This window comes from Paenibacillus sp. 23TSA30-6 (assembly GCF_014858585.1).
Classification (GTDB): Bacteria; Bacillota; Bacilli; order Paenibacillales; family Paenibacillaceae; genus Paenibacillus.
Map to the genome: position 1 here is coordinate 1 of NZ_SLTL01000016.1, position 57671 is coordinate 57671.

Here is a 57671-nt window from a genome sequence, read left to right on the forward strand (position 1 = left end):
CTTGAAGTTGATGAGCTAAAAAGAGGAGCACTCGTAGACATGAGGAAGCAAAAAAAAGACGACATCTCATTCAAAAACAAAGGAATGAATGTCGTCTTTTTAATGGATTCTCTTTCAGCTATCTGTAAGAACCATGTTTTTCAGTGGCCTCCTCCGCTAGGTCTGTTTTCCTGTTTAGTTCCAAGCCGACAGATTATAGCAGCGCTCTAAGTTCACGTCGGTATTTGTTTAACTGCACGAATGATGGAATAACACGTTTGGCAGAACGGATGCCGCCTATTCTGATGTTGCGGACCACATGATAGGGAGAGATCAAAAGTGTGTGAAGCAAATGTAAATCATGGGCGCTTAACGGACGATATCGTTGATAGTAGTCGACCGCGCGCAGCATCTTGGTCCCGTTCCAAAGACAATTTCGATGAAGAAGATGGGACAAGTCTTTCATTCTTACGTGCAGGGAGCAATTTTCAAAATCGATTAAATGAATTTTGAGCTGTCTGTCTTTAATCAGATTGGGATAATTGTAATCGCCATGTATAAATGCGGCAGCTTTTTGCTCCGAGTCGATTGCTTCTCGAACTTTGGTCTGCTGTAAATGATTCGACACTTCTTCACAGAGAGCCACGAGATGTTCTGTGCCTTTGTAGGGACTGAGGCGTTTTTTGTATCCAGCTATCTCATCATCCAAGCCCTCGTAACGTATTCTGGATGCCGGAGCCTCGGTGACAGGAAAGCCTACGGCACTGGAGTGAAATTTGGCTAAGGTGGAAATTCCCTTTTTGAAATCTATTTTCTTTGTAAATTTTGGTCTTCCTCCATCCACCCAATTGGTTAATGTATACGAAATGCCTTCATGGGTCATATAAGCGGTTTGCTGCACTGTCGGATAAACCTTTTGGCTGCGGGTAAACCCGCGCTCATCCAGGAAGGACAACACACGTGTAATAAAACGAATTTCATCTTCTGGGAATTTGTAGGGCTTTAAACAATAGGTCATGCCGGCGGTCTCAATCTTGTGTATGTCCTTCTTTTGACGAGTACGTTGAATTTTGATTCCGTACATCTGCTCAACGTTCGATAAAATCGACATTTTGATCCTCACTTTCTTTTATGCATGTGCCCATTCCTGCAAAATATGAATGATTTGTAAACGAAGGGGCCACGATTGATCCCAATTGTCCAGGATCTCGCGGTTTCTTGAGCGATTCAGGTGTAGGGAGGCATGCCACGCTTCGCGCGGCAGTTTATACAAGGCTGTAACCATTTTTCGTTCAGTTCGGCTTAGTGGTTTGCGTTTTTGGTATCCCTTCAGCAAGGATTGCACAAATTCAGGATTGAATTGGGTCGTATTCATAAGGGCCTTTGCCAGATCTACATAGACTGAGCCGACCTTAACTCGATCCCAATCAATGATTTTGAGTTGACCATCATCTGAAATAATGACATTGGGGATCGTAATGTCGCTGTGTATTAAAGAGGGGGAACGCTTTTCCTTCTGAAGCAGCTTAACAATGGATGTGTCCTGCAAATCCTTCCATGCCCGCTTAGCTAAACGTTTGCAGTCTTTGCCGTGAGCGTTGTACCAGTTGCCGTATTCTTTGTCATGACGGCTGATTTGTGATATTTTTCTTTGAAAAAGACGGTCCTGGTTTTTCCATATCCGCAATTGCTGAAACGTAGGGGATTTCCCACTTCCAATCCGATGCAAGCCAGTGGACGAGGCGTGAAGCGTGGCAAGTGCCCACCCAAGCTTTTCAAAATCTTCAGCATTCTCCAATCCCCGTCCTTTGATCCACTGACTTACATAAAATGGCGTTTCTTGATGTGTAGTCCACAGCTTCCCGGAATGTGTTGGAAGCCACGCGGGCATGTAGCTATACTTTCTCTTTTTCAAAAGCCTGATCATGCTTGCAGCCTGCTCCATCTGTTGGATTGTATTTGAGCGGACCATCTTAGTACGGCTAAAGGGCTTTAATGCATAAGTTCCCTTTTTCGTTTTCACCTGGATCACTGCATTTTTTCGGTACAGTGATGAGACTAAGCTTGATTTTATTGGGATCAGACCGAAACGACTGGTAATTTTGCGAATCCGTGTTTTGGTATAGGATTTCGTCATAAGAACCTCACTTGACTTGTGATTATAGAAAAAGGTAATCCTCTGTTAGTTATCAGTCTATTCATGAGGAAGATGAAGGTGAGTTCAAATATTGCAAGAGCCATAAAAAAAGGAGCAGCGAAAGTTCGCTACTCCTTTTGAATTAACTCTGTATTTTGCAAGCTGGAATAGGGTCTGGATATTTAATCATTACTATCATCGTAACGGTCATCATCATGATCATCGTCCGTATCCATGATTTTTCCAGATGTCGCATGGATTTCGATGTCAACGGTTCCTTCGTTGGTGAGAATCTTCACGTCATAGATAAATTGTCCGTCTTCCTTGTCCAATTGGGTAGACAGAAGGGTACCGGGTACTGTCTTAAGAGCAATCTGTCCGGCCTGTTTTTCGGTTATGGTGATATTACTTGGCTTGTTTAGGGGCTTCTTGGCATTCAAGTTATCATCCAACTTTGAATGGGACCGAAGGGTTTTTCCAGTATAAGCATCCACATCCACGTCCCAATCTTTATTACCCTGTTGAAGTTCCACCTCATAGTAGGCTTTTCCGGTTTTATGTTCCAGTTCTACATCTTCAACCTTAGCACCATTGCCCACAGCCTTTTTGGCGATATTGGCAGCGGCTGTCGCTCCAATGAGATTCGCAGGCTTGGCTGCCCAGACGGCATTCGCCGAAACACCTGCTACTGTAGCACCGAGCAAAACTGTTGCCGCCATGATTCCTAATGTATAGTTTTTTTTCATGTATAGTTCCTCCTTGTGATGTAAGCTTGAGTACAGCTTATCTATTGAAAATGAGAGGAACGTAATAAAATCATTAGAAAACGATGAGAGAAAATGAGCGATGATGAGAAGAGAGTCATCATTAATCTTCGTTGTCCTGTTTTTCTTTTTCCCAAGTTACAGAATCAATAGAGCCTGATACCGCGTTGACCTGCACCACGGCCTCACGCCCATCCTTCACATCAACCTCAACGAGATAATAAAGGCTCTTTTCGTTACGATGAAGCTCAATATCATCTGTGGTTCCTCCGTTCACCGCCTTTGCAGCAAGCTGGGCCGCTTCCTTTTCTGTGATGACGAGAGATACAGGATCAGGTTTAGGGGAGCTTGGGGTGTTTTTCTGGGGCTCCTGTGTCGTATCCGTATAAGCTTGTGTTCGTCGAATGGAGTCAATATGGCCGTTATAGGCGTTGACTTGTATTTCGTATTTTCCTTTGGGACGCTGCAGCATGATCAGATAAGCATCATTCAAGCGTTTGGATTCCAGCACCTCGCCGGGATATTGATGCAATACAGACTGGATGGCCGCATTTTCCTCCAACGGTGAAGCTGATAGCGACAGTGCCCAAGGCGATTGCAGAAGGTAAAGTGTGATCAGTATAGCCGCCCCTGCCGCCCCAATCATCCACGCATAGATGGCTTTCATCGTTATTCTCTCCTTTTGGTTAATCTGCGGGAACGGCGGGGAGGATGATCGTTGCTGTCGTTCCGCTTCCCTGAATACTTTCTAGCCCAATGTGAGCATGAAGGGCCTCTGCAATTCCTGTAGCCAGCGATAAGCCTAGTCCGGCTCCACCTTCTTCGCGGCTTCTGGCTTCATCCACACGATAGAAGCGGTCAAATACTTTAGATAGCTTGTCCTGCGGAATTCCAATCCCTTGGTCTGTGATTCTGATACAAGGTTGAGCCATCTCACCCGTGGTTCCAATAGTTAGGTGTATCGACTCGTCACTGTATTTACGTGCATTATCCAAAAAGATAAACAGTAGCTGTTTCAGCTTATTTTCATCGCTGTAGCCCATACAGTCCGCCTGCACGTCCAGTTGCACTTCCCGGGCAAAAGCATTTTCAAATGTGACCTTCAACTCTGTCACGATTTTGCTCAGGCGAACCGGCTCCAACACGATATTCCATTGCTCCTCGTTTCTCGCCAAAAGAAGAAGCTGCTCTGCCATTTCCTTCATTCGTATCGCTTCGGAATGGATGGCTTCAACGGACTCGGCGAAAATCTTGGGATGCTGCAGTCCCCGGCGTTTGAGCAGGCTAGCATAGCTTTCAATAATGGTGAGGGGTGTTTTCAGTTCATGGGATGCATTGGAGACAAACTGTTCTTGCCGGACAAAGTTGCGCTCCAGCAATTCAATCATGTCGTTAAACGTTTCTCCCATTTCTACCAGTTCGTCGCGTGATGAGGAGTTGAGCGGAAGGAGCTTAAATTTCCCGCTACGTTGAATCTCTTTCATCGTGCTGATCATAGATGTGATTGGACGTGTAATGAGTTTGCCGAGCAATCTTCCCGAGATCACGACAGGAATGAGCGCAATCCCTGTGACAGCTATAAGTACGATTCTGAGTACCTGTAGCGTCTGCATCGTCGGTTGCAGACTTTCGGTTATCTGAAGATTGACGACCTCTCCATCGCTCCAGATCATGGGAACCGATACAAGAATGTAACGGTTGTTTTCATGGGTAATCACGCGTACTTGTCGTGTCTCATCATAAACAGCCTTCATCAAACTGAGAGATTGCTCCGAAGAAGAGGTGATCGGGGAAAGAAAATCGCCCTCCGGTTTCATTAGACGAAGCATACCGTCTGGTGGCACATAGGCTCGAAGAAGATCCCCTGCGACTACCGCTGCGGGGGCGCGCTGAATGCCGCGAATCATGTTGTCCGCTGCGGCTTCTACCTGATCTTTGCGGCTGTCTATCGAAAGGTGGCTGAACAGGAAATAGACCGAAAAGTTAATGGCCACAAGTAAAATCGCGAGTAATAACGAGGTGTACATATGGATCTTGTTTTGCAGCTTCATAACGATTCCTTCAGCACATAGCCAATTCCGCGTACTGTATGAATCAGCTCAGGGAGCTGGCGCGTGGGGTCAATTTTATTGCGCACGTATCGGATATACACGTCCACTACGTTGGTATCGCCGTAATAATCAATACCCCATACATTCTCCAGTAATTGTTCTCGGCTAAGCACCTGCCGTTGATGTCTCAGCAAATGAACGAGCAAGTCAAACTCTCGTGGCGTAAGCTCAATGCTGTGCTCACCGCGAAGAACTTCACGGGTACCTTCATGGAGGCGTAAATCCCCGGCATGAAGCCATGCATCTTCCACTTCGGGAACGGCTTCTTTCGTTGCACCTACCCTAAGCGCGGCGCGGACACGTGCAAGCAGCTCTTCGATCACAAAGGGCTTGGTAATATAATCGTTAGCTCCTAGATCGAGCCCCTCGACCTTATCTGCAATAGAACTTTTGGCCGTCAGTAAAATGACAGGAATGCTCGCATCATCCTTACGAATCCGCCGCAGTAGTTCGATGCCACTGAGGCCGGGAATCATAATATCCAGCAGGACCAGATCCCAATGACCTTTGCAATATGTCTCCAGTCCGTCAATTCCGTTTTTTTCTTTGCATACTTGATATCCTTCAAACTCAAGCTCGATCTCCAGAAGCCGGGCAATTTTCTCTTCGTCTTCCACGATCAGAATGGATTGGTTCATTGTGATGCCCTCCTGTAGGCGAATAGCCGATACGGAAGTATTTTAGCATAAGCGGTTGAGTAAGACACGCTTAAGCAGCACAGGCTTTGTAGGGATATACTAGATCAGACATATCTATACATAGAGTATTTTTATACCAAGGATTGAGCGAATTTTCTTATGTTATATTTCTTTACATTGAAAAGGGATAAAATGTCATGGTAGCGCTATATATATCGTCTTTTATCCTGTATGCACAATAAACATGCCTTTGTTTTGGTCAGGACGAACATTGTTTATGGAAGGAAAGTTGCAGTAACATAAGTTAAACCTACTCAATAGAGGAAGAAATACATCATGTCTAAGCCACAGGAGGGTCATATGGAAAACGAAAAAGAAAAACGCCACCCGAAAACGTTTGAGCCTTTTGCATTTATTCTCATTGTGGCTACAAGTGTTCTGGGAGCTATTATCGGAATGCAGATCGTAACCAGCCTGGGGGTGACCCCAAATACGGCCATCATCGGAGCGTTAATCGCGATGCTGATTGCACGTATCCCGTTTAACTGGTTTTTACGTTATAAATCGGTACATCGTCAAAATCTGGTCCAGACGGCGATTTCCTCGGCTACCTTCGGGGCGGCCAATAGCCTGCTGATTCCGATTGGAATTCCATATCTCATGGGAACCCCTGATTTGGTCGTACCCATGCTGCTGGGGGCGGCGTTGGCTATGTTCGCAGATGCAACGATACTGTACAAAATTTTTGATTCCAGACTGTTCCCCGCCTCGGGTACCTGGGCTCCGGGTGTTGCGACAGCGGAATCCATCAGAGCCGGGGACAAGGGCGGCAAGCGTGCCGGATTGCTGGGTGTCGGCGCACTGATCGGGGTAGTCGGCTCTTATCTCAGCATTCCGATGTCTGCCTTTGGTGTTGCTTTTATCGGTAACATTTGGGCCTTGGGCATGTTTGGTGTCGGCTTATTGATTCGCCAGTATTCCATGCCGCTATTTCAGATTGATGTAAATGCGCTATACATTGCGCATGGAGTGATGATCGGGGCGGGCATTGTGGCGCTGATTCAGGCTGCTGTACTCGTATTCGGCCGTTCCGGCAAGAAAAAGGACAGTACCGCTGCGTTTTCGGATAAAGCTTCAAATGAAGCATCCGGCACGAGTAGCATTGTCGTGGATGGGGCTCCCGTACATGCCTCTTCGCAGGATGAAGAATACACCCGTCCGATTGCAGAGGCTCGTCGTACGCTTGGACTCGGATTCATCGCGTATCTGGCGATTTCCCTGCTGATCGCCATCATCGGTGGACTGGTTACGCACATGTCCGTAGGCATGCTGATCGGCTTTATCGTGTTTGCAGCCTTTGCCGCGTTCGTGCATGAAATTATCGTCGGCATTGCCGCCATGCATTCCGGGTGGTTCCCCGCCTTTGCGGTCGCCTTCATTACCTTGCTTGGCGGTATGATGATCGGCTTTCCGCCAGTGGCTTTGGCATTGCTGGCCGGGTTTAGCGCGGCTACAGGTCCTGCCTTTGCGGATATGGGCTTTGATTTGAAAACAGGCTATATCCTGCGTGGCAACGGTAAGGATAAGGAGCTGGAACGGGAAGGTCGAAAGCAACAGTATATAACGGCTCTGATCGCCTTCGCTGTTGCACTGGTGACTGTAGCTCTGGCTTATCCGAGTTATTTTGCGCAAAATCTGGTGCCACCGATTGATAAAGTATATGTATCCACCATTCAGGCCGGAGCTACACCGGGTGTGGCAAGCCAGCTCTTGCTGTGGGCGATACCGGGAGCGATTCTCCAACTCATAGGTGGCTCCAAGCGCCAACTGGGTGTTATGTTCGCGACAGGGCTACTGATTGCGACAGCGAACGCGTGTTGGGCTGTTCTGGCCGGCATCGCAATTCGCTTCCTCGTAACCCGTTTTGCAAAAAAAGAGGTCGTTTCTTCCATGACGATTCTGGCCGCAGGTTTTATCGCAGGGGATGCGCTGTACAACTTCTTTAATTCCGTATTTAAACTAAAAAAGTGAGATGATGCAGATGGACGCTTTGAAGCTGGATGAGAGAATTGCTGAATATGCCGTTTATGGCGGTGCTGTTCTGGGCGGAGGAGGCGGAGGCTGGATTGAAGAAGGTCTGCGGATCGGAAAGCTGGCTCTTGAAGTGGGACAGCCGAAGCTGGTATCCGTCGAAAGCTTCGCAGATGACGATCTCTTCGTCACCGTGGCTGTCGTTGGTGCCCCGGCTGCTCCGAATAAATATGTGAAGCCTGTTCATTATGTGAAGGCGCTGGAAATGGTGTCCTCCATGACAGGAAAGGGTGTCCGGGCCTTGCATACGAATGAAAATGGCGGCGAAACAACGATTAACGGCTGGTTTCAGTCGGCTTTGAGTGGTATTCCGGTTGTGGATTTTGCATGCAATGGCCGGGCACATCCGACGGGTGCAATGGGCTCTATGAATTTGACCGAGCTGCCAGATTACGTTAGCCGTCAGGCTGCGGTGGGCGGACGCGGAGAGCATTATATTGAGGTAGGGATTTCAGGCTCTCTGGACCATGCTGCATCGCTGGTTCGTAAAGCCTCGGTAGAAGCTGGAGGACTTGTAGCGGTTGCGCGGAATCCGGTTACGGCTACTTACGCGAGAGCCAACGGTGCGCCGGGAGCCATTTCCCGAGCAATTGCTGTCGGAGAAGCGATGCTGGCTCATCAGGGCGAAGCAGCGATTGCAGCCGTGGTCGCTGAACTGGGCGGCAAGGTGATCGTCTCAGGAGAAGTAACAGAATGCAAGCTTGAAACTTCGGGGGGCTTTGATGCCGGATTGGTTCGTATTACCTATAGCGGCCGTGCCTACGAAATGACCTTCTGGAATGAGTACATGTCCCTGGAGCTTGACGGAGAGCGACTGGCGACTTTTCCAGATTTGGTCATGACACTGGATCTGGATACAGGCAGACCTGTAATCACTGCCGCCGTAGCGAAAGGACTGCGACTGGCTGTCATTGCGGTTCCGAAGGAAAAGTTGCTGCTGAGTACAACTATGTTTAACACCAAGCTGCTGCAACCGATTGAGCAAATTATTCATAAGCCTATACTGTCCTATCTATAAATGATTTCGGGAGGAATGCAAAGATGGCACTTCAACAGACATTAACCGTATTCGAAGCGCTGGACAGCGCCTTTGTAAACGGAGAGCGGGTTAAGCAGTTTTTCGCCGGATACGAGGATATTGTGGTAACCGTAAAACAGGTAATCGGAGCCAAGGGAAGCACGGATTTTATACAAGTGCTTATTCCGGGTACAGAAGGTAAAAGCTCGGGAGGTACAGCACCGACATTCGGCATTGTCGGACGCCTGGGCGGGATCGGCGCACGTCCTTCCCGAATTGGTCTTGTATCTGATGCGGATGGAGCTATTGCGGCGGTGGCTGCCGGGCTTAAGCTGGCGGATATGCAGATCAAAGGTGACAAGCTGAAGGGTGATGTGATCGTAACTACACATATTTGCCCGGATGCACCTACCCGTCCGCATGAGCCAGTTGATTTTATGGACTCCCCTGTGGATTTTTTGGAAATGAATCGTCATGAGATTGTTCCCGAGATGGAAGCTATTTTGTCTATTGATACAACCAAGGGCAATCGTGTCATTAACCATAAGGGAATCGCCATTTCACCCACGGTGAAGGAAGGCTATATTTTGCGAGTCAGTGAGGATCTGCTGCGCCTGATGGAACAGACTACGGGACAACTGCCTGTTACTTTTCCGGTAACCACGCAGGATATCACGCCGTACGGTAATGACTTATACCATATTAATTCGATTTTGCAGCCTGCTGTAGCGACGAATGCGCCTGTAGTCGGTGTGGCTATTACAGCGCAGGCTGCTGTACCAGGATGTGGCACCGGAGCGAGTCATGAGATTGATATCGCGGCTGCTGTACGTTTTTCCATTGAAACGGCCAAGGAATTTACGAATGGCACTTGTGCATTTTATGACCCGCAGGAATTTGTCAAAATTAACGAATTGTACGGCTCCATGAAGATACTTCAGACAGCAGGCAGTGCGAAAAACCACGGCTGATGCTAACAGGGCAGGCCACAGGCTTGCCCTTTGTCGTCAGGAGCGTAAAATAAAATGGATACGAAAGCAGGGGATTAAAGATGGATAAGCTTGGGATGATTACGATTGGGCAAGCGCCCCGGACAGATGTGGCTCCTATCGTGGAACGGGCTTTGGAAGGACGTGCAGAACTGATACAGGCAGGTGCGCTGGACGGTCTTTCTTTTGCTTATATACAAGAGCATCTCTCTCCGTCGCCGGGAGAATATGTATTGACCTCCCGTCTGACGACTGGAGAGTCGGTAGTTATATCACGCGAAAAAATCCAGCCGCTGCTTCAGGAGAAAATTACGCGCATGGAGGAACAGGGCATTCGTACGATTTTATTGCTGTGTACCGGCGTATTTCCAGGATTGCATACCCGAACCGCCTTTTTGATCGAGCCGGACCATGTGCTTCCTCCTGTGATTAAGGCGATGTCTGGCGGACGGCGGGTCGGCCTGATTGGTCCGCTGGAAGAGCAGAAGGACAATCTCAAGCTCAAATTCAATCCTCACGGAATGAATCCCGGGTTTGCGGCGGCCTCGCCTTACAGCAGCAGTGAAGAGGAATTTCGCCATGCTGCCGGGCAGTTCAAGGATCAGGCTGATCTTATCGTGCTGGATTGTATGGGGTATACGGATGTTCACAGAGAACTGGCGGCGCGTTACGCGGGGGTTCCAGTCGTATTGTCCAATGCCCTGATCGGCAAGCTGGTATCGGAAATGGTGTAAGCATATAAGCTGACTGAAAATTTACATGATGGTCACTACACAGGCGGATGGTGATGCTTCCCATCGCTGTTGCCCCCGGATTTCCGGAATGAATGCACTACGGTAGAAATCCGGGAGCAGCTTAGGCTTACGATGCGAGCTTTCCTACGGAAAGCTTTCAGGCGATCGCTATCGCTTGTCCAGCACCATTCCGCCTGCTCCGTTCCTATGTAAATATTTGGAGGTTAGCTTATACTGTATAAAAATAGGAGGTAAAAAAATGAGCCAACAACGTGTTGAAATTAGTAAAAATGTATTGCAAAAATGTCTGGGACTTACCGCTGGAGAGACGCTTCTGGTGGTAACGGACGATGATAAAAAGGAATTGGGCGAGTCCATTTATGAAGCTGGCAAGGCGCTGGGGGCTGAAGCTGCTATTTTGACGATGAAGGTACGCTCCAAATCGGGGGAGGAGCCTCCGGCACCTGTCGCCGAAGCTATGCTCCGCTCCAACGTTGTCGTATGTGTCACCCGGTATTCGCTGACGCATACCCATGCCCGCAAGCAAGCCGCAGCGTCTGGAGCGCGTCTGGCGACGATGCCTGGCATGACGGACGACATGTTCATGAACGGGGCGATTGCTGCTGATTATCCGAAGGTCAAGGCGTTGACCGAAGAGGTGACCGCATTATTGACGGCTGCCAAGCAGGTGCGGATTGAAAAGGATGGTTACAGCCTGAGCTTTAGCATTGAGGGTCGCAACGGCGTGCCCAGCACGGGCATGTATCTGAACCCTGGCGAATCCGGCAACCTTCCTTCCGGCGAAGCGTATATTGCTCCACTCGAGGGGACGGCGCAAGGCCAGATTGTTGTGGATGGCTCTGTTGCGGGAATCGGTGCCTTGAAGGAGCCGCTACTGCTGATGGTCGAAAACGGCAGGTTGACAGCCGCAGAAGGGGAAGCCGGACAGCCCCTGCTGGAAATACTGGGCGACGGTGACGGCAGAATGCTGGCCGAATTCGGTATCGGGACGAATGATAAAGCGCGTATTACAGGTGTTGTACTGGAAGATGAGAAGGTATACGGCACGATTCACGTAGCTTTTGGCAGCAATAATACTTTTGGTGGGACCATCGCTGCGGGTGTACATATTGACGGTGTCGTTCAGCGACCGGATGTATATCTGGATGACCGCCTGATTATGAAAGCAGGGCAACTGCTGGAGCGTTAGGTGAATGAGAAACAGCAGGAGCTGTAAAAACGGGGAGGAATTCATCATGCTCGGAATTATCAGAGTGCTTACCATGCAAGACGAAGTAGCTATTGGCCTTCACGGCCGAGTTATCGAGCAGCGTTACGGACTGCCTGTCACCAGTGTGTGTATCCCTGACCAGCCGCAGGGAATCTATGATGATGCAACGGATCGGGAATCGGTGCCTAAAATTGTGGTCGCAGCGCAACAGCTCGTCGAGCAGGGCTGCACGTCCATTGGCATTAGCTGCGCGGCTGATCCGGCACTGGAGGAAACCCGTCAGGCGGTGAATGTACCTGTATACGGCGCAGGCTCCTGCGCGGCGCATCTGGCATTGACAGCGGCCAGCCGTGTCGGTGTGTTAACCATTTTGGAGAAGGCACCCCCGTTGATCCGCCGTATCTTGGGTGAGTCTTACATCGGCACAGAGCGCCCCGAGGGTGTACGTACGACGCTGGACCTGAACACTCCGCAAGGTAAGGAGGCGGCAATGGCAGCGGCGCTGCGGCTTCAGGAGAAGGGCGCAGAGGCCATCGTGCTGGCCTGTACGGGTTTTGTGACGATGAACTTCGCACCGGAGCTGGAGCGCAGGCTGGGCATCCGTGCCATTGATCCAATTGTGGCGCTCGGCGCAGCCGCATCAGTGCGTTGGGAGCGGGAGAATGAGGAAGTTCAGGCAGGATAAGCCTGGCTCATAAAATAATAGGGTATGAAATAAACCGCCTTTTCTTGAAAAGGCGGTTTATTTGCGTTCCATCCGGTAAAAGGTTTTGTTTTGTAAACTTTTTTGGTACACTATCCTGAAAATTAAGTTAGGCGAGAACTTTGCAAAATCCTAAATATATATGTGCCGTTACCGCAAAATAAATAGCAAGGTGGTCTGTCCATATGAAAATACCGGGTGTAACCGTTCAGGAGCTTATGACAATGCCCGTATTGAAGGAGGCGAAGGTACTAAGCGGAGAGCAAGGGCTAAATCGGATTGTCCGTTTTATTGATATTATGGAGGTCCCTGACTTGAAGGGCTGGATCAGGGAAGGCGTACTATTGATGACAACCGCTTATTCCATCCGTCATGAGCCTGAGGTATTGTGTCAAATTATTCAATTATTGCATCAGGGCGGGGCCGCAGCACTTGCGATCAAACCGACCCGCTTTCTCAAGGAAATTCCCCGCAGTGCGCTGGAGGAAAGCAATGCCTGTGGCCTGCCCGTGATTGAGATTCCGGCCGATATTCCATATACAGATATTACACAGCGAGTCATGGATATAGTGTTGAATCGGCAGGCAGAGCTGCTGCGACGCTCGGAAGAGATATATCGGACCTTAACAACGATGGTGCTGGAGAACAGCGGTATACAGGCTGTAAGCGATAATATTGCAGAGCTGCTTAAAGCCCCGGTTGCTTTGATTGATAATGGAGGCCGAGCCATCGTTACTTCACCACAGGAGTGGAATTGGGCGGAGGCGCAGGATTCCCGCTATTTTCCGATTAATGTCGATAAACGCACGGTTGCCAAGCTGGTCATTGCCCGCAACGAGCTGGATGATATGGAGCAGGTGGGGATTGAGCAGGCACGCCTGGTCATGGCGTTGGAATTAATGCGTGAAAAGGCGGTAGAAGATACGGAAAGCCGACTGCGGGGTAACTTTATTGATGAGCTGATGACCCCTCCGGTGCCGTTGCGGCATGAGGTTGAGCGCCGAGGGCGTCAATTGGGATTTAACCCGGCATATGATTGGGAGGTCGCTGTACTGGAAAGCGCTACCGCTCCGCCAGAAGAAATTCTGTCCGGATTGCTGATTCAGGAATCCACCCGGCGACGTGTGGTTTCTCATATTGAGTTCCGTTCCAATCGGGCAATATTATTTCTGCCTACTCTTCATCCGAATGACCATCATGACGGGGCTGGCGCTGATCAGGGACTAACCTGGGCTGGAACGCTGAAGAACTGGAACAGTGAAAAAGCATTGGGAACGGGCGATTATTATATAGGCATAGGAAGTGCCAAAAAGCTGTGGGAGCTGATGCAAAGCTATAATGAGGCACGACGTGCCATCACCGTATCCCAGCGGCTGTATCCCGATAGACGTGTATGTAAATTCGGAGATATCGAAATGCACTATATGCTTGGGGAAGCAATGAACAAAGAGGAATTTGCCGATTTGTTTGAACGTAAGCTGGGCAAACTCCAGCAGTATGATCGGTCTCATGGCAGTGATTTGCTTAAAACGTTATTTTATTATCTGGAAAATCGGGGTAGTCTGATGGATACGGCGAATTATCTTTTTATACACCGTAATTCGGTCAAATACAGATTGGAACGGATTCGTGACATTGCGGATTTTGATCTCAACGATCCACGCGAGCAGTTCATATGCCATACCTGTCTGATCCATTATTATTTGCGGGAACATAAGTAGGCAGATACGGTTGGTTTATGGGGCAGGGAGGAAAAGACATGGATAAGAAAATATTAGTAGCGGACGATGAACCCAGCATTCGAAATGCGCTAGCCTATGGGTTGAAAAGAGAAGGTTATTTGGTAGAAACCGCTGTTGACGGGGAAGACGCATTGGAAAAAGTCCGTTTATTCCACCCGGATGTGCTGGTGCTCGACGTGATGATGCCCAAGCTGGGCGGATATGAGGTGTGCCGCCGTCTGGAAAGTCGGAAGGGCATCGGCATTTTGCTGCTGACTGCCAAAAACGATATCGTGGACAAGGTGCTCGGGCTCGAGCTGGGCGCGGACGATTTTATGAGCAAGCCCTTTGATCTGCGAGAGCTGCTCGCCCGCATCAAGGCGCTGGTACGGAGGCTTGAACGGGAGGGAGCGCCTGCACCAGAAGGATCAGAAACGGCACTTGGACCGTTGCGCGTGCGTCCGTCCAGCAGAACGGCTGAACTGGAGGGAACAACGCTGGATCTGACACCCAAGGAGTTTGATGTGCTGTCGCTTCTGGTGTCACATGCCGGGCGGGTGTACACACGGGACGAGCTGCTGGAGCAGGTATGGGGCTTCGATTATGCAGGGGGAACGCGGACCGTGGATATTCATATCCAGCGCCTGCGCAAGAAGCTCGAACCGCATCAGTCGCTATTGCAGACGGTGTATGGAATTGGCTATAAGGCGGAAAAGGTGCTATGAACGAACGCCAGTTGCTTGGCGCTGGACCCTATCCCCCTTTATCCGAACTGAAATAGGCGCCCTGAAATTGGAAAGGTTTTTTGGCTTCCATCACATATCGTACATCCCCGTGAATATACTTAATAACCAACAAGGCCAAACTGTGCCGTGTATCCACTTGGGGGGGTGCCTAACAATGCCGGAACCACGTCAGCCATATTCATTCGTCGTATCCCGCGAAGATTGGTCGCTGCATCGCAAAGGGTACCAAGACCAGCAGCGTCATCAGCAGAAGGTCAAAGATGTGATTAAGCAAAATCTGCCTGATCTGATTACGGAAGAAAATATTATTATGTCAGACGGTCAGCAGATTATTAAAGTACCGATTCGCAGTCTGGACGAATATCGCTTCATTTATAATTATCAAAAGCAAAAGCATGTAGGCCAAGGGGACGGTGACAGTCAGGTTGGCGATGTCATCGGACGCGATCCTGCTTCCCAGAAGCCCGGTAAAGGCGAGAAAGCCGGAGACCAGCCCGGACACGATATTATGGAGACGGAAGTCAGCATGGAAGAACTGGAAGATATGCTGTTCGAGGACATGGAATTGCCGCATTTGCAGCAGAAAGACAAGGAACAGATTGAGGTTGAGTCCATCGTATTCAATGACATACGCAAAAAAGGCATGCAGGCAAATATTGACAAGAAGCGAACCATTCTCGAAAATCTGCGCCGCAACGCACGTCAGGGCAATCCGGGCATTCATCATATCAGTCCGGACGATCTCCGTTACAAAACATGGGAGGAAAAAACCATCCCCCAATCCAACGCAGTGATTATAGCGATGATGGACACATCAGGCTCGATGGGATCTTTTGAAAAATATTGCGCCCGCAGCTTCTTTTTCTGGATGACCCGCTTTTTGCGCCGCCAATATGAAAAGGTAGAGATTGTCTTTCTGGCGCACCATACCGAAGCCAAAGAGGTCACCGAGGAAGAATTTTTCACCCGTGGAGAAAGTGGCGGAACCATCTGTTCTTCGGCTTATCTCAAGGCATTGGAGATTATCGACAAGCGCTATCCTCCTTCCCATTATAATATTTATCCCTTCCATTTCTCGGATGGCGACAATCTGACCTCGGACAACGAACGGTGCGTGAAGCTGATCGAGGAGCTTATGAAGCGCAGCAATATGTTCGGCTATGGAGAAGTGAATCAATATAACCGCAGCAGCACACTGATGTCAGCCTACAAGAACATTAAAAAGGATCAGTTTATGTACTATGTCATCAAGGAAAAGGGCGAGGTATACCAAGCCTTGCGTACCTTTTTTCGCAAACGGGAAGGGGGAACGGTGGGATGAGTAGTGACCATCAGGAGCTAGAATATGCGATTGCTGAGATTATGGAGATAGCCAACGGATTCGGGCTGGACTACTATCCGATGCGGTATGAGATTTGTCCGGCGGATATTGTATACACGTTCGGGGCCTATGGGATGCCCACGCGCTTCAGCCACTGGAGCTTTGGAAAGACGTTTCACAAGATGAAGATGCAGTACGATTTTGGCCTAAGCAAAATCTATGAGCTGGTCATCAACTCCAATCCCTGCTACGCCTTCCTGCTGGATGGAAATTCTTTGGTTCAAAATAAACTGATTGTCGCCCACGTGCTGGCGCACTGTGATTTTTTCAAGCACAACGCCCGCTTCTCAGCTTCCAACCGCAATATGGTGGAGAGTATGTCCGCTACGGCAGACCGGATTAACGGTTATGAAATGGAATACGGTTCGAAGGCCGTCGAATCCTTCATTGATTCGGTACTGGCTATACAGGAGCATATTGATCCGCAGTTGATCAAACCGCAGCATCTGGATAAACAGCGATATATGGAGCTTAAAACCCGTGAGCAAAAGGAAGCGGGAAAACGGAAGCGCCCAGACGGGCCTTACGATGATCTGTGGTCACTGGACACGGTACAGGAGCAGCCCGATCCGTCTGAGAGCGAAGGCATTCGGGTACGACAGTTCCCGCCTGAACCGGAGAAGGATGTCGTCTGGTTTATTCAGGAATTTTCAGAAGTGCTGGAGGACTGGCAGCGGGATATCATGACGATGCTGCGGGACGAAATGCTTTATTTCTGGCCACAGATGGAGACCAAAATTATGAATGAAGGCTGGGCCTCCTATTGGCATCAGCGGATTGTCAGGGAACTGGATTTGACCGGGGATGAAACCGTTGAATTTGCACTGCTGAATGCTTCTGTCGTACAGCCTTCCAAGCAGAGCCTGAATCCGTATTATTTGGGGCTTAAAATATTTGAGGATATTGAAAAGCGATGGGATAACCCAACCCGTGAAGAGCAGGAGCGACAAGGACGCAAACCGGGCGAAGGACGCGCTAAAATGTTCGAGGTACGGGAGCTTGACTCAGACACCTCTTTTATACGCAATTACATGACCAAGAAACTGACCGAGGATTTGGATCTGTACGTATTTGAGAAAAGGGGGCCGGATTGGAAAATCACAGATAAATCGTGGGAGAACATACGAGACCAGCTCGTATTCTCGCGTGTGAATGGTGGCTCCCCTTATATCGTCGTTGAGGATGGAGATTATCTGCACACTGGCGAGTTAAAGCTCAAGCATCAGTTTGAAGGGATTGAGCTGGATTTAAAATATATGGAGCGTACGCTACCGTATGTGTATCAGTTGTGGGGGCGGACCGTTCATTTGGAAACGATGATTGAAGGTAAGCTGGCCTTATTCTCATACGACGGCAAGAAGCATCATCGCAAGTTTGTATAAGGGAGCAGGGTAACGAACACAGAATGAATATCTAAAAAGGTGCAGCCGTAAAACGGGACTGCACCTTTTTTTCTATCCCATCCACAGCAGTCGAACGACAGCCATACTCACAATACCGACAACAACGGTAGCCAGCAGGTTTTTGCTCCATAAGGCAGTCACCAGTGTAGGAAGGATAGCAATAAGCACTTGCCAATTAAAAGTGACGGAGCCTTCCGTTCGAACGAGTAGATGTTCCATCACGAGCGCCGTGAAAATGCAAATAGGGATGTAGGACAGCCATTGGAGCACAGGCTTGGGCAGCGCCAGCTTTTGCAGCACGACGAAGGGAATGATTCTCGGGATGGCTGTGACGACCATACCGCCGATAATGATGTACATGACATATGGATCAATGTTCATTTGTCAGTTAACACTCCAATCGTTGCGGTAATCATAGTAGCTACAATAACGGCGATATGAGATGGCACCCACCAGGATAAAAGGTACATCAGGATTGCCATACACAGCACGAGCAGCAGACGGTGCTTGAGCTTGGAGGTCTGGACGCTTTGTAGCTGGGAAATAAGCAGAGCCAGAAACATAGCCGGCAAGGCAAAATCCAGACCAAATGCCTCTGGCCGGGAAATCCAGTTCCCGAGAATCCCTCCTGCCACACAGGAGGCAATCCAGACGAGGTAAGCAGTTATATTGAGCCCGTTCATCCAGCGATCACTGATCTGTCCACCTTTGGCCAGTTTATCAGAGGCTACCCCGAAGGATTCGTCTGTCAAAAGAACACCAATCCCTATATTTTTCCACAATGAATACTTTGAGAAATAGGGAGCCAACGATGCGCTTAACAACAGGTGGCGGGCATTTACAATAAAAGTCGTTAAAATAATGACAGAGGGGGGACTGGCCGTAGCCAGCATCGAGCACATAATAAATTGGGAAGCTCCTGCGTAGACAAGCGCCGACATCAGGGCAATTTCCATCGTGCTCACACCTGACGAGGCCCCCACAATGCCTGCCGCGAAGCCAATACACACATAACCGAGCAACGTAGGGATACAATCCTTGACTCCTTGTAAAAAGTGGAGTGGATCGCGCTCCGTTTCGCTCAACCCCGAAGCTATAGACATTTCAACCTTCCCTTCATTCTAAATTTCATTATAGTATATAACGGAACCTTGAAAGTGATCAATGTATTATACATTTGTATGTTATAGTGAACATCATCTATAGCGAACGGGCCTACTTTTGTATCCGTTGTAATTAGTAATGTATAGCCTCCAGAAGATATTTAACAAATTATTTGAATCCGTTGAATATAAAACAAAAATCACTTTATTAGCGATTGAAGCAATCATCATAATCCATATAATAATAACCAACGAACGTTATATATTCAACGAAAGTTCGATTAAGTTTTGTTGTAACCTAAATGCTCATTGAGTTATCAGCACATTCTAGCAATATAATATCGAGGTGATCGACTAATGAACATAACGCTTTTTGGTGGTAGTGGTGCAATTGGGAAAATTTTGACTGAGGTAGCAATTCAAAACGGGGATAACGTTACCCTTTATGTTAGAAATGCGGGGAAAATTGGACAGAAACATGAGAAGCTAAATGTTGTCGAGGGTCAATTATCTAATCAAGACTTGGTAGAACAAGCACTATCGAATGCTGATGTCGTCATTAGCACATTGGGACCCGCACTCGATACGTCCAGAAAATTAAAAGGTACCCCTGTTGCGGATGGTCATGAGGTTATTGTAAATGCGATGAGAAAGTTAAATAAGAAACGACTCATTACACTTGCTACTCCAACCTTGAAATCTGATAAGGATCGGAATTCGATTGCCACAGTTGTACCGGGAATTATGGCCAAGGTGATGTTTCCGAATGGTTATCACGAAATGAAAAAGCTTGAGAAAATCATCAAGCGATCTTCTTTAGACTGGACAGTAGTTCGGATTATTAATCCAAATGTAAGGCATAAGGAAAACGTTCATTATGCTTACTCGCTAGGCGATCAGCCAGCCAAGATGGGGGTATCCCGAGAAAATATCGCTAAATTTATGTATCATGCAGCTTCCGAGCCATCCTTAATTCATCAAATGCCGATTGTATACAACAGTTGAGAAATGATTCGATCTGTTTATCAAGTGAAGGGAGAGGAACGAAATGAAAGTAGAGATTTGGTCGGACATTGGCTGCCCATTTTGTTATATCGGAAAACAGCGTTTCGAGGACGGGCTGGGGCGGTTTGCTTCCAAAGATAAAGTGAATGTGGAGTACCGGAGCTTCCAGCTAGATCCTTTTGCCGAGAAAAACCCAGCTAACGATGTACACGACTTGTATGTTTCAAAGCATGGTGGCAGCAGAGAAGAAGCCAAGGCCATGCATAAACAATTTGCCCAACAAGCGAAGGGTGATGGAGTGGATTTTCAATTTGACCGAATAATCCCTACTAATTCGCTCGATGCGCATCGATTGATCAAGTTTGCGGGTACCTATGGCAAGAGTGCGGAAGTGTTGGAGCTTCTGTACAAAGCATATTTCACAGATTCCAAGCATATCGGCGATGCGGACACACTGGCTGACATAGCGGCGAAAGCCGATATGGATCGCGAGGAAACGCTCAACGTGCTGGAAAGCACGCAATATGTGGATGAAGTTCGTGCAGATGGGCATGAAGCAAGCAGCCTTGGAGCTACAGGTGTACCTTTCTTTGTCATCAACCGCAAATATGCGATTTCAGGCGCACAATCAAGTGAAGTGTTTCTGGAGGCGCTGCAAAAAGCATGGGACGAGGAACATCCGCTGATGACGTTAGATACGACTCTAAACCAAGAATCAGGCAATGTTTGCGAGGATGGTTATTGTACGCCAAAAAATAGTTGACGGAGGCGCCATTAAAGTAATCGTAAAACAGCGGCAGTCCAGGACTTTATTTTCTCGTCTATAGCTGCCGCTGTTTCTTTTATTGGAACTCTTTGGGTTTTAATGCTTGGCGAATCAGTTGATTGAATTGACTCATATGGTGATCAAAACTGAATTGTTCGTCAGTGGCTGTACGTGCAATAAGGCCGTCAATCAGCGCATACAACCAGAGAGAAAGGGTCTCCACATCATAATCTGGATCTACTTGTTTTTCATGAATAGCACTTGTGAGCAGATTTTTGAATGATTCACGCATGATGATATCACTTTGATTGAAGACATGTCGCACACCCTTATTGCGTGAAGCTTCAGCCAAAATTTCGATCCATAATCTCTGGTCCATAGGATATACAGGGTCACTGACACAGCTAGTGATAATCGTCAAAATCTGTCCGAGTGAATCTTTTTCGGTATCTTTAAATTCCATCTTGGTTAAGGCATGGCGCTGTTCTTCTTCCACCAGTGCAATAATAAATGCATCTTTACTCGGAAAGTGGCGATACAGATTCCCAGCACTCATGCCTGCTTCTTTTGCAATTTCGACAATGCCTGTTTTGTGAAATCCATTGCGTGAAAAACATCGAACAGCAGCCTCGATGAGCAAGCGTCTGCTATCGTCTTTTTGTTTCATTCGTTTCGATTTAGGCAGTTCAGAGTTATTCATTGTACTTCAAATGTACAGGGATATCTTCTTGACTCTTATCCCTGTAACCTCCTTGCTTCGAGAAATAATGTACATCTATCATACCATGTACATTACCATAGTCTGTATTTGGATTAAAGCGTATTAAAGGCTGGGCGCTCTTTATTGTTAATATCTCCAAGCAGAGGTAAACGAGACAGCATATTCGCCAGGAAATAAGAGTCCCAAGGGAAATGTTCAGTGATCCCTAGACCGACTACATCATAAGACCGGGCCACATCTTGCAAAACTCGGATAATGGTTTCCATACTTGATCCTTGTGGAAAGCTCTTGGTGTATTTCTCGTATGTTCCCGGATAAGCAACCAGAAGGGAACGGAATTCTTTCATATCCAGTACATCCAGATCAAAATGGACAATAATCTTGGATGGTTTTTTCTCAGCTAGCCATTCGAGTACTTTAGAACTATCCTGTTTAATTTCATCTGGACCTACAATATCCAATTTCATATTTCGCATTGGGTCAGAGTTAAGGGGTTCGAACATATCATTCAATCCTACATATAGCACTTGTTCGGGACTAAAAAGGTGAGGAACCTCAGCAACAAATTCCTGATCACCTACACCAAGCAAATTGGCAAGAACATGAGCATGATGATTTTCAAAGTCTTCAGGGATTGAGACATCAGGGTGAGCATCAACCCATAGCAGAGCAACATCTCCATCATATTTCTCATTCAAATAAGAAAAAGGAGCAAGTTCTACACTGCAATCCCCTCCAAGGACAACGATACGTTCAGGGTTATGTTTATGAATTAGACTTTTGGCTGATCTAGCTTGTTGCAATACGGTACTTTTGGCAATTATACCTTGTTCTTTTTCTACATTAGGGTTCAGATCGACGGGTACTTCTTCAAAAGGACCATTAGACTTGGGAGCAAGCCAGTTTAACAAGTGAGCTCCCAGAACGTAAGGAGGGTTGTTCCCTCCTTGCCATTGAGGGAATAACAAACGCAGTGTACGACTTGTCTCCATTTCATTCATAAGAAATTTCTCCTTTTATTTAAGTTAGTGATCGTTCATTCACTGAAAATGATACAAGATTACTTTTTATATTGCAAACCCTAAATAACAGGGAATGCCTATTTGAAATTATGCTGATTATACAATGACAATCATGAAATTCTAAAGGAAGCTTTTTTATCTTTTATTATTTTTATTGCAAATGAGAAAAATTCTTTTTGATAAAGAAGGAGCAAGCCGATGGCAGTTAAGACAAAGAGTAAAAGAAAGATAGAAACGCTCATATACTAAAGGCAATTCACGACATATAGAAAAATTGTCGTTATAGGCTCTATTAGTGACAAAACTAATTACAGCGGACATCTTTAGTTTTTTATCAATTAAAGCATTTATATTCTCTAGCAACTCTTCCAATTCACGTTCATTTGCTTCGTTTTTATTGTTTGCTAACGAGAATGTTAAAAATGAAAATATTAAAAGGTATATTGTACCTTCTGCCCTTGGAGCCAATGCGGGACTCAAAAGCAGAGCACAAAGACACTTCAACAAATCTGATTGTTGGAGTGTCTTTTGTTAGAAAATAAGCAATTTTGTAAAAATCGAGTTTTTAGTTTGCGTTCACTCATGTTGTTGCAAGCAAGCGGTGAGCAGACATTGAGGGAACTACTGCTGAACAATAACCACTCCGGGATATTTGTTTCCGGTATGAATCTGACACTGTCTGATGACGAAAAATATTATTTTTGCGAAATGTTGAACGAAGTGTATAATTTTGTTTCACAGGAAGGGTGAAACAGTATAAAGCGCTTTCACATGAGTATGAAAGCAGCGAGAATGATAAATAATGATCTGTTCAGATTGGCAAAAAACCTCCGGTGGCTCGGGGATTTTTGTTGTTTATAAGAATTTTCCGCATGTATACAGATGTTTGGCACGGAACTTGCAATACTAATAAATGAGAGAGACGAAGGGGGGGAGACAGATAATCGGTGTAATGTTATTTTCTTTTTGCCTATCGCTCTCATTTTTGCGTTATTTGCTGTAGGCATTATTGGATACGCGCTCGGTGTTTTGGATGCCGGTCAGGGAGTCATCCTTGGCCAGAATTTTGTGGGATATACAGCTTGAATCCATGGTATTGAGTTGCAAAGGAAAATGTAAGCGGTTTATTTTCGGTATCGTAGTACATGCAAAATTTCAAAAAAGGATGTGAAAGAATATGAAGAGGAAGTTAAGTGTGCTGCTTATTTTTTTTATGGTAATGGGTCTACCTTTAACTCCCGCCTTTGCTGCGGATCCTGGTTATTATGATGAAACATACCGTAATCAGATTCATTTTTCCCCCGAGGCTAACTGGATGAATGACCCGAATGGAATGGTTTATTATAAGGGTGAATATCATTTGTTCTACCAGTACCATCCGTACGGAACGGCATGGGGACCGATGCATTGGGGTCATGCGGTGAGCAAAGACCTTATCAATTGGAAACATTTACCGATTGCGTTATATCCGGATGAAAACGGTCAGATTTTCTCGGGAAGTGCAGTGATCGATTGGAACAATACAGCAGGGTTCGGAAAAGAAGCGATGGTTGCGATCTTCACTCATTCCGGGGATAACGGCCAGGTTCAAAGCATTGCGTACAGCTTAGATAGAGGCAGAACCTGGACCAAGTATGAAGGAAATCCGGTAATGCCGGATCCCCCGATATCGGATTGGCGAGACCCTAAAGTATTCTGGCATGAAGACTCCAGGCAATGGGTGATGTCTTTGGCCGCAGCGAATAAAGTAATGTTTTATACTTCCCCCAATTTAAAACAGTGGACCTATGCAAGCGAATTTGGTGAAGATAACGGAATACAGGCCAACAGTGTGGATACCACTTCGTACGCTATGTCTTCACAGGAAGGCGGTTCATTCTCCTATGAGGGAGATATTACCCTTAATAAAAAGAATGGCAGGGAAGGCTCAGGAGGTCTGGTTTTTCGTGCTGACAAGAATGCGAAAAACGGTTATGTCGTCAGTCTGGATGCCAAAAATGATGTCGTTACTTTAAATAAGAATGTCGATGGATCGAATACAGAAATTGCAAGCAAGTCTTTAACCCTAGGAACCTCATCAACTTACAACGTGCAGGTAGACGTATATGGTCATGACATTCAGGTGTTTGTAGATGATCAGTCTGTAATTAAAGAAACTGATACTGAATTTGATTATGGTTATTACGGTCTGACCGCCTGGAATTCAACAGCTTCCTTCCGAAATGTGAATTTCAAGAACACCTCTAACTTTGCAACCAATCTATCTAATTGGACAGCTGTAACCGGCCGGTGGGAAGATACTATGGAGGGGAAAAGCGGTACATCTGCAGATGATGCTTTTATCATAAGTGGTAAGACTGGGGACAACTTTATATATAATGCGACTATAGATTTGTCAGAGGGAGGAGATGAAACAGGATCACTTGTTTTCCGGACGGATGCTGATGCGAAAAATGGATATATGGCGAGTATCGATGCTTTAAACGATAAAGTGAAAATCGTGAAAATGGAAGCCGGGAATAGAACTGTTCTGGCTGAAACCACAGTAACGCTGGATACTTATCAAAGCCATGATTTAAAAGTGAGCACATTTGGAACAAATATAAAGATGTATCTGGACGGAAATCTCATTCATGATATCGATGATGCAACCTTCCTGTCCGGCCATTTTGGATTACATCTTTTGCACTCTTCTGCGATATTTCAGGATGTTCAATTGGGTAGAAATATCATGACCGATGAGAAAGAAATCACCAATCATGATTTTGAAACAGGCGATTTAACCGGATGGACTGTGACCCAGGGTGATACTTTTTCGGATGATCATGTATCCAGTGAAGCGACTTATTGGGGTGGATCCTTCGGACATGAGGGGAATTATCACTTGTGGGGATATTCCAAGCTTCACGAGGGAGATGAAGCAACGGGTGAACTGCATTCCTCCTATTTTAAATTAAGTGGATCCGGTGAAATCAATCTATTGTTAGGAGCAGGCGATGATGGCGATAATACCTATGTATCATTGGTCAGAGCAGCCGACGATAAAGAATTGATCCGCCAGGCCAATACAAAATTTAATGAAGAAAAATATTCAAAACACGTATGGGACGCGTCCAAATATATTGGTGAAGTGTTATATATCAAGGTAGTAGACCATGCAAAAGATGGTTACGGTCATATAAATGTTGATGATGTTAATGTTTATAATGAAGGGACCATATCGGATAAAGTTGACCAGGTTGCAAAAGAGCCAGAGAAAACAGATATGAAACAAAGCGGACTCCTCACAGATTGGTCCGCTGTTTCTGGACAGTGGATTCCTTCCACAAACGGCAGTAACGGAGGAATATGGGAATGTCCTACGTTAGTCGAATTGCCGGTTGATGGCGACCCTTCAAAAAGAAAGTGGGTCCTACAGGTAAGTATAAATGATGGTGCTCCAGCAGGCGGATCGGGCATGCAGTATTTTGTAGGCAGCTTTGACGGTAAAACGTTTAAAAATGAAAATAACTCCGATAAAGTGTTATGGACTGACTATGGAGCTGATTTTTATGCTGCTGTGGATTGGAGTGGAGTAGAAGGGGAGAATGGTGAGAAATATTGGCTCGGCTGGATGAGTAATTGGAAGTATGCCAACGATACACCCACCTCAACGTGGAGAAGTTCAACAACACTGCCGCGGAAGATGGAGCTGACTCAAACCGCAAAGGGTCTACGTTTAAAACAAACCCCTATTTCGCTAAAAAGCATTCGTGACAGAGGGGATCGTATATTGTATACCAATAAAATGATATCGGGTAACAGCCATCTTCTTTCTAATTTATCAGAAGATACATTTGAACTGATCGCTTTGTTTGATGTATCAAATACGGAAGCAACAGAATTTGGCTTTGAAATCCGTAAAGGAAGTGAGCAATATACTACTGTCGGTTATGATGTCTACAACGAGCAATTATTCGTTGACCGTACTCATTCAGGAAATTTTGATTACGGAATTAATGTAGTTGGCAAGCATGAGGGACCATTACATGCTAAGAATGGCACGGTTAAATTGCAGGTAATTGTTGACAGATCAGCTGTAGAGGTGTTCGGTAATGATGGTACGACAGTGATTACCGATCAGATATTCGCGGATTCTGCAAGCAAAGGACTAAAGATCTATAGTAAGGGCGGAAATGTAAAGCTGAAATCTTTGGACCTATATCCTCTAAAGAGTGTATGGAAAGAAAAAAGCTCTTCTTTTAAATCCAATTTATCAGGTTGGACCACCGTTAACGGGAAGTGGGCGGACACCATTCATGGAAAACAGGGACAGAGTAAGGGAGATGCTTTTATAGTATCAAAAGTGACCGGCAGGAATTTTGTATATGAAGCCAATATAAACGTGCCAGATACAGATTCCCACCCCGGTAATTCTGAGAAAGATTTGATAGATAACTCCATTGGAGCGGGTTCATTGGTTTTTCGTTCTGACTTAACAGCAAAGAATTCGTATGCAGCAAATGTTGATATAAAAAATAATATTGTAAAATTCATTAAATTTGTTGATGGGACCGGATATGAAATTGCGACATATAACAATGATGGAAAACTGGATTTACAGCCAAATACAGATTATCATCTCAAAGTAGAAGCGCAAGGCAATATCACTAAGGTTTATTTGAATAATAAATTAGTTATCGACACAAAAGATCAAACTTATAAAGAAGGATACTTTGGTCTCAATGTATGGGATACAACGGCTTTTTTTAATGAAGTTAAAGTGAAACTAAAACATAAAGATGAATGATTAAGAAAAATGATATTTGTATCTCTATGGATTTAGTTTGTGTCGCCGCACAGCGACACAAACTTTTTTTAAAATCACGCACTGCTGTTAAAGGCTGACTGTAGCGCTCGTTGCGGCGGTATGGAAGCGGGGATCAGTGGGAATTATAGCGACCTTAGAGATCGTCGGACACCTTTTGCTGTTCTTACGCTTCAATCCTTGATTCACCCTGCGCTACGAAACGATTAACTTCTTCCAACGACGGCAAGGCTGCAATCGCTCCAACTTTAGTGCACACGATGGCGCCGACTTGATTGGCAAGTGTCACAAATTCCTGCTGCTGCTTCGCGTTGGAGGTAAATGTCTTAGGCTGACTCAGCTGGCTGATTTGATACAGCATTGCTCCGACGAAGGCATCTCCGGCACCAGTAGAGTCGATCGATTTGACAGTAATACTGCCGATTAGCGAACGGGAGGTACCGTTTGAGATGAGAGTTCCTTCTTTTCCTAAGGTAACTGCCACCGTCTTGGCTCCTAACCCATGCAAAAGATCCAATGAAGCATTGCGGTCAGCCAGCCCTGTAATGATGTTTAATTCCTCTTCGCTTACTTTTACCAAATCCGCATTGTGTATTCCTCTTCTGGATAGTGTGATAAATTCCTCCAGCCTGTCTTTCCAAAGGTCCCCCCGATAATTGGGATCAAAGGAGGTGAATTGCCCATTGGCCTTCGCTTCGTCCAATAAAGACAAATACGCTTCCCGAAAAGGATCGGCGAGCAAGGCCGTTGCCGAGCCAAAATGCAGAATGGCAGCCTGACGGGTCCATTCTCTATCAATGTCCTGCAGAGACAGTTGACGGTCAGCTCCGCGGTTGAACACGAAATCCCGTTCGCCGTTAGCGGCAAGGGAAACAAAGGCCAGTGTAGTCGGCGTTGCCGGATCAAAAAGGAGCATGGACGTATCCACATGCTGCTCATCCAGCGTTTGCTTCAGGTACATACCGAAGGGATCGGCTCCGACTTTCCCCAAGAATGACGCTTTTCCTCCGAGTTTGGCTACGGCTGCGCTTACATTTGCCGGAGCACCGCCGGCCTGCTTGGAGAAATGCTGACCCTTGGCAAGATTGACATCAATATCCGTGCAGAAAAAATCAATAAGCAGCTCGCCCACACAAAGAACCGTTCCGTCATTTTTCACATTGATTCACCTCTTGGTAGATTAAGTTTAGAACAGGCGTCGAATCCCGGTATACGATATCCGTTGCAACATGGGTCACTCGGTACGGCATGGTATTGTCTTTGATTCTGGACAATAACATTTCGGCTGCAATAATACCCATCTGACTACTGTAAATATGCACGGTTGTAAGATGGGGCTCGACAACCCGGGATTCCGAAGCATCATCGAACCCGCAGACAGCAACATCCTCCGGGATTTTAATTCCCTTGTTTTTCAAAGATCTTATCACGCTGATGGCAATGAAATCATTGGCACAAATAAAGACGGAGGGGCACTCCCTCAGGGCATCCAATTGCTGCTCCATCCAGTTCTCCTCTATAAAGAAATTGCGGTCCGGCGCTACAATGCTATGGGCAGGGTCCAAGGTGATTCCGGCTTCTGCCAGGGCCTTATTGAATCCCGTCCAGCGTTCATTGAAGCTTTTGCAGTGATTGTAATCGCCTACAAAACCGAAGCTTTCGTATCCATGATCTATTAATTTCCGGGTAACACAGTATGTGCTGTGCTCATTTTCCATCAATACCAGATCTGCCTTCAATTCCGGATACACCATATCTGCAGCGCAATCAATAAAAATGGTTGGGATACCAAGATCCGTGATCAGCTTGCTGTATTCCTTGCTGAACATTTCGATGCATAAGATGCCAGCCACATTCGAAGGTTCGAAATTGCCGGGTAGGGTCATCGTATTGATATCATTCTCGCGGACAAAATAAATGGATAAAGTATAGCCCTGGTTGCTGATTTCCTTCTCCAGTCCGCTGATCAGCAGTGATCCAAAGTGTGAGCTATTGGGAAGATTACAGGTCAAAAGTGCGATATTGCCTTGTTTTTCAGAGGCTGTTTCCATATAAGAAAATTGTTTGTATTTAAGCTCCACTGCTTTTTTGATCACCTTGTCCCTCGTAACGGCAGGAATATTCTCTACTCCATTAAGCGCCTTGGATGCAGTGTTTCTGGAAATTCCCAAGGCATCAGCGATGTCTTGAATAGTAACTTTTGACTTTCTCGTCATATTGTTCCACCTTATTCTCCTGAATTAAGATTCTTCATATTTCTAAATATATAGTATTTTCATGCTTTTAACAATTAAATTATTCAAATGAACAAAAAAAGTTTACATTTATTCATTTATTGGGTGCATTTTTAAGGGATTTGGTGCTAAAAATATTACATTCCTCTTGAATCATGCATTTTGAATGAATTTAGTTGCCGAAATGTATTGACTTATTCAATGATCACCTGTTAAATTGTAAGAGAAAAAATGTTCAAATGTAAAATTTAACCCATTCATCTTGGAGAAGTGTAAATTTCTAGTCATGTTGGAGGTGGGTGAATTACCAGTAAGGCATTTGCAAAACATCTTGCGTAATTATGTCAGAGAGATGACGTAACATGGCTTATAACGTCTTTAATAACAAGCCGTGAACAGTAGGGGGGAAAAGATTGGCAAACTCGATCGCTCAAAAAAGGGGAGTTAAGGCTTCAGAAACAAAAAAAAGAAACCATTGGCTAAGTTACATGGTTCGAAATTATATATTGTATTTGTTTCTGCTTCCGTCCATAATTCTTACCGTCATTTTTAAGTATGTTCCCATGTACGGCTCGATCATTGCGTTTAAAAATTTCAGTCCAAGAAAAGGCATCATGGGCAGCGAATGGGTTGGATTTGAACATTTTCAGCGGTTCCTTTCATCACCAAATTTTTATGACATTTTAATGAATACGCTTAAATTAAGCGCTTACGGTCTTATTCTCGGTTTCCCAGTACCCATCATTCTGGCCTTAATGCTAAATCTGATCAGAGGAGCGAAGCTCAAGAAGAATATTCAGCTTATTGTTTACGCACCTAACTTCATCTCGGTTGTTGTTGTTGCCGGTATGCTGTTTGTTTTTCTATCGCCGACTGGAGTAGTGAACGCTATGGTAACAACCTTCACCGGCAAGCCGATTTCTTTTATGACTGATCCCGCCTATTTCCGAACGGTATATATTTTGTCCGGTATATGGCAAACAGCGGGCTGGTCCTCTATCATTTATGTGGCCACCTTAGCCAATGTGGACCCGCAGCTGCATGACGCTGCAACAATTGATGGCGCTTCATTGATGAAGAGAATCTTCCACATTGATCTGCCAGCTCTCAAACCTGTCATGGCCGTCCTATTCATTCTCGCTGCAGGAGGCATCATGTCGATCGGTTATGAAAAGGCTTACCTGATGCAGACCGCTCTAAACACGCCAACCTCGGAAATCATCGCGACTTATGTATACAAGGTGGGGTTGCAATCCGGCGATTATGCTTATTCTACGGCAATCGGGTTATTCAATTCCGTGATTAACGTGGTCCTGCTGATTTTCGTAAATACCGTCGTCAAGAAGCTGAACGAAGGGGAAGGGCTGTATTAAAGAAGGAGGTATTCATGGATATTCATTACACCGGGAAGGACCGGATTCTGCTCATCATCAATTATATTTTGCTTGGTTTGTTTGTTCTCGCTATTCTGTTACCGCTGGTTTATGTGGTGCTTTCGTCCTTTTTGACTCCAAATACCCTGATTACGAAAGGGTTTGCCATTACATCATCCGACTGGACACTCACGGGATATGCCAAAATCCTAAGCAACGGTGCCATGATCCGCGGTTTTTTTAATGCCATTTTTTATTCAGCAGCCTTTGCGTTCGCAACTGTATTGTTTTCCGTCTTCGCGGCTTACCCGCTTGCGATTGAAGGGCTGGTAGGGAAACGGTCCATTATGATCTTTTTCCTGATAACAATGTTTTTCGGTGGCGGTCTGATTCCAACCTATCTGGTGATTAAGGATTTAGGCATGTTAAATACGGTGTGGGCCATTATTCTGCCCGGCTCGATCAGCGTATTCAATATTATTCTGGCAAAGACTTATTTCCAAGGGCTTCCCAAAGAGCTGTTCCAGGCGGCAAGCATAGACGGAGCTTCTGAGCTCAGTATTTTCTTTAAAATCGTCCTGCCGTTGTCGAAGCCTATTATTTTTGTTCTAGCTTTATACGCTTTTGTCGGACAGTGGAATTCTTATTTCGACGCCATGATTTATCTGGATGATCCGAAGCTATTTCCGCTTCAACTGGTGCTGCGCTCCATTTTGATACAGAATCAGGTTCAGCCCGGTATGATTGCCGATGCGCTGGCGCAAGCGGAGCTTAAGAAATTGTCCGAAATGATTAAATACTCTGCCATTGTCATATCAAGTTTGCCTTTGATTGTCATGTATCCATTCTTCCAGAAGTATTTTGAAAAAGGTGTCATGGTAGGTTCGATCAAATAACAAACCGGGGGAATAGAGATGAACAAAACATTACTAACCTTGTCTGTGCTGGTGCTTTCTACTTCGCTGCTTGCCGGATGTGGCGGTTCAGGCAATAATTCCGCGGCATCCGAAGATTACAAGCTGGAAAATGTCACTCTGCCGCTTAAAGAGAAAGTTACCTTGCATTTTATGACTCAAAGCTCGCCGCTGGCACCTTCCGATCCAAATGAAAAGCTGATTTATAAAAGACTGGAAGAAAAAACAGGTGTGCATATCGATTTTACCAACTTCACCTCCGATTCCTTCATTGAAAAAAGAAACCTGGCTGTTGCCAGTGGAGATCTTCCAGATGCCATGCTGGATGCCGGCTATTCCGATTACGATTTGTTGAACCTCGGAAAGGATGGAACTATTATCCCTTTAGAGGATTTGATTCAAAAATATATGCCGAATCTGCAGAAGGTATTGAAGGAAGCACCTGAGTACAAATCCATGATAACCGCACAGGACGGGCATATTTATGCTTTTCCCTGGATTGAGGAGCTAGGGGCCGGGAAGGAGAGCATTCATTCTGTAAACGACATGCCATGGATCAATGTGGAGTGGCTGAAAAAACTGGGTCTTAAAATGCCAAAAACTACTGAGGATTTAAAAAATGTTCTGCTCGCATTTAAAAATGGCGACCCTAACGGAAATGGCCAAGCGGATGAAATCCCGCTGTCCTTTATACTCAATAACGGCAATGAGGACCTGAATTTTCTGTTCGGATCATTTGGTCTTGGGGACAACGGCGATCATACTGTAGCGACCAATGAGGGGAAAGTGGTCTTCACTGCCGATCAGGACGGTTATAAAGAGGGGATCAAATATCTTAATGAGCTGTATAAGCTGAACCTGATCGACGAAGAGTCATTCGAGCAGGATTACAATACGTATCTGGCCAAAGGCCAGAATGAAAAATACGGTCTCTACTTTCAATGGGATAAGGCGAATATTTCAGGAGACAACGATAAATATGAATTGATGAATCCGCTCGCGGGGCCAAGCGGTAAAGTCAATGTGACCCGCACGAACAATCTCGGCTTTGACCGGGGGAGAATGGTGATTACCAGTGACAACAAAAATCTTGAGCTTACGGCAAAATGGATTGACCAGCTGTATGATCCCATCCAGTCCGTACAGGACAACTGGGGCACCTACGGCGACAAAACTCAGCAGAACATTTTTGAATACGATGAAGCGAGTCATATGCTGAAGCATCTTCCGCTTAAGGGAACGGCTCCTGTCGAGCTGCGGCAAAAAACGAATATCGGTGGTCCATTGGCAATTCTTGACGAGTATTACGGAAAAGTAACGACCAAGCCCGATGATGCAGTAGGGCGGCTCAAGCTCATGAAAGAAAGACTCGTTCCTTATATGAAGGCTGACCACAATTTCCCGAAAGTCTTCTTCTCGCTGGAAGATCAGAAGCAGATCTCTACCTTGGAAACAGACTTATTTGCCTACGTTAACCGCAAACGGGCGGAATGGATCAAAACGGGCAAAGTGGAAGAAGAATGGGCGGAGTATAAAGCTGAGCTGTCCAGACTTGGACTGGACAAATGGCTGGAAATCAAACAGAAAGGCTATGACAGATATCTTAAAGATCAAGGCTGAAACATATAAAAGGTGGTTGGGGCTGTTAAACACCTTATCAACAATCAATAGGAGAGTGGATACCATTAAGGACATGCACCTAACGGACGACAGTAGCAGCAGAAAAGGATCACGAAACAGTAATTATAGGGAGACGTACAGGCCTCAATTTCATTATTCACCGGAGAAAAATTGGATGAACGATCCCAACGGCATGGTTTACTTTGAAGGAGAGTACCACCTGTTCTACCAGCATACACCCCATGATACACGGCCTGACTTTGGCAACATGCATTGGGGGCATGCGGTAAGCAAGGATCTAGTGCATTGGACTGAGCTTCCACCGGCAATTCCACCTGGGGAGGACGGAGCGATCTTCTCGGGGAGTGCGGTGGTGGATAAGAACAATACCAGCGGATTTTTCGACGAGGAAGGATCAGGATTGGTTGCCATTTATACCAATGAGGGCAACAAGGCTCAGCCTGGAAAGCCGCAGGTGCAAAGCATTGCTTACAGCAAGGATAAGGGTCGAACCTGGACAAAATATGAAGGTAACCCGGTTTTATTTCCAACGGACACGCTAGACTTTCGTGATCCGAAGGTGATTTGGCATGATGAATCATCAATGTGGATCATGGTTCTTGCCGTAAGAGACCGTGTAGAATTTTACACATCTCCAAACCTTAAAGAATGGTCTTTTGCAAGTGATTTCGGTTCCGACATCCCGCATATCCACCGAGGGATATTTGAATGTCCTGATGTAATTCGAATCCAAGTGGATGAGGATCCTAATACCACGAAGTGGATTCTGATGCTAAGCATCGGGGACAGAAATGGCGTGAATCCAGACGATCCGGAACCACCAGCAGGCGGTTCTGGCATGATGTATTTCATAGGCAACTTTGACGGTAAGTCGTTTACGCCGGATGAAACATTGGAATCTATCGATACTATCAAATGGGTAGACTATGGATCAGACTTTTACGCGGCCGTGACCTGGAATGGCATTTCGAACGAAGACGGACGAAAGATTTGGATCGGCTGGATGAATAATTGGCGTTATGCTACCACGCTTCCTTCAAAGGAATGGCGTGGCAAGACATCAATTCCCCGGGAGCTACAGCTAAGGACTTATCCGGAGGGACTTCGCCTAATCCAAACACCCATAAATGAATTAAGTCAGCTAAGAAAACCGATTTTGTCTCTGCAAGACTTGACGATTAAGCCAGGTATGAACGTGTTGTCTGATATTTCCGCAGCCAAGGCAGAAATTATTGCAGAATTTGAAATCGGTACTGCCGTGGAATTCGGGTTTAAAGTACGGAAGTCCGCCAATCAGGAGACGATCATCGGATATAATATCTCGAATGAGGAGTTGTTCGTCGATCGGACGAAGTCGAGCGCCACTGATTTTCATTCTGACTTCACAGCAAAACACAAGGCCCCTATAAAGCCAGAGCATGGAAGGGTACAACTGAGTATCTACGTAGATTGGTCTAGCGTCGAGGTTTTCGGAAACCATGGAAAAACAATCATTTCAGACATGATTTTCCCGGACTTGGAAAGCAGGGGGCTGGAACTCTATGCTATTGGCGGAGAACTAAGGGTCGTATCGCTTCAAATCAATGATCTAGTAAGCATTTGGGGAAATGATACTGTTTAAACGTTAGTTATCGTTATCATTCAAATTGAAATTATCTCAAGACAGAACTCGTTAAGCATTGGCTTGATTCGACGAGGTTCTGATACGGGTTACATCCGTATCAGAACCTCGTCCCCAAAATTAATTAAAGTAACATTTTTCTACCAAGACATGTAACACCCGGTCGGCTCACAACCGTATCGGGTGTTTTCGTATCATTGGAAAATTAGCGGAACTCAAAAGACGACCACGGAGCAATATTCATAGCCTGGAGACATTCTTTCATGATACTTTTGTGCTGCTTCCGTAATTCCCATTCTTTCCCTTCCTATTGAAGCTAATATATTCCTTCATCAAAATAAACGATTACAATGTTGACATATCGATTACAAACCGATAACGCACATCACTGTTGAGGACACGTTCATATGCCTCGTCAACTTGGTCAGCCGAATGACCTCGATCTAAGTATTATTCCTGAAAGCAACAAATACACGATCGGCAACGAGTGGGTTAGGCTTTCTTCCTTCATCAGCGCGAACTTTGGAATAAAATCAGTGGCTGAGCCTTATTTGAAGCGATTGGCTCAGGAAGTTGAACAGTCGGTATATTTGGCACAATACCAGGAACAATATTTGAAGCTTTCATTTATTTTGGGCATTCACAGCTCGAACATACTTCAGTATCGTCTAGAATTGGGAGTTCTCCAACCGATTCATATAGGTGCTAGCGGAAAGGCCATTTTAGCCTTTTTATCTGATGACAAGATAAGCGAAGTCCTTGAGCAAGAAGGAGTATCAACCAATGACATTCAGAAAATATGGACGGATATGGAGAAAATAAGAAACATTGGATATTGATATACCTTTAGCGAACGCAAGAATGAGTCCATCGGCATTGGAGCACCTATATTTGATGCAACGAACCACGTAGTGGGGAGTATCACTCTGTGCAATTCCTCTTAGTCTTTATAAGGAGGAAACAAAGCAGATTACTATAAACAAAATTTTAGAGGCAGCAAGAGAAATTTCCTATCATCTTGGACTAAATGAAACAGTTGAAACAAAGAACGGCGGAACCCGTTGATCTGATACGTATGTATACGATAAGCATTTGGGACGCAGAATTTGCGTAAGCAAATCGAAGCTTAGATTTCAGTATTTAAAATCATGTAGGAAAACATAAATCTATCACCTTTAAAAGTCATTAAATAGCAGCTTTGTGTGTATAAAGTATCGACATAAACGAGTAGTTTTCTAATAAATCGGTTGATATTCGTCTTTTTCTGTTCCTATGCCTATCACAAAAAGTTATCCGGCGCAGTTATTTACGTACTGCGCCTATTGGTTTTAAAGAAGTTTGGAGATAATGAACAAGTGAAACAGAATGTTGGTAACGCTGGAGGTTACCGTCTAAGAGGCTCCTCCAACCAGAGTTCCAACCGAAATACTTGTCAGGGGTCTGCTGCTGACTGAGGAACTTCATCAACGGTTACACTGCCCATTACTGTTAAAAGTCTGTCATCTCAGCCTAACCTATGATAATTCTTCAGGTGATGTAACTCCTGTTGACGATATCAGTTTTGCAGTGCGTAAGGGGGAGGTACTTGATAATGTCGGCGAGTCTGGAAGTGGTAAAAGTATTACTTCATTGGTTTTAGTAAACTTGCTGGGCGCAGCCGGAAAATTCAGCGCGGACAATTGGATTTCAGTGGCAGGAATGCCAGGGAGATTCTCGACTGGGAGATGCAATAGCCAAAAAGGAAATAAATTCCTTTTATATTCCAAAAACCAATGACTTCACTTATTCCTTTGTTCACCATAGGAAACCAGTTAGTCGAAATGATTATGCTCCTTTTGCAATTGAAGAAGAAAGCTGCAACTCATCTTGCCATTCAGATGCTGGACAAGGTGGGAATTAGAGAGCGTCTATTATAGAAATCAAGGAGTGATTAACCGTATGAACTGGATCGAATCATTGGGATGTACCCAATTCAGAATGCTGGACTGTGCTAGATCTTGTTGAAGAGCATTAGGGACTACTCCAACTCAACTGAAAATTGATACAACCATTCGTCAATGCTGTGGTCAGGTACATTTAAAGCACGGTAGGTCGCTGGAACATCTGGGTATCCCCCTACATCTTCCTGACTATCAATTATCTTTCCTCTACCAGTCAGAAAATCGGAGATAATTCGTTGATCTGTTGCATCCCGGTCCTCCGGCCTTGCTCCTGCATGCTCAGTGACCTCCTTTACTACTGCCGAGGCAGCTAGTGCTTCAAGTCCTTCAACCCAAACAGGTGGATTGTCAAGCTCCTGAATTCCGCCAAAAGTCAGCGGGACTGACTTGCCATTTCGGTCATAAGCAAGATTATCTTTGAGGTAAGCCCAGCCGCTTTTACTGTTCGTTCCGACAATTCCTAACCCTTTAATCGTATCTACTCCATGCTGCATGTAATTCCCGACGATACTGACTCTAGGGCCTTCCGGTTTGATCCCCGTATCCGCCCATTCATTCTCCACGAATCCGAGTCGAATTGCCCATTTTCCCGGATTATAAATGACATTGTTAACAATTACGCCCGTCGAGAATGCTTTGAACCACGGATTACGTTCCATGTTATGGGCATAAAGGTTTCCGATGACTGCCACGTCCTGGACGTAATCATGAACGAGTGTACCCATGGAATGGGGGCCCTTCTCATGAACAGAATTATACAGGCCCTCGGCGATAATACTATTGCTGAGTGTTACATGGTGGGTAGTTGCCTTGGTTCCGCTGGTACGAGGACCTGAGAAGGACATGTTCTCATCCACTCCCCATGAAAAGGAGCAATGGTCAATGACAATGTCATAAGCGGAAGCTCCGTATGTGGATACATCTGGCTCAAAGCCTGCACCTTGAGTGCTGTCACCGTTGCCCATCCGAAACCGGACATGCTGCATCAACACATCATGCGTTCTGATCTGCAAACCTCCCTGGATGAATGTAATGCCAGGGGAGGGGGCCGTCTGACCTGCGATAGTCACGTAGGGTTCTCTCAGCTCAAGACGCTCCTTTTCTAGATTTATGACACCGCCGACTTCAAATACAATAATCCGCGGTCCCTTGGTTTCTAATGCCGCACGAAATGAGCCTGGGCCGTCATTGTTCAGGTTGGTCACTTTGATTACCTTTCCGCCCCGGCCTGCTGGAGTGTCAGTCCCGTATCCCACAGCTCCCGGGAACACCGGTTGTGCTCCGGCTTCACCCGCTGTTACAGCCCCCATCATACATACCCACAACAACAACATACATAAGCCTACCTTCCATCCTTGTTGCAAACAGCTTCGTACATCCATCTAGGATATTCCTCCTTTTTTTCTTATACTAAAGATAATATATATATCCTAATATAACTTTTTTTGAGAGTAGTTCCAACTATTTTAGCGCAAAAAAGATTATGAACCAGCCACTATTGTCGATTTTGTGTTTTCTATAAAACTAAAAAATACCCTATCAACTTAATGCTGCTGGTAGGGTATTTACTATCCCAAGCGCTTGGGATTACTCCGTAGTAACGGACGATTGGGTAGCCGTAATTGGAGTTTGTCCCTTAGAATCAACCGCAGGCGCTACATAAACTGGGAGCATTCGTCGCGTTCTATCACGACCTGTTTCGTTCTATCAAGGAGCCGCCGTTCCTGTTGATGGAAAGCACGCCGAGCCTGACCGATTGGCAGCCGGGCATGCACAAACTGTCCTCGTTGCAAGCCGTGGCGCGCGGCTTGCAACGAAATGCCAATGGCAATGGCAATGTGTGCTGAAGGTGGAAAGATACTGATATTTGATCCATAAGCCCTAGTGATAACCGGGGAACTGGATAGGATAAGGATTCTATCTGCCAAAATCTGATGTGCCATAGATGTCGAAGGATTACTTTTTTATGTTGTACACTTTGTGTACATTTTTCTAAAAGAGAGCAACTCGTACACTTCACCTTATTTGAACTGTACATTCGGTATCCTTCTCGTGTTACTCGACTGGGTAAAAGAGCTTCGTCATTTGGACAGATATATTGATCATAGTATTCATCATAATTATGGATTCTTTTTTATGTCTGAGAGCCTTGGGCGCCTGCACTAATCGGACTTATGTTTTCAATTATGGGCGTCCAAGACATCATTTCCCAAGTTTTCATAATGCCAAAGCTTTTGAAAAAACTCAGTGATGCACAGATGGCAATTATTGGAATGGTTTCGGAGATTATAGGCTACAGTCTTATTGCAGCATCGGGTATCCTTATAGCAGCGGCAATACCAGTTTTGTATAAGAGAACGCATGTAAATATGTAAACTACCTACTTTCTTTAGGCAAGTATCCACTTTCATTTTCGATTATAGAGGGGGTGTCTACAGTCTGAAGTGTCAAATTGATTTTTCAATTTGACACTTTTTTATATTGGATAAGATAATGAGTTTGTGTAATCTAGATAGCAAAAGGTCTGTTAAGAATTATTTGTAGATTATTTTCGAAGAGATCCTCCCACAAGTAAAATTTTTATTTTTTAGGGTAGGTGGTTGCCAACTAGTTCAGAAGCATTTGACCTCAATTTTAGAAACGTAAGTTTCTGTTAAGCCGCAAAATTGATAAATGACATTTTACAATACAGTCTATATAAGAAGTGACAAATGATAATACAGAAAGTGGCGTTTATAGGCTTTTTTAGTGACAAAACTAATTACAGTCGACACTTTTGTGTATTCTTCTTGTATAGACTTTTGGATATGAGGAGGTACAGTCTGTGGATTCAATGCAGTATATTATCGGCTCAAATTTGGCTCAAATCAGGAAGACTAGAGGACTTAGTCTGGATAAAGTGGCTGAAATGACAGGGGTCAGCAAAGGAATGCTGGCACAGATTGAGAAGGGAAAATCCAATCCTACGGTGACTACACTTTGGAAAATCGCCAACGGTTTGCATGTGTCCTTTTCCACATTCCTCAAAGAGGACTCCCCGCAAATCACTAAAATCAGCAGGGAAGACCTGCATCCGGTGATTGATGAGGATGGTAACTATTTTGTTTACCCTATCTTCCCGTATCATTCGGAAAAGAAGTTCGAGGTGTTCACCGTAAGTCTGAAGCCGGGCTTTACACATCAGGCAGAGAAGCATCTGGGAGAAGAATCGATTCTCATGATCCGCGGGGAAATGTACTTTGAAATGCAGGGACAACAGCTTAAACTGAGTGCAGGGGATGCTGTGCAATTTCAAGTAACTGACCTTCATACGTACCGTAATGAATCGGATGAGGATGCGGATTTTTATGTATTGATTTATTATGCGGATTAGTGGGATGATTAGCACAGTCTAAAACAGGCTTCCACTATATAAAAAGATAGCTACGAGGAAAAGAGAGGAAAGAGAACCCATGGAAAGCAAGTACATCCGAGAAACCTACTGCTTCAAGACGTCCCGTGTATTTCCCAACGATATCAACAATCATAACACGCTTTTCGGAGGCCGATTGATGTCGTATATCGACGATATTGCGTCTATCGCAGCCTCCAAGCTATGCCGCACGAATACGGTCACGGCGTCTACGGATTCGGTGGATTTTTTGCTGCCCATCCATCCGAGCGATTCCGTCACGCTGGAGGCGTTTGTAACCTGGACAGGCCGTAGCTCTATGGAGGTATTTGTGAAGGTCATTCGCGAAGGACTGATGACTGGCGACCGGAAAATCGCAGCCACCGCCTTCCTGACCTTTGTGGCGCTGGACGAGAACAACCGTAAAGTTATCGTGCCGCAGGTCATTCCGGAGACAGAAGAGGAATTACAACTGCACCAGACCGCGCCGTCTCGTGCAGCGATACGACGTCAGCGCAGGGAGGAAAGCAAGCAACTGGCGAGCTTCCTCACGACAGATTATCCGTGGGAGCTGTAACGTCCTGTCATACGGGTTGCCAGAGCACCGTAGGTTTACAAACATCGCGACCTTGTGTCATGGATTACTGATACAATAAATGACAATGGTCCTGAGATGAGTTCAATGTAAAAGGCGGGAGCGATGTGAATCGAAGAGCAGTGCGTGCGTGGATTACTTACGATTGGGCCAATTCAGGCTATGCAACGACGATACTGGCAGCAGTGCTTCCTATATTCTACAGCTCTGTTGCAGCTTCGACGCTGGATGCGACAACCGCATCCTCCTATCTGGGGTACACACATGCAATCGGCATGTTATGTGTAGCGTTATTGTCTCCTGTGCTCGGGGCGGTTGCCGATCTGACAGGCAGCAAGCTGTCTTTCCTGCGAATTTTTACGGGGATTGGCATCGTCGCCACACTGGGCTTTAGCCTGGTAGGAGAAGGAGACTGGCTGCTGGCTTCCGCGCTGCTGGTCTTGTCGACCATCGGATTTGCGGGCGGCAACACCTTTTATGATGCGATGCTCCCTGATCTGGTTCCTTCCGGTAAGCGGGAAACCGTATCGGCCAAAGGCTACGCTTATGGTTACATTGGCGGGGGAATCTTGTTGGCGATCAACATGCTGATGATCCAAAAGCCTCAATGGTTCGGATTAGGAAACACACTGGAGGGAACACGTCTTGCGTTTGTTTCGGTGGCGGTATGGTGGTTGGTGTTTTCTTTGCCTTTATTGCTTCAAGGTCGCCAGCGGCACAGGAGCGGTGAAGGGGAAAGACAAGAGCAAGAAAGGCAAACAGGCAGCCTTTTATTCGACTCTGCCTACTGGAAGGCCGGATTTCGGCGGATTCAGGGCACGATGCGCCAAATTCGGCGTTTTCCACAATTGCTTAAATTGCTGCTATCTTTTTGGTTTTTCAATGACGGGATTAATACGATTATATTAATGGCTGCTATTTACGGAACGGGGATTGGGATTGGCACGACGGATCTGATTGCGGCGCTGTTGATAACCCAATTTATTGGCTTTCCCTGTACGCTCCTGCTTGGCAAATGGGCCGAACGCTGGGGATCGCGCCGGATGCTCATGTTCTCGCTCGGGATTTACATGCTGATCGTCATTCTTGGATTTTTCATGACTCAGGCGCTACATTTTTATGTGCTGGCGGCTATGGTCGGTCTGGTACAGGGGAGCAGTCAGTCCATTTCCCGGTCTTTATTCAGCGGTCTGATGCCAGCCAGCCGGACGGGTGAATTTTTTGGTTTCGTGAACATTACGGGCAAGTTTTCATCCATTTTCGGCCCGTTTATCTTTGGCTTGGTCGGTCAGCTAACCGGTTCCTCTCGCTGGGGTATTTTATCGCTGTTTGCCTTTTTCGCTATCGGTATACTGATGCTGTGGACTGTGGATATCGCGAAGGGGAAGGCAGACGCGCTTCAAGCTGATCTGGACAAGGGATAGCCCACATACAGGTTCAACCATCATTTTCCCGCAAAAAGAAGCCGTTCTTCCGTTAGCAGTGAGCTGCTGGGAAGACGGCTTTTTGGAAATAACGGAGTCACTGGAAGCTGCTACTTCAATGACAATGATGATGTCTATTCGATGATGAATGAACTAATCTACTTTCACTACACGAAAATGCTGATTCGTTCCGCCGTTATCCCCCCATTGAATCGCTTTGGCTCCATCGGAGGTAGTGCCTTCGGAAATGTCGATCAGCTTGCCCGTTGCCCGGTTTTTCAGTTTGTAATAACCTCCGGTTACAGATACCAGTTGCCATTGCTGGCTGGACCAGCCTCCGTCGCTCCATTGCTCGATGACCGCGCCGTCCGTCGTCGCTCCGTTTTCAACGCCGATCAGCTTGCCACTGTTGCGGTTGACGATTTTGTGATATCCGCCGGCCGCGTCTTTGAGCTGCCATTGCTGGCTGGATGCTCCCGAATCCGCACGCTGTTCCAGATCCGCTCCATCCGTGGTTGCACCGTCAATTACATTCAGCGGCTTGTTGCTCTTGCGGCTTACCAGCTGATAGTATCCGTCCGGATCAATGGCGATTGGCGTAGTTACGCCTTGAACCACCCCGCTGGCGGTGTCGATGTTCATACTGTCGAACCAGTCCATAGCCAAAGAAGTCCCGGTTGGAAAACGCAGCGGCAGCCATACATATTGTGAATCCTGCACAGGACCGCTCCACGCTCCGGCCCAACGGTCGCCCAAATACAGGTACGAGGTCGTCTGAGTACCTTCTACCGGAATAACGTAGGCCGATTGTGAACCGTAGGTCGTACTGTCTCCGAAGTTAATCGTGTTGCTCCACGTTCCCTCAATGCTGGATGCCGTAGCATACTTGGCCTGGTTGGGATTCCAGCCTGTTGCCCCGGATGTGATCAGGAAGTAGACGTCTCCTTTTTTGAACATTGCCGGAGCTTCACGATATTGTCCCGGCCAGAGTGTGGTCACTAGCGCTTCAACTTGCAGAAAATCCGGTGTCAGACGATAAATGTTCAAATCGGCATTCACACGGGTAGCAGAAATCAGGTAAGCCGTACCATTGTCGTTGTACACAGTCATATCCCTTGAATCGTAATCCAGTGGACGGAAGCTGCCCTGATAGGTGTAATCGCCGTCCACAGTATCGGAAGAGGCAACTGCCACCCGGGCTTCGTTGTAATTAACTCCATTTTCCTTGTGCATCCACAATACGTATTTGCGTGTTTTCTCATTATAAATGACTTTTGGGCGTTCGATATTCGAAACATTCAGCTCTACTGCCGAACTGCTGGTCAGCACGTTTTTGCGGAACTCCCAGTTTTTTAAATCAGAGGAACGGTAGGCGGAAACAGCCTTGAATGTGCCGTTGGGGTTGCGATTTTCACCAAACCAGTAGTAGTAACCGTCTACCTTAATCATACCGCCCCCATGAGCATGAACCACGTTTCCAGCAGTGTCTTTAAACTGAATGCCATTCACAACATTCGCTGGGGCCGCTGAAGCAATCTTCGGTGAAAACATCTGGAAAATGCTCAATGACAGCAAAACAGCGAGCATAATGCACAGTAAGACGGCAAAATCATATTTCATTGTTTCGTCCCCCCTCTGTATTTTTTTAAAGCGCTTACAAAAATGATTTATACTGAATAGCTCTCTATGCTGATACCTATCACCCTGTCTGATGATGCAATGTGAGCAGCAAGAGGATTATATCCCAATTGTATCCATATTGAATTGAAAGTGCTAGAGTAGTATATTGACCATGTACACCGCACACTTATTACGGCATAGGGGGCCAACCATGGAAATATATGCGATTGACACGAGCAAGCCGGAGGCAGACGGTCATTACGAGTCACTGCTAAACCGGGTTTCGACTGAAAAGCGGCAGAAGCTGGATCGTTTTTTGCATCGGGAGGATGCTTTAAGGGGCTTATACGCCGATGTGTTGTTAAGGTGGCTGGCCTGTCGGCAATTGAAGGTATCTAACGCCAGTCTTCAGTTTACATATAATGCTTTCGGCAAGCCTTCCTTGTTGAATGCACCCGCATTCCATTTTAATGTTTCTCACTCGGGAAAATGGGTGGTATGCGCCGTGGATGATCATCCGCTCGGAATCGACATTGAACAGCTCCGTCCTATTGATTTTGAGGTGGGGAGGGTGTGCTTTTCGGACAAGGAGTATGATGCGTTGATGCGCCAGGAGGCGGAGAGCCGCTTATCTTATTTTTACGATCTGTGGACGCTCAAGGAAAGCTTTGTGAAGGCCGAAGGGCAGGGATTAACGCTGCCTCTAAAGTCATTTTCATTCAATTTAAGCGAGTGTCCGTTGATCGGTTTTACAACGGAAGGCTTTACCACCGAGTATTGTCATTTTAAACAGTATGAGATCGATGGACACTACAAAATGGCTGTCTGTGCAACACATGACCACTTTGCCGATCTGGTGCAGCAGGTAAACATACATACACTATATTTGGAATCGGCAGCACAGGCGTAATTTGAAGCACCATCCGACTGCGCAGTGGCGATATAGTAACTCTTAGTTTGGTTTATATAGTTGGAAAAAAGGGAGATGAGCTGCGTTGACGCTAACATTGTTCAAGCACGGCAAGCTGTATGGGGAATGGGCTACCAAGGGAGATTCGGTCATTGTACAAAATGGCATTATACAGGCCATCGGACAAGCACGGGAGCTTGAATTGCAATTGTCGGGTAAGGAATATGACACGGTGGATTGGGAGGACGCTTATGTGTTGCCGGGCTTGACCGACTCACATATGCATTTGTCCATGCATGGCATGAAGCTGGCGATGCTGGATTTTACCTCGGCTACTTCGAAGGAAGAAATGCTTGATATGCTGCGTAAACGGGTTGCGGTAACACCGCCGGGAGAATGGATTTTAGGGCTGAACTGGAACGAAAATGCGTTTATTCCTGTTGAGATTCCGACCCTATCGGAGCTTGATGCCATTACGGATCAGCACCCGGTATATTTGACTCGTACATGCTTTCATACGTTTCTGGCGAATTCAGAAGCGTTTCGACGTGTTGGTATTGGCGAGAACACCCCTGATCCGGCTTCGGGAGCCTACGGAAGAAATGCTGATGGACAGTTGAACGGATTGATTTATGAGGAAGCGTCCACTGCCTTTACAAGTGTGCAGCCAGAGCCGGATTATTCGGTTAAAAAAGATGCAATCCGCCGAGCTTGTCTGGATGCACTACGGCTCGGTTTGACGGCTGCGCACACGGAGGATTTGCGTTTTCTGGGCAGCGTGGACACCATGCAGCGGATTTACAGGGAGCTGAGGGAGGAAGGCATTGCTTTTCGTACGCATCAGCTCATCTATCATCCGTTCATGGAAGAAGCGAGAGCGCAAGGTTTGCGTGCTGGTGACGGAAATGAGTGGTTTAAAATCGGCGCGGTAAAAATGTTTGCCGATGGTGCGATTGGTGGAAGAACTGCGCTATTGTCTGCGCCCTATAGTGATGCTCCTCATACCAGCGGCATGGCGATTCAACCGCAACCAGAGCTGAATCAGATGGTGGCGGCTGTCAGAGCCGCAGGTTTTCCGGTCGCTGTACATGCGATAGGGGATGGGGCAGCGCATATGATTTTGACAGCGATGGAAGCCCATGCGCTAACGGAGGAAAGCGGTTTGCCGGATCGTCTGATCCACGGACAGGTGCTGACTGCCAATTTAGTTAAGAGAATGGCGAAGCTGCCGCTGATTGCAGACATCCAGCCGCGTTTTGTAGCAAGTGATTTCCCGTGGGTGCTGGATCGGGTTGGCGAGGAACGTACTGAATATTTGTATGCCTGGAAAAAGCTGCTGAGCGCAGGTATTCCATGTGCTGGCGGCAGTGACGCGCCGATTGAGCCGTTGGACCCTTTTCTCGGCATGCATGCCGCTGTGACCCGCACCAAGCCAGGAGAGACGCATGAGGGCTATCTTCCCGATGAAAAGCTGGACATTCACGAAGCCATTCATCTGTTTACCATCGGAAGCGCAGTAGCTGCGGGAGAAGCGGATGAACGGGGGGCGATGGCTGTAGGCAAAGCCGCCGATTTTACGGTCATTGACCGGGACTTGTCGGAGCGCCCACAGGCTTTGCTTGACGTTAAAGCACGTATGACGGTTGTGAACGGAATGGTTGCGTACCGGGCATAGACGGGCGATAAGGGTGTATGCAAAAAACCTTCAACCTCACGCTAAAAGTGGAGTTGAAGGTTTTTTGGCCTTTACAAACCACGCTGTGCGAAACGGTCTGCATTTTTCACGCTGGACCATAGATCAGAGCTTGCCCCGCCCGAATACCAGTAGGCGAAGCCTGCAAACCCTTTGTCCTGTCCCAGACGGTATTTACGGGTAAAGGATCGCCCTTCCTCCAGCCATAGCTTATGAAGCTGAGTATCCCTGTAGGAAACCGTATACTGCTGAATATCCTCATGCCAGACCGGTTTGGAGGTGGAACGAGACATAAGCTGGTTTTGCTCAATCAGGGAAATATCCGACGAAGCGACCGATTGACCACTCGCATTCAGGGTCCAGTTTCGTGTGAATAGAGGCAATGCCAATATCGCTTTATCCGGATCGGTGGTTAGTAGAAAGCGCCGTACGCTTTCACGGAGCCAAGGTAATGAGGATACGGAGCCGGGGGTTGAGCTGCCTCCCCAATGTTCGTCATATCCCATCAGAATCAAATAGTCTGCCGCAGCGCCAAGCTGCTCATAATCAAAGGCGGCTGTCCAGTCTGTACCGTAATCAGGAGATACACAGATTGCCAGTACAGCATTCAAGCCTTTTAACTTGGCTTTTAATTGTTGGATGAACAACGTGAGCTGAGTACGATCCTGACCATCTACATTTTCAAAATCAATCACAAGCCCATCCAGATGATGTGTAGATACGGCATTCGCAAGCTGAGTTATGGTTTTGTTCCGTAAAACATCACTGGATAGGATTTGGTGTGTCATCGTTAGATTGGAACGATTGCCTACCATCGCCCAGATTTTTTTTTGATGCTGTTTGGACCATGTGAGGAGCGAGGTGTTTGTAAGATCACTAATATTACCCGTTTCGTTTAGAAAAAACCAGCGTGGTGATAGGGTGTTGATGTTAGATTGAAGCACGGAGCTTTCAAACTGTTGAACGCTCTGATCATATTGCCAGCCTAGTCGGATGGAAGATGCCGTGGAGGCTGTTTTGGAGGCATGCTGTGTTGAATACGTCAGCAGCCGTTCCAGAAGTGCTGCTGTTTCTTCGCGGGTCAGGGAAGATGTGGGGCGAAATTGGTTGTCTTCCCCTTTCATAAAGCCGTAACGGTTCACGGTAGTTACAGCTTCAACAGCCCAATCTGCAATCTGGTCGGTGTCTGTAAAAGTGGAAACCGCTGCTCCTGATCCCGTCGAGCGTATGAGGCGTGCGATCATCAAGGCTGCTTCTTGCCGGGTTACAGGGCTGTTGGGTTGAAACGTGGCGGATGTCCCTCCCTGCACCACGTCAAGCTGGGAGGCTGCTTCAATCCATCCGTAATACCAGGCTTGTTTGGATACATCCCGATAGGAGGAGACCGATGCTTGTACAGGTTCCAGACCGAGTGTGCGATCCAGCGCGGTAACCCATTCGGCTCTCGTAACCGCCTTTTTGGGAGAAAAGTAGCCGGGCCGTGTACCTGCCAAAATTCCTTTGGAGTGCAGTGAGGTGATCGATTGATAAGCATAGCTGTCTGAAATATCCCGAAACGCCACACCGGCTGCGGCTGCGGGAACGGATAAACTTGAAGCGGATGCAGTTATTATAGTAATGGCGGCAGTCGCCAACAGGGTGAGTTTGGTTAGCAAGCGTGATCGTATGGGGCTCATACACAATAACCTTCTTTTTTATGATAGATTGTCAGACGAATCGCTCGTCACATGACGACTAATACTATCAAAAATAGTAAAGTTATTCATTGCTAAATTGTTGGAAAACACAAAAAAGCCCTTACCTGGTAGAGGCAAGGGACTTCACATTCGAAACTATTCTTTTTTGGCATACATTATACCAATCGTCTGTGGACCACAATGACTGGAAATAACACATCCGGCTGTTGCCATCAGCACCTCTTGCGCTCCCGTTTCTTCCTGCAAACGGGCTTGCAGCATCAGTGCATCTTCCTTAGCCAAAGCATGTACGACAATAATGATATCGTTATCCATATGTTCCCGCTGGTTCAGGGCATTTTGCAGCATCTGATCCAGCGTCTTTTCACGTTTGCCGCGGACTTTGTACGCAGGTGTCATTTTTCCGTCTATTACTTTAATCACCGGACGAATTTTGAGCAGACTACCGATCAGATTTTGCATCCCTGAGCATCTTCCGCCTTTGTACAGATATTCGAGCGTATCAATCACGAATTCCGTGTCTATTAAGGGGCGGGTTCTCGTCAACATGCCCACAATCTGTTCCATTGTACTGCCGTTGGCTGCAGCGCGTGCGGCCTTTATCACGAGCATGCCAAAGCCGCACGACAGATTCAGGGAATCAAAGACAGTAATGCGGCCTTCCGGGAACTCGGAGGTAGCGAGCAGCGCATTTTGGTAGGTTGAGGACAGCTCGGAAGACAGACTGATATATAAAATGTCGTCCCCTTGTTCTATGTAGGGAGCAAAGGCTTGAATAAAGTCCGATGGAGAAGGTGCGGCGGTTCGCGGCAAATGTCCCTCACGACTTATGCGCTGAAATAACTGTTCTGGCTGGATATCCACACCATCCCTTAATGATTCATCCCCAAACACCGTATACAATGGTACAATGCCAATCTCGTACTGTTCGCGCCATTGGACTGGAATATCACTGGTACTGTCCGCAAAAATTTTGATTTTGTTCATACATTGAATCCTCTCTGTGTGATGCGGAGATATTATAAGGATTGCACAGAGGAAGGATAGATATCCGCTGTGTTACTCGGAACGGCAAGACCCATGGCCAGAAGTGCAATGAAGCCCAAAATAATGAACGCATTAATGATTAGCCCTGCAATGGCAAATGCTTTCTTACGGTTCTTCAACGCAATTCCAATAATGCCGACCACAAGCCCGGCGCAATTCAATAACAGACTGCCTAAAAATACAAAAGGAAGCAGGACGGTTCCGGTTTGTTGCAGAACAACTTCTGGGTCCAGGGTTTGGTATTGGCTGAAATGAGCCAACAGATTAATGACCATAACAGCCAGAATGATATACCCGATCAGGCTGACGAGCGACATAATAAAAGAAGCAAGACCGGGACCGGAATGCTTGAGCTTGACTGGAGGCTGGAAGACGGGAGCTTCTGAAAAAACAGGATGCTCCTCAGACGCAACAGGCTTTTGCAGATTAGGATCTTGGTTACTCATCTTTTCAACTCCTTGAACATTATCCGAACAGGTACTAATTTTCCACAAAATGAACAAAAAAGCAAGGGACCTTACACATTACCCTCCAAAAGACAGGGTTTAATCATGGAATTCTGTAGGGTTTAAATTTAAATGGAGTGGCTGGCAAACTTCATATGGATTCGATAAAATAAGGAGATAGCTTGGATGAGAGTATAAGATGAAAAGGAGTACACAAACATGCAACGCAGATGGATAATTGTAGGATCTATAATGATGCTGCTGGCGGTAGCTATTGGAGCGTTTGGGGCTCATATTGTGAAAACACGGATCGACGCAGATGCTTTGGCTGTGTATGAAACTAGTGTGAAATATCATATGATTCACGCTGTCGGTTTGCTGATCATTGCATTGGCTGCGGGACAGTGGGGAGCGTCGACTCGTTTAAAATGGGCAGCGCGACTGCTGTTTACGGGAATCATTTTGTTTTCCGGTAGCTTGTATGTGCTGAGCTTGACCGGGATTCGTGTGCTAGGTGCCATTACCCCGCTGGGGGGCGTGTGTTTTATCGCAGGTTGGCTTTTGCTGGCATTAGCTGCCCGGGGTTTAAAGAAAGAGGATTAATTTAAATTTCCAGATCATATCACAAAAAAAAGAGAATCGCTTGGAAAGACATAACGTTTTTCCAAACGATTCTCTTTTTGCGTGTTTATTCATGATGTAAGTGTTTTACTTTTACGATGTGATTTCATCAATTTCATTCATTTTAAAGGAGTAAACCTGCTTCTCATCCACATGATACACACTCAACAAGCTATTATCATGATCCAAATTAAGTATGCGACACGGGATGCTTCGTTGTCCGCCATAGCGGTTCACGATTAACCGTACAAGCGTATTATCTTGTATATAACGTTTAATCCAATCATGGGTGCTAAGTTCTTGTTGTGTTACAGGCTTCGGCTGTACGTGGGATTGTTTGATCTCTTGAACGACAGGTGGCTTGTTCATGGCCGCGTCTAATTTTTTTTTGGAGAACTTCTCCGCAAGCTTAGCGGCAGCGTCAGATGAGCCGTTAGCGGCTGAATGTTTTTTTAGATACAGTGCAGCTTCGATTAAATTACCAAGTTCGATACCGGATTGAATCCGACTATCCGCAATTTGTTCGTTTTGACTCAAGAGGTTAAGCAGAAACTGAAGGGCCTCTACATTGGAACGACCTTTAACTAATACATCTACATTAAATAAATAACTGGCTTCGTCTTGATTTGATTCTGTTTTCATACATCCTCCAGCCCAAGCCCTGGGTAATTAGTCTTTTATAGTACCTATCAATATATCATTAAAACGAAATCTGTCATAGTACCTTAGGCCCTGTTATTAGGTATCAACAAAAATAGGGCCTGTATAAACGTATAAAAATTCCGGACGAAAAATGAGGAGGTGTGACCGTAGCTGTGGCTGAGTAGACTTTGAATAAGCCGATGAAAATACCAACTTGTACTATACATATACAGAGAATAAACGAGAGTGAGAGTGAAATCAAGCAGTTTGAATTTTAAATATTTCTTTTGATTTTTTCGATTGGATTTTCTTGGAGCAATATTATTTCTCCAGCAATTACTGAAACAGAAATAAAACCACTTCAAACATGTTTTAAAGGAATTTAATTGTAATATGTATGGAAAGTGAAGAAAAGTGAAGAATATGAGACTCCGTTAGTGGCTTTATCTGCGCTGACAAGTGATTTCAGGGAAGGGGCATTCTGTCGGATGCTCTTTTTCACTTGCCGTTATAGATAGCACGGTGGAACCCTAGCATAAATAACGGCAAGCTCATTTGAATGGTAAGTGTTGGAGCATGTAAAGTGTTCAGAGTGATTTAGGTTTAGCAATAGATGGACTAAGTCTAGGGTTGGGTTACTGGTGGGAGATCCTCAAGATGTTCGAAAATAAGCAGTTGCTTCTCTCTTGCGACCTTGACCATTTCATCAGCACCCTGCGAGGGTCCTCCAATTCGAAGCACTGCATCGCAGTGGTCTAGCAAGCGAATGGAGGACGGATGAAAAATGCGGTTGAAAACCTCATCTCCCAAAGAAGTGGAACCAGCTGTGGCGATTAGGGGCAATGCATACCACTCCCCTAGAACCGGTAAATGCCCAGTTTCATAAACTTGAAGAGCAATTTCATTCATGAACTGAACATTTTTCTCGATCAGCACGGGATCATCAGACGTTCCGGAACGATAAGGTCCCGCTATAAGAATATGCAACGAATTTGTTTTTTCCTTTAAAAGACCATGGATTTGAGCGTATTGGAGCAGCAAAATCGTCTTGGCATCACGAATTTCTCCGCTTTTGACCAAATTGAGCGCCTGAATAAAAGGAAGCTCTACCACTTCAATGTTTTCCTGATCATATTCAAGTCCACCACCCAGTCCTGTTGCCATATCTTCGTTATACTCTGCTACAAAAAAGTACAGGATTTCGGTAACCGATCCGGGCGACATGTAGGCCTCACCAACCTTTTGTACACAGTCGACACGGTATCCTGTCTCTTCCTCCGTTTCCCGCAGGATACTTTCCTCCGGTGTCTCTTTATCGAGCAGACCTGCACAGGTTTCGATAAGCATTCCCGTCTCATTACCGTTCTGGTAGGTTGGCATTCGGAACTGTCTGGTCAATACTATGGTTTGTTTTTTTCGATTATAAAGTAGGATTGTTGCTCCGTTGCCGCGGTCGTACACTTCACGGGATTGTGTCTCCCATTGGCCACTGTTTTTTTCATACTCGAACGTGACTTTCTTTAAGATGTACCAGTTATCCGATAAAAGCTCCTCTTTGACGATCCGTACTCTTGGTTGTTGCTCCATTGCTTTCATGTTCATTTCCTCCCTAGAAATATTCCATTTTCTTTCGTCAGTTGAAGGACACCAGTCTGCTTCAGGTTTTGGTTGACATGGATACGAAACATATCGATGGCCTTTCCTACAAGTCGTTCCCTTGCATTCATCGGAGTCGAAATCATATAATCGATCAGGGGTTCCGCTTTGTCTACCATCAGGCGGTCGTCGTAATGGAGCAACAGAAGATTAGAAAAGCATGAAGACAGCAAGTCCATTCCGTTACCTAGGTGGAACCGATGAATCGCTTGGTCTAATACGCGAAGATCGGGGTCGAAGGAAGCCGCCAAGTCCTCAAGCTCTTGAAGGTGTTGCGTACTCATCGTCGACGTGCAAACTAGTCCCCCGGGCTTTAGAACACGGTGCATTTCCTCAATCGCTCTGGAGATGTCCGAGACGTGATAAAGCATATTGTTAGCAAGCACCACATCGAATTGCTCTTCGTGAAAAGGGAGCTGTTGGGCGTCAGCCGACAAAAATTTAAACATTGCATTGCTGCTTCCTAAGCGGCAACGTGCTTCCTCCACCATTCCGCTGGAGATATCGGTAAGCGTGATGCGCCAGCTATTGGGAATTCGTTCGGCATTTCTTAACCAAAAGGTCCCGTCACCGCAACCCAACTCGAGAATATGGGCTTCCGGTGTCACCTCCAGCTGATCAAAAACCCAACGATGCCAGCCTTGAGGATTCGTACTGAACTTGTCGTAAAGATTGATTCGTGCTTGCAAGCGGGTGGCCGTCCGATATTGATCCCCCCAATTCTCTTCCTTCTGTACGGCTTGTATAAGCTCCGCGAAGCGATCCAAATCGGATCCATCGGCCAACTTTTCCAAAGCTTTTCGAATAGCATGGACGATATGTTCCGTATGAGCGATCTTCTTCTGGAGAATATCGAGCTGTGCTTCCAACGAATGTTTGATGTCCCCATCGGATATCAACTCTGCGTTTAAGATGTCTTTAATTTCTTGAAGAGATAGCCCAACATACTTCAACGTCTGAATCCGCTGCAGTCGTTTCACTTCCTTCACCGTATACTTGCGAGCAGAGCCAGAATGATGGTCTTCCGGGGTCAATAGTCCAATCTGATCGTAATATCGCAAAGTTCGGAGTGTCATACCTGTACTTTTGGCAAGCTGCCCAGTCGATAAATAATCTCCTTTGCTCAACAGGTTCTCCCTCCTTCCCATGCATTGATTTTCCAGTACAATCTACTAGGTTAGTATACTTGGTGACGTAACGTCACTAGCAAGTTAAATTTTTCGATAATTGAGTGTGTGGAAAACAGGGACCCTGCTGTATGGTTATCATTACGATTTTGATGAGGAAGGTAGAAGGGGGCCGAAACGGCCCCTTTTTCATTCTGTGTAAACAGCCTGTTTTTGCTTTGAGATGGGGTTCGCCGAATAAAGAAACGATACTGATTTACTCAACGCGGATTTAATTTCACCTGTGAGCCTTTGCCGCCCGTCTGGATTCCGGTTTCCTTCATTCCGGCTTCTTTCAGATCGACCAATAGCCGCTCTAACACCGCTTTGGCGGCGGCCGCTTCCTTGGCGCCGGACGATTTTACGACCAACTGCACCGGCTTGCCGGAGCGCAGATGTTTGTCTGCTTGGCGCAGCTTCGTGTCGTAGTCATGCTCCTCGATATGAGCAGTGAAGCGAAGCTCCTTGACCTTTTCCTTACTGCTCTTTCCAGCCATGTTGCTACCGCTCACCTTGCGTGTTCCGGTTTCCTTCTGCGCGAGCGCTTTTCCCTTGCCCTTAGCTACTAGGCTACATGGCGGAGGACTGCTCATCAGTGATGTGCAGACCAGATCCATTCCTTTGGATCGGGCCATAGCCAAGGCTTTCTCTCTAGAGACGATACCGATCTTCTCACCGTTGAGTCCAGTGAGCATGACCTCGGAAGCTTTTATTTGCTCGTTGATTAATACTGCCACGTAAATGAAGCCTCCCTTAAAAACAATGATAAAGCTATCATATACGGAACCCGTTTGCGATTCAATTTGGAATTCCGGGTAGCGGGCAGATGGAGCTTTCCAATGCGACATAGTACTTTTCTTTAGTACAATCTTTGTTGACAAAAATCATCAACCCCTATACTCTTTTACTGATAATGATTATCATTTTCTAATGAGACATATACATGCAGGGGTGAATGAGAGAAATGAAAAAGATGTTGAATGGTCTATTATTGTTTACGGTTTTTGCTATTGTATTGGCGGGCTGCGGATCAGTAGGGGATAGCTCGAAGTCGGAAGCCACTTCCGGATCTGAGCAGACAACCAAAGCGGCCGGGCCGGTTACGGTTAAAGACGATCACGGGGAAGTCAAGCTGGACAAGCCAGCCGAACGTATCGTTGTACTGGAATGGACGTTTACCGAAGATCTGATCGCGCTGGGTGTGCAGCCTGTTGGTAATGCGGACAACGACGACTATAAGCTGTGGGTCACACAGGAGGCGAAACTGGCTGATTCGGTCACTGATATCGGTACACGGGGCGAACCGAATTTGGAAGCGATCGCGGCGCTCAAACCGGACCTTATTATCTCTAACGCAGACAATAATGCAGCGATTTACGCACAGCTTAAGGGAATCGCACCAACGATAGAATACGATCCTTACAAGGGAAACGGTTATGATTACGACCGCATGGTCGAGATCTTTAAGCAGATCGCTATCGCTACTGGAAGAACGGAGCAGGCGGATAAAGTCCTAAGCGAACTTGACCAACATTATATTGAGGCAAAGGCTGCATTGGAAAAAGCGGGAAAAGCGAATTTCCACTACGCGCTGACTCAGGCTTTCACAGCTCAAAATGCTGCCAGCCTACGGATGTTTAAGGATAACTCGCTTGTAGTTGGGACGCTTGCGAAACTCGGTATGGTAAACGACTGGAAGTCGGACAAAACCGAGAAATATGGATTCAGCACTGTTGGCATCGAAGCTCTTCCGGCGGTACAGGACAGCCATTTTATCTACATTACGCAGAAGACGGACGATGTATTCGGAGCCGCGATGAAGAACAATTCAGTCTGGAAAGAACTGAATTTCGTCAAAGAAAAACGGACCTACCCGCTGGACGGAACAACGTGGACGTTCGGCGGCCCAATCTCATCTAAAGTGTTGGTTGATCAGGTGGTTGGAGTTCTGACGAAATGACCCGAGCAGACAGAACGAATTTGTCGAAGGCTTGGCGTGTAGGAAGCATTTTTGGGGGCGGATTGGCCGTCCTTATCGCGCTTTTTTTTGTAAGCTTGTGCTACGGAGAGGCGCCGATCCCGCTGCATACGGTAATCGAGGCGTTGACCCAGCGTCAGAATACGCTTGAGCACAATATGGTTTGGGATCTGCGGATGCCGCGTACGGTCATTGGAATCTTGGCTGGCGGTGCGCTGGCTATTGCCGGTGCGTTGCTACAGGCTATTACCAAAAATCCGTTGGCGGCTTCTGATACGCTCGGAATCAACGCTGGTGCCTACTTTGTGGTTGTGCTTGGCGCGGTGATGTTCCCCGGATTGCTGCATCAGGCTCCATTTCTGTTTGCCGCCATCGGCGGCCTGCTGGCAGCGGTGCTTGCTTACTTCATGGGCGGTGGGCGAGCTGGCAGTCCGATCCGGCTGGCGCTTGCTGGCCTCATTGTGTCTATGGTGCTCGGTTCGTTTACCGGAGCATTACATATTTTTTACTCCTTTGAAACGCAGGGATTGTTTCTATGGGGTTCCGGTTCGCTGGTGCAAAACGATTGGAGTGGCACTACTTATGCTTGGCCCTGGGTTGTAGGACTCTCGGTTATCGCGGTTTTACTGTCGAGGCAATTCGATGTGCTGGATCTGGATGAGTCCACATCCACGTCCCTCGGGCAAAAGGTGGGCTTGACCCGGGCGGTGGGAATTGTATTGGCGGTCTTGCTGTCGACCATTACAGTCAGCGTCATTGGACCCATCGGGTTTGTAGGTTTAGTGGCTCCGCATTTGGTGCGCTTAAGCGGCCTGAAAATGCATCGCTGGGTGCTGCCCGGTTCCTTCCTGTGGGGAGCATTACTCCTGACAGGCGCTGACGTGCTGGCGAAAATGGTCCACCAATCAAGCATGGATCTGCCGACCGGAGCAGTAATGGCATTGATCGGGGCCCCTTGGTTAATTTGGCTGATCCTGTGGAGGATGAAACTGCCTTCCGGCATCGGCGGACAGTCTTCAATGAACATAGGTGTGCGCTCTCGGAAATTACCGTATGGCAGGCTGGTCACATTGTTTGCGTGCGGGGCCGTGCTTTTAACCGTATTCAGCCTGATGTTTGGAGGAATGCGCATTCCGGTGGGCGATCTGCTGTCTGGCCTGTTCGGCGGTGAGAGCGCGAATTCGGCTTTGCTGCAGTTTAGAATTCCACGCACGCTGGTGGCGGCCGGGGCTGGTATCGCGCTTGCGGTCAGCGGTGTCTTGATCCAACTAGCCGTTCGCAATCCCTTGGCGGATGCCTCGATCATCGGGGTTTCTTCTGGAGCGGGATTCGGCGCGCTTGCAGTAATCATCGTCTGGCCCGGACTGCCTGTTTATGTGCTGCCGGTTGCTGCGATCGCCGGAGCGGCAGTTTCGGCGGCGGTGATCTTCTTTCTATCCTGGAACAAACATCTGAATCCGTCTGTTGTCATATTACTCGGCATCGCCGTATCAGCGATTGGAGCAGCCGGAATTCAGGTGCTAATTATCCAAGGCTCGCTGTGGGGCAGCACCGGTTATATTTGGCTGACGGGGAGTACCTATGCGCGAAGCTGGGCGCAGGTGACGACGATTCTGGCCTTTCTGCTCGTGTTGTTGCCAGTAGCCTGGTGGCTAGCTCGCCGCTTCGATCTTTTGGTATTTGACGATAGCAGCGCCATGGGACTGGGGCTTCCAGTGCGTCGCACCCGGCTGCTGGCGATGGCAGTGGGTGTGCTGCTGGCGGGAGGAGCGGTAGCCTGCGTGGGTACGATTGGCTTCATCGGGCTGATTGCTCCGCATATCGTGCGTACGTTGATCGGGCACCACGTACGCCGTTCCATTATTTTGTCAAGCATCCTGGGAGCGGTGATGCTGGTGCTGGCAGATACGATTGGACGGACGGTGCTTGCGCCGACGGAGATTCCTTCCGGGCTGCTGATCGCTCTGATCGGTGCGCCGTATTTCCTGTACT

49 protein-coding genes and 3 pseudogenes (1 of these 52 running past the window's edge) are annotated in these 57671 nt (G+C 46.6%); 29 read left to right on the top strand and 23 right to left on the bottom strand.

The features are described from left to right. A partial coding sequence (locus E0698_RS26935) for a hypothetical protein (protein ID WP_238354019.1) occupies positions 1-210 on the top strand: 210 nt, incomplete at its 5' end. Here E0698_RS26935 and E0698_RS15550 read toward each other — a convergent pair. The 6 genes from E0698_RS15550 to E0698_RS15575 all read right to left on the bottom strand — a co-directional run bounded on the left by E0698_RS15550 (position 194) and on the right by E0698_RS15575 (position 5629). Next, entirely contained in the window at positions 194-1090 is an 897-nt protein-coding gene (locus E0698_RS15550) for a phosphotransferase (RefSeq protein ID WP_134910530.1), read from the bottom strand. The two genes, E0698_RS26935 and E0698_RS15550, sit on opposite strands and share 17 nt — an antisense overlap. Before the next feature lie 18 nt (positions 1091-1108). Beyond that, entirely contained in the window at positions 1109-2116 is a 1008-nt protein-coding gene (locus tag E0698_RS15555; RefSeq protein ID WP_192512139.1) for an aminoglycoside phosphotransferase family protein, read from the bottom strand. 182 nt (positions 2117-2298) lie between these two features. Further along, positions 2299-2862, bottom strand: a complete 564-nt coding sequence (locus tag E0698_RS15560) for a PepSY domain-containing protein (RefSeq protein WP_149095315.1) — start codon at positions 2860-2862, stop codon at positions 2299-2301. 121 nt (positions 2863-2983) lie between these two features. Continuing rightward, the gene (locus E0698_RS15565; RefSeq protein WP_134910527.1) at positions 2984-3547 is read right to left on the bottom strand and encodes a PepSY domain-containing protein; all 564 of its coding nucleotides are present in this window, start codon (positions 3545-3547) and stop codon (positions 2984-2986) included. A 19-nt stretch (positions 3548-3566) separates the two neighbouring features. Further along, positions 3567-4931 (bottom strand): sensor histidine kinase, encoded by a 1365-nt coding sequence (locus E0698_RS15570; protein ID WP_192512140.1) that lies wholly within the window; start codon positions 4929-4931, stop codon positions 3567-3569. Next, a complete protein-coding gene (locus E0698_RS15575) occupies positions 4928-5629 on the bottom strand; it encodes a response regulator transcription factor (RefSeq protein WP_134910525.1) in 702 nt (233 codons plus the stop codon). The genes E0698_RS15570 and E0698_RS15575 overlap by 4 nt, the downstream gene beginning before the upstream one ends. Positions 5630-5989: 360 nt before the next feature. Here E0698_RS15575 and E0698_RS15580 point away from each other — a divergent pair, with 360 nt between their 5' ends. From E0698_RS15580 to E0698_RS15625, 10 genes are all read left to right on the top strand, one after another. After that, positions 5990-7660, top strand: coding sequence for an OPT/YSL family transporter (locus E0698_RS15580; protein WP_192512204.1), 1671 nt, complete (start codon positions 5990-5992; stop codon positions 7658-7660). A gap of 10 nt (positions 7661-7670) precedes the next feature. After that, positions 7671-8738: a DUF917 domain-containing protein gene (locus E0698_RS15585; RefSeq protein ID WP_192512141.1), complete on the top strand. Its 1068-nt coding sequence runs from the start codon at positions 7671-7673 to the stop codon at positions 8736-8738. A gap of 23 nt (positions 8739-8761) precedes the next feature. Beyond that, positions 8762-9709, top strand: coding sequence for a DUF1177 domain-containing protein (locus E0698_RS15590; protein ID WP_192512142.1), 948 nt, complete (start codon positions 8762-8764; stop codon positions 9707-9709). A gap of 80 nt (positions 9710-9789) precedes the next feature. Continuing rightward, positions 9790-10461, top strand: coding sequence for an AroM family protein (locus tag E0698_RS15595; RefSeq protein ID WP_134910523.1), 672 nt, complete (start codon positions 9790-9792; stop codon positions 10459-10461). A 259-nt stretch (positions 10462-10720) separates the two neighbouring features. Beyond that, positions 10721-11671: an aminopeptidase gene (locus E0698_RS15600; RefSeq protein WP_192512143.1), complete on the top strand. Its 951-nt coding sequence runs from the start codon at positions 10721-10723 to the stop codon at positions 11669-11671. Between the two features lie 46 nt (positions 11672-11717). Continuing rightward, complete coding sequence (locus E0698_RS15605; protein ID WP_192512144.1) at positions 11718-12377, top strand: aspartate/glutamate racemase family protein; 660 nt, start codon at positions 11718-11720, stop codon at positions 12375-12377. A 203-nt stretch (positions 12378-12580) separates the two neighbouring features. Next, a complete protein-coding gene (locus E0698_RS15610; protein WP_192512145.1) occupies positions 12581-14116 on the top strand; it encodes a PucR family transcriptional regulator in 1536 nt (511 codons plus the stop codon). Positions 14117-14154: 38 nt separating this feature from the next. Then, a complete protein-coding gene (locus E0698_RS15615) occupies positions 14155-14841 on the top strand; it encodes a response regulator transcription factor (protein ID WP_192512146.1) in 687 nt (228 codons plus the stop codon). Between the two features lie 175 nt (positions 14842-15016). Next, positions 15017-16183: a sporulation protein YhbH gene (gene yhbH, locus E0698_RS15620; protein WP_134910518.1), complete on the top strand. Its 1167-nt coding sequence runs from the start codon at positions 15017-15019 to the stop codon at positions 16181-16183. Then, entirely contained in the window at positions 16180-17625 is a 1446-nt protein-coding gene (locus E0698_RS15625) for a SpoVR family protein (protein WP_134910517.1), read from the top strand. The genes yhbH and E0698_RS15625 overlap by 4 nt, the downstream gene beginning before the upstream one ends. Positions 17626-17697: 72 nt before the next feature. Here the strand turns inward: E0698_RS15625 and E0698_RS15630 are convergent, their stop codons facing one another. Beyond that, positions 17698-18027: an AzlD domain-containing protein gene (locus E0698_RS15630; protein ID WP_134910516.1), complete on the bottom strand. Its 330-nt coding sequence runs from the start codon at positions 18025-18027 to the stop codon at positions 17698-17700. After that, entirely contained in the window at positions 18024-18749 is a 726-nt protein-coding gene (locus tag E0698_RS15635) for an AzlC family ABC transporter permease (RefSeq protein ID WP_192512147.1), read from the bottom strand. The genes E0698_RS15630 and E0698_RS15635 overlap by 4 nt, the downstream gene beginning before the upstream one ends. Before the next feature lie 357 nt (positions 18750-19106). Between E0698_RS15635 and E0698_RS15640 the strand changes: the two genes are divergently transcribed. Then, a complete protein-coding gene (locus E0698_RS15640; RefSeq protein ID WP_192512148.1) occupies positions 19107-19754 on the top strand; it encodes an NAD(P)-dependent oxidoreductase in 648 nt (215 codons plus the stop codon). Positions 19755-19797: 43 nt separating this feature from the next. Continuing rightward, complete coding sequence (locus tag E0698_RS15645) at positions 19798-20517, top strand: DsbA family oxidoreductase (RefSeq protein WP_192512149.1); 720 nt, start codon at positions 19798-19800, stop codon at positions 20515-20517. 79 nt (positions 20518-20596) lie between these two features. On the opposite strand, the gene E0698_RS15650 is transcribed toward E0698_RS15645, so the two are convergent. The 3 genes from E0698_RS15650 to E0698_RS15660 form a co-directional block, all read right to left on the bottom strand. Next, on the bottom strand, positions 20597-21220 hold the full coding sequence (locus E0698_RS15650) for a TetR/AcrR family transcriptional regulator (protein WP_192512150.1): 624 nt from the start codon (positions 21218-21220) through the stop codon (positions 20597-20599). Positions 21221-21333: 113 nt separating this feature from the next. Further along, positions 21334-22242, bottom strand: coding sequence for an arginase family protein (locus E0698_RS15655; RefSeq protein WP_192512151.1), 909 nt, complete (start codon positions 22240-22242; stop codon positions 21334-21336). A 156-nt stretch (positions 22243-22398) separates the two neighbouring features. Further along, on the bottom strand, positions 22399-22743 hold the full coding sequence (locus tag E0698_RS15660; protein ID WP_192512152.1) for a hypothetical protein: 345 nt from the start codon (positions 22741-22743) through the stop codon (positions 22399-22401). Positions 22744-23440: 697 nt separating this feature from the next. Between E0698_RS15660 and E0698_RS27700 the strand changes: the two genes are divergently transcribed. Continuing rightward, positions 23441-27052, top strand: coding sequence for a GH32 C-terminal domain-containing protein (locus tag E0698_RS27700; protein WP_192512153.1), 3612 nt, complete (start codon positions 23441-23443; stop codon positions 27050-27052). Between the two features lie 184 nt (positions 27053-27236). Here the strand turns inward: E0698_RS27700 and E0698_RS15670 are convergent, their stop codons facing one another. Continuing rightward, positions 27237-28229, bottom strand: coding sequence for a PfkB family carbohydrate kinase (locus E0698_RS15670; RefSeq protein ID WP_192512154.1), 993 nt, complete (start codon positions 28227-28229; stop codon positions 27237-27239). Next, on the bottom strand, positions 28219-29286 hold the full coding sequence (locus E0698_RS15675) for a LacI family DNA-binding transcriptional regulator (protein ID WP_192512155.1): 1068 nt from the start codon (positions 29284-29286) through the stop codon (positions 28219-28221). Before E0698_RS15675 ends, E0698_RS15670 begins: the two co-directional genes overlap by 11 nt. Before the next feature lie 506 nt (positions 29287-29792). Between E0698_RS15675 and E0698_RS15680 the strand changes: the two genes are divergently transcribed. From E0698_RS15680 to E0698_RS15695, 4 genes are all read left to right on the top strand, one after another. Then, positions 29793-30677 carry an ABC transporter permease gene (locus E0698_RS15680; RefSeq protein WP_238354020.1) on the top strand — a complete coding sequence of 295 codons (885 nt, stop codon included), beginning with the start codon at positions 29793-29795 and terminating at the stop codon, positions 30675-30677. 14 nt (positions 30678-30691) lie between these two features. Continuing rightward, positions 30692-31573 carry a carbohydrate ABC transporter permease gene (locus E0698_RS15685; RefSeq protein ID WP_192512157.1) on the top strand — a complete coding sequence of 294 codons (882 nt, stop codon included), beginning with the start codon at positions 30692-30694 and terminating at the stop codon, positions 31571-31573. An 18-nt stretch (positions 31574-31591) separates the two neighbouring features. After that, a complete protein-coding gene (locus E0698_RS15690; protein WP_192512158.1) occupies positions 31592-33211 on the top strand; it encodes an ABC transporter substrate-binding protein in 1620 nt (539 codons plus the stop codon). 73 nt (positions 33212-33284) lie between these two features. Continuing rightward, the gene (locus E0698_RS15695; protein ID WP_202894930.1) at positions 33285-34853 is read left to right on the top strand and encodes a glycoside hydrolase family 32 protein; all 1569 of its coding nucleotides are present in this window, start codon (positions 33285-33287) and stop codon (positions 34851-34853) included. Positions 34854-35198: 345 nt separating this feature from the next. Here E0698_RS15695 and E0698_RS26950 read toward each other — a convergent pair. Continuing rightward, positions 35199-35282, bottom strand: a pseudogene (locus E0698_RS26950) (hypothetical protein); the annotation flags it as partial. On the opposite strand from E0698_RS26950, the gene E0698_RS27500 reads away from it, so the two are divergent. Next, positions 35261-35692, top strand: a complete 432-nt coding sequence (locus tag E0698_RS27500; RefSeq protein WP_443146916.1) for an IclR family transcriptional regulator domain-containing protein — start codon at positions 35261-35263, stop codon at positions 35690-35692. The pseudogene E0698_RS26950 and the gene E0698_RS27500 sit on opposite strands and share 22 nt — an antisense overlap. Before the next feature lie 1178 nt (positions 35693-36870). On the opposite strand, the gene E0698_RS15705 is transcribed toward E0698_RS27500, so the two are convergent. Next, the gene (locus E0698_RS15705; RefSeq protein WP_192512161.1) at positions 36871-38175 is read right to left on the bottom strand and encodes a pectate lyase family protein; all 1305 of its coding nucleotides are present in this window, start codon (positions 38173-38175) and stop codon (positions 36871-36873) included. Positions 38176-38454: 279 nt separating this feature from the next. Between E0698_RS15705 and E0698_RS15710 the strand changes: the two are divergent. The 5 genes and pseudogenes from E0698_RS15710 to E0698_RS15730 form a co-directional block, all read left to right on the top strand. After that, positions 38455-38601 (top strand): annotated as a pseudogene (locus E0698_RS15710) (beta-galactosidase); the annotation flags it as partial. 342 nt (positions 38602-38943) lie between these two features. After that, positions 38944-39114 (top strand): annotated as a pseudogene (locus E0698_RS15715) (MFS transporter); the annotation flags it as partial. 503 nt (positions 39115-39617) lie between these two features. Next, positions 39618-40166: a helix-turn-helix domain-containing protein gene (locus E0698_RS15720; RefSeq protein ID WP_192512162.1), complete on the top strand. Its 549-nt coding sequence runs from the start codon at positions 39618-39620 to the stop codon at positions 40164-40166. Positions 40167-40245: 79 nt separating this feature from the next. Beyond that, positions 40246-40761 carry an acyl-CoA thioesterase gene (locus tag E0698_RS15725; RefSeq protein WP_014280639.1) on the top strand — a complete coding sequence of 172 codons (516 nt, stop codon included), beginning with the start codon at positions 40246-40248 and terminating at the stop codon, positions 40759-40761. Positions 40762-40886: 125 nt separating this feature from the next. After that, positions 40887-42203 (top strand): MFS transporter, encoded by a 1317-nt coding sequence (locus E0698_RS15730; protein WP_192512163.1) that lies wholly within the window; start codon positions 40887-40889, stop codon positions 42201-42203. A 153-nt stretch (positions 42204-42356) separates the two neighbouring features. On the opposite strand, the gene E0698_RS15735 is transcribed toward E0698_RS15730, so the two are convergent. Then, positions 42357-43823 (bottom strand): RICIN domain-containing protein, encoded by a 1467-nt coding sequence (locus E0698_RS15735; RefSeq protein ID WP_192512164.1) that lies wholly within the window; start codon positions 43821-43823, stop codon positions 42357-42359. A 211-nt stretch (positions 43824-44034) separates the two neighbouring features. Here E0698_RS15735 and E0698_RS15740 point away from each other — a divergent pair, with 211 nt between their 5' ends. Beyond that, the gene (locus tag E0698_RS15740; protein WP_025681877.1) at positions 44035-44733 is read left to right on the top strand and encodes a 4'-phosphopantetheinyl transferase family protein; all 699 of its coding nucleotides are present in this window, start codon (positions 44035-44037) and stop codon (positions 44731-44733) included. An 85-nt stretch (positions 44734-44818) separates the two neighbouring features. Continuing rightward, entirely contained in the window at positions 44819-46408 is a 1590-nt protein-coding gene (locus E0698_RS15745; protein WP_192512165.1) for an amidohydrolase, read from the top strand. Positions 46409-46479: 71 nt separating this feature from the next. On the opposite strand, the gene E0698_RS15750 is transcribed toward E0698_RS15745, so the two are convergent. From E0698_RS15750 to E0698_RS15760, 3 genes are all read right to left on the bottom strand, one after another. Continuing rightward, complete coding sequence (locus tag E0698_RS15750) at positions 46480-48102, bottom strand: S-layer homology domain-containing protein (RefSeq protein ID WP_192512166.1); 1623 nt, start codon at positions 48100-48102, stop codon at positions 46480-46482. Between the two features lie 156 nt (positions 48103-48258). Next, the gene (locus E0698_RS15755; RefSeq protein WP_192512167.1) at positions 48259-49110 is read right to left on the bottom strand and encodes a DegV family protein; all 852 of its coding nucleotides are present in this window, start codon (positions 49108-49110) and stop codon (positions 48259-48261) included. 32 nt (positions 49111-49142) lie between these two features. Then, positions 49143-49616 (bottom strand): hypothetical protein, encoded by a 474-nt coding sequence (locus E0698_RS15760; protein WP_134910467.1) that lies wholly within the window; start codon positions 49614-49616, stop codon positions 49143-49145. Between the two features lie 219 nt (positions 49617-49835). Between E0698_RS15760 and E0698_RS15765 the strand changes: the two genes are divergently transcribed. Next, a complete protein-coding gene (locus E0698_RS15765) occupies positions 49836-50219 on the top strand; it encodes a DUF423 domain-containing protein (RefSeq protein WP_192512168.1) in 384 nt (127 codons plus the stop codon). Positions 50220-50330: 111 nt separating this feature from the next. Here the strand turns inward: E0698_RS15765 and E0698_RS15770 are convergent, their stop codons facing one another. The 4 genes from E0698_RS15770 to infC form a co-directional block, all read right to left on the bottom strand. Beyond that, entirely contained in the window at positions 50331-50879 is a 549-nt protein-coding gene (locus E0698_RS15770; protein WP_192512169.1) for a hypothetical protein, read from the bottom strand. A 624-nt stretch (positions 50880-51503) separates the two neighbouring features. Continuing rightward, positions 51504-52475 carry a GDP-mannose pyrophosphatase NudK gene (gene nudK / locus E0698_RS15775; RefSeq protein WP_192512170.1) on the bottom strand — a complete coding sequence of 324 codons (972 nt, stop codon included), beginning with the start codon at positions 52473-52475 and terminating at the stop codon, positions 51504-51506. Positions 52476-52477: 2 nt separating this feature from the next. Next, positions 52478-53662 (bottom strand): MerR family transcriptional regulator, encoded by a 1185-nt coding sequence (locus tag E0698_RS15780; protein ID WP_192512171.1) that lies wholly within the window; start codon positions 53660-53662, stop codon positions 52478-52480. Positions 53663-53922: 260 nt separating this feature from the next. Next, on the bottom strand, positions 53923-54438 hold the full coding sequence (gene infC / locus E0698_RS15785; protein WP_192512172.1) for a translation initiation factor IF-3: 516 nt from the start codon (positions 54436-54438) through the stop codon (positions 53923-53925). A 227-nt stretch (positions 54439-54665) separates the two neighbouring features. Here infC and E0698_RS15790 point away from each other — a divergent pair, with 227 nt between their 5' ends. Beyond that, complete coding sequence (locus E0698_RS15790; protein ID WP_192512173.1) at positions 54666-55661, top strand: ABC transporter substrate-binding protein; 996 nt, start codon at positions 54666-54668, stop codon at positions 55659-55661. Continuing rightward, on the top strand, positions 55658-57671 hold the 5' portion of the coding sequence (locus E0698_RS15795) for an iron ABC transporter permease (protein WP_149095340.1). 35 nt of this gene lie beyond the right edge of the window; only the first 2014 of its 2049 coding nucleotides appear in the window; its start codon is at positions 55658-55660; the stop codon falls past the right edge of the window. The genes E0698_RS15790 and E0698_RS15795 overlap by 4 nt, the downstream gene beginning before the upstream one ends.

Coding starts and splice junctions, on each gene's coding strand:
- E0698_RS15550 (WP_134910530.1), bottom strand. CDS start 1,090: ATGTCGATTTTATCGAACGTTGAGCAGATGTACGGAATCAAAATTCAA.
- E0698_RS15555 (WP_192512139.1), bottom strand. CDS start 2,116: ATGACGAAATCCTATACCAAAACACGGATTCGCAAAATTACCAGTCGT.
- E0698_RS15560 (WP_149095315.1), bottom strand. CDS start 2,862: ATGAAAAAAAACTATACATTAGGAATCATGGCGGCAACAGTTTTGCTC.
- E0698_RS15565 (WP_134910527.1), bottom strand. CDS start 3,547: ATGAAAGCCATCTATGCGTGGATGATTGGGGCGGCAGGGGCGGCTATA.
- E0698_RS15570 (WP_192512140.1), bottom strand. CDS start 4,931: ATGAAGCTGCAAAACAAGATCCATATGTACACCTCGTTATTACTCGCG.
- E0698_RS15575 (WP_134910525.1), bottom strand. CDS start 5,629: ATGAACCAATCCATTCTGATCGTGGAAGACGAAGAGAAAATTGCCCGG.
- E0698_RS15580 (WP_192512204.1), top strand. CDS start 5,990: ATGGAAAACGAAAAAGAAAAACGCCACCCGAAAACGTTTGAGCCTTTT.
- E0698_RS15585 (WP_192512141.1), top strand. CDS start 7,671: ATGGACGCTTTGAAGCTGGATGAGAGAATTGCTGAATATGCCGTTTAT.
- E0698_RS15590 (WP_192512142.1), top strand. CDS start 8,762: ATGGCACTTCAACAGACATTAACCGTATTCGAAGCGCTGGACAGCGCC.
- E0698_RS15595 (WP_134910523.1), top strand. CDS start 9,790: ATGGATAAGCTTGGGATGATTACGATTGGGCAAGCGCCCCGGACAGAT.
- E0698_RS15600 (WP_192512143.1), top strand. CDS start 10,721: ATGAGCCAACAACGTGTTGAAATTAGTAAAAATGTATTGCAAAAATGT.
- E0698_RS15605 (WP_192512144.1), top strand. CDS start 11,718: ATGCTCGGAATTATCAGAGTGCTTACCATGCAAGACGAAGTAGCTATT.
- E0698_RS15610 (WP_192512145.1), top strand. CDS start 12,581: ATGAAAATACCGGGTGTAACCGTTCAGGAGCTTATGACAATGCCCGTA.
- E0698_RS15615 (WP_192512146.1), top strand. CDS start 14,155: ATGGATAAGAAAATATTAGTAGCGGACGATGAACCCAGCATTCGAAAT.
- yhbH (WP_134910518.1), top strand. CDS start 15,017: ATGCCGGAACCACGTCAGCCATATTCATTCGTCGTATCCCGCGAAGAT.
- E0698_RS15625 (WP_134910517.1), top strand. CDS start 16,180: ATGAGTAGTGACCATCAGGAGCTAGAATATGCGATTGCTGAGATTATG.
- E0698_RS15630 (WP_134910516.1), bottom strand. CDS start 18,027: ATGAACATTGATCCATATGTCATGTACATCATTATCGGCGGTATGGTC.
- E0698_RS15635 (WP_192512147.1), bottom strand. CDS start 18,749: ATGTCTATAGCTTCGGGGTTGAGCGAAACGGAGCGCGATCCACTCCAC.
- E0698_RS15640 (WP_192512148.1), top strand. CDS start 19,107: ATGAACATAACGCTTTTTGGTGGTAGTGGTGCAATTGGGAAAATTTTG.
- E0698_RS15645 (WP_192512149.1), top strand. CDS start 19,798: ATGAAAGTAGAGATTTGGTCGGACATTGGCTGCCCATTTTGTTATATC.
- E0698_RS15650 (WP_192512150.1), bottom strand. CDS start 21,220: ATGAATAACTCTGAACTGCCTAAATCGAAACGAATGAAACAAAAAGAC.
- E0698_RS15655 (WP_192512151.1), bottom strand. CDS start 22,242: ATGAATGAAATGGAGACAAGTCGTACACTGCGTTTGTTATTCCCTCAA.
- E0698_RS27700 (WP_192512153.1), top strand. CDS start 23,441: ATGAAGAGGAAGTTAAGTGTGCTGCTTATTTTTTTTATGGTAATGGGT.
- E0698_RS15675 (WP_192512155.1), bottom strand. CDS start 29,286: ATGACGAGAAAGTCAAAAGTTACTATTCAAGACATCGCTGATGCCTTG.
- E0698_RS15680 (WP_238354020.1), top strand. CDS start 29,793: ATGGTTCGAAATTATATATTGTATTTGTTTCTGCTTCCGTCCATAATT.
- E0698_RS15685 (WP_192512157.1), top strand. CDS start 30,692: ATGGATATTCATTACACCGGGAAGGACCGGATTCTGCTCATCATCAAT.
- E0698_RS15690 (WP_192512158.1), top strand. CDS start 31,592: ATGAACAAAACATTACTAACCTTGTCTGTGCTGGTGCTTTCTACTTCG.
- E0698_RS15695 (WP_202894930.1), top strand. CDS start 33,285: ATGCACCTAACGGACGACAGTAGCAGCAGAAAAGGATCACGAAACAGT.
- E0698_RS27500 (WP_443146916.1), top strand. CDS start 35,261: ATGCCTCGTCAACTTGGTCAGCCGAATGACCTCGATCTAAGTATTATT.
- E0698_RS15705 (WP_192512161.1), bottom strand. CDS start 38,175: ATGGATGTACGAAGCTGTTTGCAACAAGGATGGAAGGTAGGCTTATGT.
- E0698_RS15725 (WP_014280639.1), top strand. CDS start 40,246: ATGGAAAGCAAGTACATCCGAGAAACCTACTGCTTCAAGACGTCCCGT.
- E0698_RS15735 (WP_192512164.1), bottom strand. CDS start 43,823: ATGAAATATGATTTTGCCGTCTTACTGTGCATTATGCTCGCTGTTTTG.
- E0698_RS15740 (WP_025681877.1), top strand. CDS start 44,035: ATGGAAATATATGCGATTGACACGAGCAAGCCGGAGGCAGACGGTCAT.
- E0698_RS15750 (WP_192512166.1), bottom strand. CDS start 48,102: ATGAGCCCCATACGATCACGCTTGCTAACCAAACTCACCCTGTTGGCG.
- E0698_RS15755 (WP_192512167.1), bottom strand. CDS start 49,110: ATGAACAAAATCAAAATTTTTGCGGACAGTACCAGTGATATTCCAGTC.
- E0698_RS15760 (WP_134910467.1), bottom strand. CDS start 49,616: ATGAGTAACCAAGATCCTAATCTGCAAAAGCCTGTTGCGTCTGAGGAG.
- E0698_RS15765 (WP_192512168.1), top strand. CDS start 49,836: ATGCAACGCAGATGGATAATTGTAGGATCTATAATGATGCTGCTGGCG.
- E0698_RS15770 (WP_192512169.1), bottom strand. CDS start 50,879: ATGAAAACAGAATCAAATCAAGACGAAGCCAGTTATTTATTTAATGTA.
- nudK (WP_192512170.1), bottom strand. CDS start 52,475: ATGAAAGCAATGGAGCAACAACCAAGAGTACGGATCGTCAAAGAGGAG.
- E0698_RS15790 (WP_192512173.1), top strand. CDS start 54,666: ATGAAAAAGATGTTGAATGGTCTATTATTGTTTACGGTTTTTGCTATT.